The 55,084-nt window shown below is 47.4% G+C and carries 59 protein-coding genes and 5 tRNA genes (1 of these 64 cut by a window edge); 34 read left to right on the top strand and 30 right to left on the bottom strand.

The window, feature by feature from the left end; genetic code table 11:
• The 6 genes from recR to BLT32_RS01815 all read left to right on the top strand — a co-directional run.
• Positions 1-491, top strand: partial view of a recombination mediator RecR gene (gene recR, locus BLT32_RS01840; protein ID WP_053952592.1) — the 3' portion only. 115 nt of this gene lie to the left of the window's left edge; only the last 491 of its 606 coding nucleotides appear in the window; the start codon falls outside the window, past its left edge; its stop codon occupies positions 489-491.
• Between the two features lie 76 nt (positions 492-567).
• Entirely contained in the window at positions 568-2,481 is a 1,914-nt protein-coding gene (gene htpG / locus BLT32_RS01835; RefSeq protein WP_053952591.1) for a molecular chaperone HtpG, read from the top strand.
• Between the two features lie 112 nt (positions 2,482-2,593).
• Positions 2,594-3,241, top strand: coding sequence for an adenylate kinase (gene adk, locus BLT32_RS01830; RefSeq protein ID WP_053952590.1), 648 nt, complete (start codon positions 2,594-2,596; stop codon positions 3,239-3,241).
• A 48-nt stretch (positions 3,242-3,289) separates the two neighbouring features.
• Complete coding sequence (locus tag BLT32_RS01825; protein ID WP_053952589.1) at positions 3,290-3,691, top strand: MAPEG family protein; 402 nt, start codon at positions 3,290-3,292, stop codon at positions 3,689-3,691.
• A gap of 9 nt (positions 3,692-3,700) precedes the next feature.
• Positions 3,701-4,483, top strand: coding sequence for an alpha/beta fold hydrolase (locus tag BLT32_RS01820; RefSeq protein ID WP_053952588.1), 783 nt, complete (start codon positions 3,701-3,703; stop codon positions 4,481-4,483).
• Between the two features lie 42 nt (positions 4,484-4,525).
• Entirely contained in the window at positions 4,526-5,911 is a 1,386-nt protein-coding gene (locus BLT32_RS01815; RefSeq protein ID WP_053952587.1) for an MATE family efflux transporter, read from the top strand.
• A gap of 11 nt (positions 5,912-5,922) precedes the next feature.
• Here BLT32_RS01815 and hisIE read toward each other — a convergent pair whose 3' ends face one another.
• From hisIE to hisG, 8 genes are read right to left on the bottom strand one after another with little or no spacing between them, the layout of a single operon-like run.
• Positions 5,923-6,531 carry a bifunctional phosphoribosyl-AMP cyclohydrolase/phosphoribosyl-ATP diphosphatase HisIE gene (gene hisIE, locus BLT32_RS01810; protein ID WP_053952586.1) on the bottom strand — a complete coding sequence of 203 codons (609 nt, stop codon included), beginning with the start codon at positions 6,529-6,531 and terminating at the stop codon, positions 5,923-5,925.
• A gap of 9 nt (positions 6,532-6,540) precedes the next feature.
• A complete protein-coding gene (hisF, locus tag BLT32_RS01805) occupies positions 6,541-7,323 on the bottom strand; it encodes an imidazole glycerol phosphate synthase subunit HisF (RefSeq protein WP_053952585.1) in 783 nt (260 codons plus the stop codon).
• Entirely contained in the window at positions 7,305-8,042 is a 738-nt protein-coding gene (gene hisA / locus BLT32_RS01800) for a 1-(5-phosphoribosyl)-5-[(5-phosphoribosylamino)methylideneamino]imidazole-4-carboxamide isomerase (protein ID WP_053952584.1), read from the bottom strand. The genes hisF and hisA overlap by 19 nt, the downstream gene beginning before the upstream one ends.
• Positions 8,036-8,626 carry an imidazole glycerol phosphate synthase subunit HisH gene (hisH, locus tag BLT32_RS01795; RefSeq protein WP_053952583.1) on the bottom strand — a complete coding sequence of 197 codons (591 nt, stop codon included), beginning with the start codon at positions 8,624-8,626 and terminating at the stop codon, positions 8,036-8,038. The genes hisA and hisH overlap by 7 nt, the downstream gene beginning before the upstream one ends.
• Complete coding sequence (hisB, locus tag BLT32_RS01790) at positions 8,623-9,699, bottom strand: bifunctional histidinol-phosphatase/imidazoleglycerol-phosphate dehydratase HisB (RefSeq protein WP_053952582.1); 1,077 nt, start codon at positions 9,697-9,699, stop codon at positions 8,623-8,625. Before hisB ends, hisH begins: the two co-directional genes overlap by 4 nt.
• Complete coding sequence (gene hisC / locus BLT32_RS01785) at positions 9,696-10,778, bottom strand: histidinol-phosphate transaminase (protein WP_053952581.1); 1,083 nt, start codon at positions 10,776-10,778, stop codon at positions 9,696-9,698. Before hisC ends, hisB begins: the two co-directional genes overlap by 4 nt.
• The gene (hisD, locus tag BLT32_RS01780) at positions 10,778-12,088 is read right to left on the bottom strand and encodes a histidinol dehydrogenase (protein WP_053952580.1); all 1,311 of its coding nucleotides are present in this window, start codon (positions 12,086-12,088) and stop codon (positions 10,778-10,780) included. The genes hisC and hisD overlap by 1 nt, the downstream gene beginning before the upstream one ends.
• Before the next feature lie 2 nt (positions 12,089-12,090).
• Positions 12,091-12,984, bottom strand: coding sequence for an ATP phosphoribosyltransferase (gene hisG, locus BLT32_RS01775; protein WP_053952579.1), 894 nt, complete (start codon positions 12,982-12,984; stop codon positions 12,091-12,093).
• Between the two features lie 340 nt (positions 12,985-13,324).
• Between hisG and BLT32_RS01770 the strand changes: the two genes are divergently transcribed.
• From BLT32_RS01770 to BLT32_RS01720, 11 genes are all read left to right on the top strand, one after another.
• Positions 13,325-13,606: a hypothetical protein gene (locus BLT32_RS01770; protein WP_053952578.1), complete on the top strand. Its 282-nt coding sequence runs from the start codon at positions 13,325-13,327 to the stop codon at positions 13,604-13,606.
• A gap of 51 nt (positions 13,607-13,657) precedes the next feature.
• Complete coding sequence (gene yoaA / locus BLT32_RS01765) at positions 13,658-15,592, top strand: DNA repair helicase YoaA (protein WP_053952577.1); 1,935 nt, start codon at positions 13,658-13,660, stop codon at positions 15,590-15,592.
• Positions 15,589-16,272 carry a tRNA (adenosine(37)-N6)-threonylcarbamoyltransferase complex dimerization subunit type 1 TsaB gene (gene tsaB, locus BLT32_RS01760; RefSeq protein ID WP_053952576.1) on the top strand — a complete coding sequence of 228 codons (684 nt, stop codon included), beginning with the start codon at positions 15,589-15,591 and terminating at the stop codon, positions 16,270-16,272. The genes yoaA and tsaB overlap by 4 nt, the downstream gene beginning before the upstream one ends.
• 67 nt (positions 16,273-16,339) lie before the next feature.
• Complete coding sequence (locus BLT32_RS01755; RefSeq protein WP_053952575.1) at positions 16,340-16,642, top strand: hypothetical protein; 303 nt, start codon at positions 16,340-16,342, stop codon at positions 16,640-16,642.
• Positions 16,643-16,655: 13 nt separating this feature from the next.
• Positions 16,656-17,234 (top strand): Slp family lipoprotein, encoded by a 579-nt coding sequence (locus tag BLT32_RS01750; RefSeq protein ID WP_053952574.1) that lies wholly within the window; start codon positions 16,656-16,658, stop codon positions 17,232-17,234.
• Between the two features lie 5 nt (positions 17,235-17,239).
• Positions 17,240-18,109 (top strand): alpha/beta fold hydrolase, encoded by an 870-nt coding sequence (locus tag BLT32_RS01745; protein ID WP_053952573.1) that lies wholly within the window; start codon positions 17,240-17,242, stop codon positions 18,107-18,109.
• 89 nt (positions 18,110-18,198) lie between these two features.
• On the top strand, positions 18,199-19,866 hold the full coding sequence (gene fadD / locus BLT32_RS01740; RefSeq protein WP_053952572.1) for a long-chain-fatty-acid--CoA ligase FadD: 1,668 nt from the start codon (positions 18,199-18,201) through the stop codon (positions 19,864-19,866).
• The gene (rnd, locus tag BLT32_RS01735) at positions 19,863-21,032 is read left to right on the top strand and encodes a ribonuclease D (RefSeq protein WP_053952571.1); all 1,170 of its coding nucleotides are present in this window, start codon (positions 19,863-19,865) and stop codon (positions 21,030-21,032) included. The genes fadD and rnd overlap by 4 nt, the downstream gene beginning before the upstream one ends.
• 14 nt (positions 21,033-21,046) lie before the next feature.
• Positions 21,047-21,295: a YcgL domain-containing protein gene (locus BLT32_RS01730; protein ID WP_053952570.1), complete on the top strand. Its 249-nt coding sequence runs from the start codon at positions 21,047-21,049 to the stop codon at positions 21,293-21,295.
• Positions 21,289-22,281 carry a lytic murein transglycosylase gene (locus tag BLT32_RS01725; protein ID WP_082343077.1) on the top strand — a complete coding sequence of 331 codons (993 nt, stop codon included), beginning with the start codon at positions 21,289-21,291 and terminating at the stop codon, positions 22,279-22,281. The genes BLT32_RS01730 and BLT32_RS01725 overlap by 7 nt, the downstream gene beginning before the upstream one ends.
• A 27-nt stretch (positions 22,282-22,308) precedes the next feature.
• A complete protein-coding gene (locus BLT32_RS01720) occupies positions 22,309-22,740 on the top strand; it encodes a YcgN family cysteine cluster protein (RefSeq protein WP_053952647.1) in 432 nt (143 codons plus the stop codon).
• Positions 22,741-22,743: 3 nt separating this feature from the next.
• Here BLT32_RS01720 and dsbB read toward each other — a convergent pair whose 3' ends face one another.
• Positions 22,744-23,289: a disulfide bond formation protein DsbB gene (gene dsbB / locus BLT32_RS01715; RefSeq protein ID WP_053952569.1), complete on the bottom strand. Its 546-nt coding sequence runs from the start codon at positions 23,287-23,289 to the stop codon at positions 22,744-22,746.
• 143 nt (positions 23,290-23,432) lie between these two features.
• On the opposite strand from dsbB, the gene fadR reads away from it, so the two are divergent.
• A complete protein-coding gene (fadR, locus tag BLT32_RS01710) occupies positions 23,433-24,143 on the top strand; it encodes a fatty acid metabolism transcriptional regulator FadR (RefSeq protein WP_053952568.1) in 711 nt (236 codons plus the stop codon).
• Positions 24,144-24,254: 111 nt separating this feature from the next.
• Positions 24,255-24,704 carry a TM2 domain-containing protein gene (locus BLT32_RS01705; protein ID WP_053952567.1) on the top strand — a complete coding sequence of 150 codons (450 nt, stop codon included), beginning with the start codon at positions 24,255-24,257 and terminating at the stop codon, positions 24,702-24,704.
• Positions 24,705-24,763: 59 nt separating this feature from the next.
• Here BLT32_RS01705 and BLT32_RS01700 read toward each other — a convergent pair whose 3' ends face one another.
• Positions 24,764-25,345: a superoxide dismutase gene (locus tag BLT32_RS01700; RefSeq protein ID WP_053952566.1), complete on the bottom strand. Its 582-nt coding sequence runs from the start codon at positions 25,343-25,345 to the stop codon at positions 24,764-24,766.
• 210 nt (positions 25,346-25,555) lie between these two features.
• On the opposite strand from BLT32_RS01700, the gene BLT32_RS01695 reads away from it, so the two are divergent.
• A complete protein-coding gene (locus BLT32_RS01695; protein ID WP_053952565.1) occupies positions 25,556-25,894 on the top strand; it encodes a Grx4 family monothiol glutaredoxin in 339 nt (112 codons plus the stop codon).
• 124 nt (positions 25,895-26,018) lie between these two features.
• Positions 26,019-26,624 carry a peroxiredoxin gene (locus tag BLT32_RS01690; RefSeq protein WP_053952564.1) on the top strand — a complete coding sequence of 202 codons (606 nt, stop codon included), beginning with the start codon at positions 26,019-26,021 and terminating at the stop codon, positions 26,622-26,624.
• 67 nt (positions 26,625-26,691) lie between these two features.
• On the opposite strand, the gene rnt is transcribed toward BLT32_RS01690, so the two are convergent.
• Positions 26,692-27,330: a ribonuclease T gene (rnt, locus tag BLT32_RS01685; RefSeq protein ID WP_053952563.1), complete on the bottom strand. Its 639-nt coding sequence runs from the start codon at positions 27,328-27,330 to the stop codon at positions 26,692-26,694.
• 140 nt (positions 27,331-27,470) lie between these two features.
• Between rnt and BLT32_RS01680 the strand changes: the two genes are divergently transcribed.
• Positions 27,471-28,367, top strand: coding sequence for a flagellar protein MotY (locus BLT32_RS01680; protein WP_053952562.1), 897 nt, complete (start codon positions 27,471-27,473; stop codon positions 28,365-28,367).
• 4 nt (positions 28,368-28,371) lie between these two features.
• Here BLT32_RS01680 and nth read toward each other — a convergent pair whose 3' ends face one another.
• The 7 genes from nth to rsxA are packed head-to-tail and all read right to left on the bottom strand — an operon-like array spanning position 28,372 to position 34,193.
• Positions 28,372-29,007 carry an endonuclease III gene (gene nth / locus BLT32_RS01675; protein ID WP_053952561.1) on the bottom strand — a complete coding sequence of 212 codons (636 nt, stop codon included), beginning with the start codon at positions 29,005-29,007 and terminating at the stop codon, positions 28,372-28,374.
• Between the two features lie 9 nt (positions 29,008-29,016).
• Positions 29,017-29,703 carry an electron transport complex subunit E gene (locus BLT32_RS01670; RefSeq protein ID WP_053952560.1) on the bottom strand — a complete coding sequence of 229 codons (687 nt, stop codon included), beginning with the start codon at positions 29,701-29,703 and terminating at the stop codon, positions 29,017-29,019.
• Positions 29,700-30,341, bottom strand: a complete 642-nt coding sequence (rsxG, locus tag BLT32_RS01665; RefSeq protein WP_053952559.1) for an electron transport complex subunit RsxG — start codon at positions 30,339-30,341, stop codon at positions 29,700-29,702. Before rsxG ends, BLT32_RS01670 begins: the two co-directional genes overlap by 4 nt.
• Entirely contained in the window at positions 30,338-31,396 is a 1,059-nt protein-coding gene (gene rsxD / locus BLT32_RS01660) for an electron transport complex subunit RsxD (protein WP_053952558.1), read from the bottom strand. Before rsxD ends, rsxG begins: the two co-directional genes overlap by 4 nt.
• Positions 31,393-33,033 carry an electron transport complex subunit RsxC gene (gene rsxC / locus BLT32_RS01655; protein WP_053952557.1) on the bottom strand — a complete coding sequence of 547 codons (1,641 nt, stop codon included), beginning with the start codon at positions 33,031-33,033 and terminating at the stop codon, positions 31,393-31,395. Before rsxC ends, rsxD begins: the two co-directional genes overlap by 4 nt.
• Positions 33,030-33,611, bottom strand: a complete 582-nt coding sequence (gene rsxB, locus BLT32_RS01650; RefSeq protein ID WP_053952556.1) for an electron transport complex subunit RsxB — start codon at positions 33,609-33,611, stop codon at positions 33,030-33,032. The genes rsxC and rsxB overlap by 4 nt, the downstream gene beginning before the upstream one ends.
• Entirely contained in the window at positions 33,612-34,193 is a 582-nt protein-coding gene (rsxA, locus tag BLT32_RS01645) for an electron transport complex subunit RsxA (protein WP_053952646.1), read from the bottom strand. It lies immediately after the preceding gene.
• 192 nt (positions 34,194-34,385) lie between these two features.
• Between rsxA and BLT32_RS01640 the strand changes: the two genes are divergently transcribed.
• Positions 34,386-34,895 carry a phosphatase PAP2 family protein gene (locus tag BLT32_RS01640; RefSeq protein ID WP_053952555.1) on the top strand — a complete coding sequence of 170 codons (510 nt, stop codon included), beginning with the start codon at positions 34,386-34,388 and terminating at the stop codon, positions 34,893-34,895.
• Entirely contained in the window at positions 34,892-35,908 is a 1,017-nt protein-coding gene (locus tag BLT32_RS01635; protein ID WP_053952554.1) for a glycosyltransferase family protein, read from the top strand. The genes BLT32_RS01640 and BLT32_RS01635 overlap by 4 nt, the downstream gene beginning before the upstream one ends.
• A 15-nt stretch (positions 35,909-35,923) precedes the next feature.
• Here BLT32_RS01635 and BLT32_RS01630 read toward each other — a convergent pair.
• The 3 genes from BLT32_RS01630 to BLT32_RS01620 form a co-directional block, all read right to left on the bottom strand.
• Positions 35,924-36,000, bottom strand: a tRNA-Asn gene (locus BLT32_RS01630).
• A 26-nt stretch (positions 36,001-36,026) separates the two neighbouring features.
• Positions 36,027-36,103, bottom strand: a tRNA-Asn gene (locus BLT32_RS01625).
• 718 nt (positions 36,104-36,821) lie between these two features.
• Positions 36,822-38,009, bottom strand: coding sequence for a pyridoxal phosphate-dependent aminotransferase (locus tag BLT32_RS01620; RefSeq protein WP_053952553.1), 1,188 nt, complete (start codon positions 38,007-38,009; stop codon positions 36,822-36,824).
• Between the two features lie 134 nt (positions 38,010-38,143).
• On the opposite strand from BLT32_RS01620, the gene BLT32_RS01615 reads away from it, so the two are divergent.
• The 4 genes from BLT32_RS01615 (at position 38,144) to BLT32_RS01600 (ending at position 42,318) form a co-directional block, all read left to right on the top strand.
• Positions 38,144-39,502: an MATE family efflux transporter gene (locus BLT32_RS01615; protein ID WP_053952552.1), complete on the top strand. Its 1,359-nt coding sequence runs from the start codon at positions 38,144-38,146 to the stop codon at positions 39,500-39,502.
• Positions 39,495-41,528, top strand: coding sequence for an excinuclease ABC subunit UvrB (gene uvrB / locus BLT32_RS01610; RefSeq protein WP_053952551.1), 2,034 nt, complete (start codon positions 39,495-39,497; stop codon positions 41,526-41,528). Before BLT32_RS01615 ends, uvrB begins: the two co-directional genes overlap by 8 nt.
• Positions 41,529-41,636: 108 nt before the next feature.
• Positions 41,637-41,855 (top strand): DUF2061 domain-containing protein, encoded by a 219-nt coding sequence (locus BLT32_RS01605; RefSeq protein ID WP_053952550.1) that lies wholly within the window; start codon positions 41,637-41,639, stop codon positions 41,853-41,855.
• A complete protein-coding gene (locus tag BLT32_RS01600; RefSeq protein WP_074668856.1) occupies positions 41,785-42,318 on the top strand; it encodes a DUF2919 family protein in 534 nt (177 codons plus the stop codon). The genes BLT32_RS01605 and BLT32_RS01600 overlap by 71 nt, the downstream gene beginning before the upstream one ends.
• On the opposite strand, the gene BLT32_RS01595 is transcribed toward BLT32_RS01600, so the two are convergent.
• A complete protein-coding gene (locus tag BLT32_RS01595) occupies positions 42,315-43,178 on the bottom strand; it encodes a DMT family transporter (RefSeq protein ID WP_053952549.1) in 864 nt (287 codons plus the stop codon). The genes BLT32_RS01600 and BLT32_RS01595 overlap by 4 nt on opposite strands.
• A 102-nt stretch (positions 43,179-43,280) precedes the next feature.
• Between BLT32_RS01595 and BLT32_RS01590 the strand changes: the two genes are divergently transcribed.
• The gene (locus BLT32_RS01590; RefSeq protein WP_053952548.1) at positions 43,281-44,174 is read left to right on the top strand and encodes a LysR substrate-binding domain-containing protein; all 894 of its coding nucleotides are present in this window, start codon (positions 43,281-43,283) and stop codon (positions 44,172-44,174) included.
• 52 nt (positions 44,175-44,226) lie between these two features.
• Here BLT32_RS01590 and BLT32_RS01585 read toward each other — a convergent pair whose 3' ends face one another.
• The 4 genes from BLT32_RS01585 to BLT32_RS01570 form a co-directional block, all read right to left on the bottom strand.
• Positions 44,227-44,448: a TM2 domain-containing protein gene (locus BLT32_RS01585; protein ID WP_053952547.1), complete on the bottom strand. Its 222-nt coding sequence runs from the start codon at positions 44,446-44,448 to the stop codon at positions 44,227-44,229.
• A 97-nt stretch (positions 44,449-44,545) separates the two neighbouring features.
• On the bottom strand, positions 44,546-45,166 hold the full coding sequence (locus BLT32_RS01580) for an outer membrane protein (RefSeq protein WP_053952546.1): 621 nt from the start codon (positions 45,164-45,166) through the stop codon (positions 44,546-44,548).
• 77 nt (positions 45,167-45,243) lie between these two features.
• On the bottom strand, positions 45,244-45,936 hold the full coding sequence (locus BLT32_RS01575; RefSeq protein WP_053952545.1) for an aspartate/glutamate racemase family protein: 693 nt from the start codon (positions 45,934-45,936) through the stop codon (positions 45,244-45,246).
• Between the two features lie 81 nt (positions 45,937-46,017).
• Positions 46,018-47,298 carry an acetyl-CoA hydrolase/transferase family protein gene (locus tag BLT32_RS01570; protein ID WP_053952544.1) on the bottom strand — a complete coding sequence of 427 codons (1,281 nt, stop codon included), beginning with the start codon at positions 47,296-47,298 and terminating at the stop codon, positions 46,018-46,020.
• A 205-nt stretch (positions 47,299-47,503) separates the two neighbouring features.
• Between BLT32_RS01570 and BLT32_RS01565 the strand changes: the two genes are divergently transcribed.
• Complete coding sequence (locus BLT32_RS01565; RefSeq protein ID WP_053952543.1) at positions 47,504-49,342, top strand: methyl-accepting chemotaxis protein; 1,839 nt, start codon at positions 47,504-47,506, stop codon at positions 49,340-49,342.
• A 9-nt stretch (positions 49,343-49,351) separates the two neighbouring features.
• Here the strand turns inward: BLT32_RS01565 and fghA are convergent, their stop codons facing one another.
• Both fghA and BLT32_RS01555 read right to left on the bottom strand, forming a co-directional pair.
• Positions 49,352-50,188 (bottom strand): S-formylglutathione hydrolase, encoded by an 837-nt coding sequence (fghA, locus tag BLT32_RS01560; RefSeq protein ID WP_053952644.1) that lies wholly within the window; start codon positions 50,186-50,188, stop codon positions 49,352-49,354.
• 11 nt (positions 50,189-50,199) lie between these two features.
• Positions 50,200-51,318 (bottom strand): S-(hydroxymethyl)glutathione dehydrogenase/class III alcohol dehydrogenase, encoded by a 1,119-nt coding sequence (locus tag BLT32_RS01555; protein WP_053952542.1) that lies wholly within the window; start codon positions 51,316-51,318, stop codon positions 50,200-50,202.
• Between the two features lie 131 nt (positions 51,319-51,449).
• Here BLT32_RS01555 and BLT32_RS01550 point away from each other — a divergent pair, with 131 nt between their 5' ends.
• Positions 51,450-52,319, top strand: a complete 870-nt coding sequence (locus BLT32_RS01550) for a LysR family transcriptional regulator (protein ID WP_053952541.1) — start codon at positions 51,450-51,452, stop codon at positions 52,317-52,319.
• Positions 52,320-52,334: 15 nt separating this feature from the next.
• Here the strand turns inward: BLT32_RS01550 and BLT32_RS01545 are convergent.
• Positions 52,335-52,410: transfer RNA gene (locus BLT32_RS01545), tRNA-Val, on the bottom strand.
• A 37-nt stretch (positions 52,411-52,447) separates the two neighbouring features.
• Positions 52,448-52,523: transfer RNA gene (locus tag BLT32_RS01540), tRNA-Val, on the bottom strand.
• A gap of 193 nt (positions 52,524-52,716) precedes the next feature.
• Here BLT32_RS01540 and gltX point away from each other — a divergent pair.
• The 3 genes from gltX to BLT32_RS01525 all read left to right on the top strand — a co-directional run bounded on the left by gltX (position 52,717) and on the right by BLT32_RS01525 (position 55,021).
• Positions 52,717-54,123: a glutamate--tRNA ligase gene (gene gltX, locus BLT32_RS01535; RefSeq protein WP_053952540.1), complete on the top strand. Its 1,407-nt coding sequence runs from the start codon at positions 52,717-52,719 to the stop codon at positions 54,121-54,123.
• Positions 54,124-54,153: 30 nt separating this feature from the next.
• Positions 54,154-54,810 (top strand): carbonate dehydratase, encoded by a 657-nt coding sequence (gene can / locus BLT32_RS01530; protein ID WP_053952539.1) that lies wholly within the window; start codon positions 54,154-54,156, stop codon positions 54,808-54,810.
• 135 nt (positions 54,811-54,945) lie between these two features.
• Positions 54,946-55,021 (top strand) — tRNA-Ala (locus tag BLT32_RS01525).
• Positions 55,022-55,084: the final 63 nt, after the last annotated feature.

The raw sequence follows: 55,084 nt of genomic DNA, 5'->3' as shown, positions 1-55,084 counted from the left end.
GTGCTTCACGGTTATCTGACTCTTTAAAACATGCCGTTGAAACCGTAGGACACTGTAATAGTTGTCGAACATTAACGGAAAATGACCTTTGCTCAATATGCCTCGATGAAAGACGTCGCGACAGTGGCGTGCTTTGCGTTGTGGAAACGCCGGCCGATGTTTTAGCCATCGAGCAAACATCCCAGTTTAAAGGGCGCTACTTTGTTCTAATGGGCCATTTATCGCCGCTTGATGGTGTTGGGCCTTCCGATATTGGCTTAGATAAACTCGAGCAGCAGCTTCAATCGGACAATATCGAAGAAATCATACTTGCCACTAACCCCACCGTAGAAGGTGATGCGACAGCGCATTACATTGCGGACATGGCGGATCAGTACAACATTAACACGACTCGCATCGCTCACGGTGTTCCTGTAGGCGGTGAACTGGGTTACGTTGACCAAACAACTTTAGGTCACGCTTTTAGTGGCCGAAAACAATTCACTCGCTGACTTGAAAAGCCTGGTGTCATCCCCATTTTAAAACGATAGGTATCACTGTACGTTTTAAACAGTAGGAGAAAACACTATGGCGGAAGCCGGTCAAATGGAAAAACACGGGTTTCAGACAGAAGTAAAACAATTACTTCATTTGATGATCCATTCTTTGTATTCCAATAAAGAAATTTTCTTACGTGAATTGGTTTCCAACGCGTCTGACGCGGCGGATAAGCTGCGCTTTAAAGCGCTGAGTGACAACTCTTTATACGGCGACGACAGTGAGTTGTTCGTCCGTATTTCGGTCGATAAAGACGCTAAAACTATCACCATAAGCGATAACGGTATCGGCATGACCCGAGACGATGTCATGAACAATTTGGGCACTATCGCTAAGTCGGGCACAGCTGAGTTTTTTGGGCAGCTGTCAGGTGACCAGGCAAAAGACAGTCAGCTTATTGGTCAGTTTGGTGTTGGTTTCTATTCAGCATTTATTGTTGCCGAAGAGGTCACTGTACGCACTCGCTCTGCGCTCGATAATAACACTGCCGGTGTTGAGTGGCGTTCGCGTGGTGAAGGTGAGTTCGAAATTGCTGACATTGAAAAGGCGCGTCGTGGTACGGACATTGTTCTGCACTTAAAAGATGACGCTGAGGAGTTCTTAGACGAGTATCGTCTGCGGGGTATTATTAACAAATACTCAGAGCACCTGAGTATTCCTGTACAAATGTGGAAAGAGCCAGTACCTGAATCTGAAGACAGTGAAGGCAACAAGGTAGAAGCACAGCCAGGCGAGTGGGAAACAGTAAACTCAGGTAAAGCGCTGTGGACGCGTGACAAGTCAGAAATTACTGACGACGAATACAAAGAGTTCTATAAAACCGTTGCGCACGACTTTGATGAGCCACTGCTTTGGACGCACAATAAGGTGGAAGGCACTACAGAGTACACAAACTTGTTGTACATTCCGAAAAGAGCGCCCTGGGACTTATGGAACCGTGAACAGCAGCATGGCGTGAAGCTGTATGTTAAGCGTGTCTTCATTATGGATGACGCAGAGCAGTTAATGCCGACTTATCTGCGCTTTGTACGCGGTTTGGTGGACTCAAACGACTTGCCGTTGAATGTGTCTCGCGAAATTCTTCAGGACAATAAAATTACCCGTTCCATGCGCAACGGTAGCACTAAAAAAGTGCTACAAATTCTGAAGAAACTAGCGAAGGACAATAAAGAAGAGTACCAGCAGTTCTGGGATACCTTCGGTAATGTCTTGAAAGAAGGTCCGGCGGAAGATCACAGTAATCGTGAGCGCATCGCTGAGTTACTGCGCTTTGCATCGACTCATAACGACAGTGCTGTTCAGTCTGTTAGTCTTGACGACTACATTGAGCGCATGAAAGATGCTCAGGATAAGATCTTCTACATTGTGGCAGATAGCTACGAAGCTGCGAAGAATAACCCTGCATTGGAAATTTTCCGTAAGAAAGGCATTGAAGTTCTGTTGTTGTCTGATCGAATCGATGAATGGCTCATGAGCCATTTAACCGAGTTCAAAGAGAAACAGTTACAGTCGGTCACTCGTGGCGACCTGGATCTTGGTGAGCTCGACGACGAAGAAAATAAGGCTGAGCAAGAAAAAGCGGAAGAAGCCTTTAAAGAGAACCTTGAGCGTTTCGAAAAAGCTTTGGGTGACAAAGTGAAGAAAGTGCGCGTGACTCATCGTTTGACAGACTCACCGGCGTGTATCATTACCGACGAGCATGATATGAGTACGCAAATGGCTAAGTTAATGGAAGCTGCTGGTCAGGCTGTTCCTGAAACCAAGTATATCTTTGAGGTAAATCCAGAGCACGCCTTAGTTCAGCGTATGTTGGAAAAAGACGACGACACCTTCAAAGAATGGGCTGAAGTTTTGCTCGATCAAGCCACGCTCGCAGAGCGTGGAAACTTGAAAGATCCAGCGTCATTTGTCACTAAACTGAATAAGTTAATGCTTAACGCATAACCTTCCTGCTGCGGTCATACCATTGGCCGCAGCGCTTCTCTAAGCTTGTAATAGCTTGCCTGTCAGGGTAAAGTTCGTGGCAGACTTTTGAATCACGCAAAGAGGTTTTCTTATGCGCATTATTTTATTGGGCGCTCCGGGAGCAGGTAAGGGCACGCAAGCTCAGTTCCTGATGAACACATTTGGTATTCCTCAAATTTCAACAGGCGATATGTTGCGTTCAGCAATTAAGTCGGGTTCGGAATTAGGAAAAAAAGCCAAGCAGGTAATGGATGCCGGGCAACTCGTTTCGGACGACATCATTATTGAATTGGTTAAAGAGCGCATTGCTGAACCAGACTGCCAAAACGGCTTTTTGTTAGACGGCTTTCCTCGAACAATTCCGCAAGCCGATGCTATGCGTGAAAACGGTATAGAAATTGACTACGTACTGGAATTTGATGTTCCTGATGAAGTCATTGTTGAGCGTATGAGTGGTCGTCGCGTACACCCCGGTTCTGGCCGTGTTTATCACATTGAGCATAACCCGCCTAAAGAAGATGGTAAGGACGATGAAACCGGTGAAGAGCTGGTTATTCGCCCTGACGACCAAGAGCAAACGGTCCGTAAACGCCTGTCGGTATATCATGAACAAACTGAACCACTGGTTGAGTATTACCAGAAATTGTCGGAAGAGGGCAAAACTGAGTATTACAAAATCGATGGCACACAGCCGGTTGAAAAAGTTAGCGACCAGCTTGGTGAGCTACTGAAAAAATAAACACAAAGGCTCACTTGGTGGGCCTTTTTTGAATAAAGGGGCGGCACAATGGATATTCGCATCACCGGTTTTTACGCTGGCTTACTTGCAGTACTTTATTTAATTTTGGCTGTGCGAATTGTTCGCTTACGCTGGAAGTATCGTGTTGGTATTGGTACCGGTGGAGAAGACGAGCTGAAAGTGGCGGTACGGGTCCACGGTAACTTTATTGAGTATGTTCCGTTTATTCTTATTTTGCTTGGTATGGTTGAAGCTAATGGGACCTCAACTGAGCTTGTTCACGGCATTGGAATTGCTACATTAATTGCTCGTATAAGCCATGCTATTGGTTTAACCAAAACGATTGGGCCAAGTATTTTCCGCACCATAGGCGTGTTGGGCACCTTCGCTGTTCTACTATTCAGTGCCGGGATCTGCGTGGGTCAATTTATCGGCTTTAGTCTGCTGTAGAGAAGTGACATGTCAGAATTAGGTTCCGGAGTATACGTTTTCGGTGAGAAGCACAACCCTCCAGTGCTGTTGTTGCATAGCTCACAAAGTGCAAGTTCTCAGTGGCGAGATTTAATTCAACGCTTAAGCCATTCTCGCTTCGTCATTGCTGTCGACCTGCTTGGTTATGGCAAAGCGCCAGAGCCTGAAGCGGTGGCAAACTTTCGCTTAGCCGATGAAGTCCCGCGAGTGGTAGAGGCTATTTCAGCGTTAAAAATTGATACTGCTATTGATGTTGTTGGTCACTCTTATGGAGGGGCTTTGGCGCTTAAACTCGCCTTGGAGCAACCTTTCGCAATCTCAAAACTGGCGGTGTATGAACCTGTGGCTTTTCATGTGTTAGCTGACGACTCCCCCGGGATGATTGAAATACAAGAAATTAGCCAGGCGATGCATGGTAAAGACGCTGAAGAGTGCACCCGCACCTTTGTCGATTACTGGAACAGTCCGGGCTATTTCGACGCCTTGCCGTCCAAAATACAGGCGTTGATGGTAAAGCAGGCCGCTAAGGTCGCACTCGACTTTGATGCCTTGCTCAATGAGCCCAAGCGACTGAATGATTATGCGGCTGTTGAGCAACCGGTATTGCTTGTTCAGGGGGAGCATACGCGTCGTAGTGCTAAGGCTGTGGCAGATGCTTTATCGACGGTCATTAGTGACTTAAAACGAGAGTCGATAGCAGCGGGGCACATGGGACCGTTAACTCACCCGTCAGAAGTCAATGATAAACTGGTTCAGTTTATAAACGCATAAGCGACAATCCCTGAAAGGTCAAAACGAGCGAGACACTCCAACGTGAAATCCTGGCAAGACAATAAAAGCGAAGTGGTAAAACTTGCTCGACTGACGGGCCCTATACTTATCGCACAGCTGACACAAATGCTCATGAGTGTTGTCGATACGGTAATGGCGGGCCGAAAAAGTGCGATTGACCTAGCAGCAGTATCTGTTGGTGGCAGTATTTTTGTGCCGGCAACCTTGCTGGTATTTGGTTTGGCGTTAGCGCTTGCGCCTATTATTTCCCATTTCGACGGCTCTGGTGGTCATCGTAAAATGGCGAATATGCTGCAACAGGGCTTCTATGCCTGTGCCATTGTTGGCGCGATAACCTTAGTAGGCATGTCTTCCGCTCCGTGGTTACTGGACTTAATGGAAGTAGAAGACAAGTTCCGGCAGGTTACGCTCGACTATCTGTTTTACATTGCCTGGGGCATTCCCGGCTTTGTTATTTATGCCGTTCTGAGAAACTTTTGCGAAGGTATGTCGAACACAATGCCATCGCTGATTATTGGTTTTATCGGGCTTATCATCAATATTCCGGCGAACTATATTTTCGTATATGGCGAGTTTGGAATGCCGGCACTTGGCGGCGCTGGCTGTGGTGTAGCAACGGCTCTCGTGCTTTGGGGAATGGCGATTTCAATGGCTATTTATACCTTTGGCGCCAAGCGCTACAAGAGCCTCCGCTTACTGCGCAGTTGGTACAAACCTAACTGGGATGACGTGACTTATGTCATTCGTCTGGGGTTTCCTATTTCAATGTCGCTGTTTTTCGAGGTGAGCTTATTCGCAGCGGTTGCCCTGTTAATAGCGCCGTTAGGAGCGACAGTGGTTTCAGCTCACCAAATAGCCCTGAACATAAGCTCGTTGGTCTATATGGTCCCTCTCAGTATTTCTATGGCGGTGACGTTGCGAGTGGGGTTTGCGCTTGGTGCCGGAAACCCTGACAACGCAATGCGTAGCTTCAGAATTGCACTTTGGTTTGGTGGTGTGTTTGCGGCTGTAAACGGGCTTATTATGTACCTGGGTGGTAGTTTCCTGGCCAGTCTCTACACACCGAACACAGAAGTCATTAATTTAGCCGCAACATTAATGGGGCTGGCTGCTATTTTTACCTTGTCCGACACCTTCCAGGTCGTGGCAATGGGAACACTGAGAGGCTACAAAGATACGACTTACCCTATGGTACTGGCTTTTATATCCTATTGGCCTTTCGGCTTAACTGTGGGGTATGTGCTAGGACGAACCAACTTAGTGGTGCCAGCCATGGGCGCTGCTGGGTTCTGGATAGGCTTTATTAGTGGCCTGAGTGTGGCGGCCGTACTGCTGTCTGTCAGGCTGAAGAAAGTATCAAAAGCCTACAAACGCCGCCACTTTCAAGAGCAGCTGAATAGCGCTTAACAAGCATTACACTAATTATGGCGCTGTTTCAGTACCTTAAGGACATCACTCATCGATAAGTCACTGGCGCTCAGCACCACCAATAAGTGGTACAGCAGATCAGCACTTTCATTGAGCAGTTCGTCTTTGTCGTTGGTTGCCGCTGCAAGTGCCACTTCGACACCTTCTTCACCGACTTTCTGAGCGCATCGTTTAATGCCTTTCTGGAAGAGGCTGGCAGTGTAACTTTCACCGGCATCGGCGCCTTTTCTTGAATTAATAACCCCTTCTAAGTGGTGTAAAAAAGAGCCTGACGTGTCAGCAAAGCAGCTTTGGGTGCCTAAGTGGCAGGTTGGCCCATTCGGGGTCGCTTTAATTAACAGAGCGTCACTGTCGCAGTCGGTATGGACCTCTTCCAATTCAAGGACATGGCCAGAACTTTCACCCTTAGTCCATAAACGTTCTTTGCTGCGGCTGTAAAAAGTGACCTGACCTGACTCTAATGTCTTCTCAAGTGCCTTGTCGTTCATGTAGCCCAGCATTAGAACCTTGCCGGTTAGAACGTGCTGGACAACACAGGGAACCAGATTGTCCATTTTTGCCCAGTCAAGGCTGTTTAAATTTTGCTTGTCGACTCTCACTGTCACTCCTTAGGGTTCAATGGGACGCACGGCAATGCCATTGTTGTGCATCGCGCTTTTCACATCGGCAATTGAAAAAACGTTCTTATGAAAGACTGAAGCTGCCAGAGCTCCATCAACTTTGGCGTCATTAAAAACATCGACAAAATGCTGTATTTCACCAGCGCCACCAGAGGCGATTATGGGTATTGAACAGTAGTCGCGTAAAGCCGCCAGTTGCTCAATATCGTATCCTTTGCGTACGCCGTCCTGATTCATGCAGTTCAAGACAATTTCGCCGGCGCCTCGTTTAATCACTTCCTGCAACCAGTCTTTAGTTTGCCATGCCGATTTGCGTGACTTCTTTTCATCGCCGGTAAACTGGTGTACCTCATAGGTACCGGTCTCTTCATTGAAGAAACTGTCAATACCGATAACAATGCACTGTTGACCGAACTCTGCCACCAGCGTGTCGATAAGTGACGGGTCCAGTAATGCAGGTGAGTTAATAGACAGCTTATCTGCGCCTTTTGACAGTAACTCTTGAGCCTGAGCTACAGAGCGAATACCGCCGGCGACCGTAAACGGGATATTAATTTCTTTGGCAACCCGCTCTACCCACGATTTATCCACCGTACGGCCATCGGACGAAGCGGTAATGTCATAGAAAACCAGCTCGTCGGCACCGCTTTCGGCGTAATGGCGAGCCAACGGAATAATGTCACCAATGACTTCGTGGTTACGAAACTTAACGCCTTTAACGACCTGTCCGTCACGAACGTCCAGGCAGGGAATTACTCGCTTTGCCAACATGCCAGTGCATCCTCCAGAGTGAATTGGTTGGTTAGCAGCGATTTACCCAGAATCACAGAATCGCAGTTAATAGCTTTCAGCGCCTTTATATCGTCCAGGCTGCTCACGCCACCCGATGCTTGCCACTGTACGCTGGGGTATTTGCTTTTGTATTTTTGGTACAGCTCGACGTTGCTTCCGCTGAGTGTGCCGTCTTTGCTAATGTCGGTGCATAATACGTGCTGGCAGCCTACTTCAAGGTATTGGTCTAAAACATCTTCCAAAGCCTTGCCTGAAGACTCTTGCCAGCCGTGCGTTGCAACTAACGCCTGACCGTTGGGTTGAATGTTGACATCCAGCGCCAGTACGATTTTTTCAGGGCCGTAGGTTTTAAACCATTCGAGTACTTTTTCCGGTGAGCTGACAGCGGTTGAGCCTATCACTACTCGCTTAACACCAACAGCCAGAAGAGCGTCGATATCTTCAGTCGTGCGAATACCACCACCCACCTGACAACTCATACCTGACTCTTTAATCAGCTTTTCCAGCAGCTTTGTTTGACGCTGCTTAGGGTCCTTGGCGCCGTCTAAGTCGACTAAATGAAGCCATTTTGCGCCAGCTTTAGCGTAGCTTTGAGCTTGTTCAACCGGTGAAAACTGATATTCGGTTTTCTGAGCAAAGTCACCTTGGTACAGTCGTACAACGGCACCATTGATTAAGTCTAACGCAGGTATTAGCACAGCTTAGCCTCCAGAAACTCACGTAAAATTGACTCACCCACTTTGCCTGAGCGTTCTGGGTGAAATTGCGCGCCGAAATAATTGTTGTGGCGAATCATTGATGCAAAGCGTTGACCGTACTCCGCTTCGGCAATGGTATATTCATCAACGGCAACCGCATAGCTGTGAACAAAGTAACAGTATTGTTCGGCAGACTTCAGCAGCGGATTATTATTGGTTGGCACCGACGTATTCCAACCCATGTGCGGCAGCGGCAGTTCGCCAACCTCAAGCCGTTTAGTCAATGACGGAATTAATCCCAGGCACTCGACATCCCCTTCTTCCGAATGCGATGTCATGAGTTGCATTCCCAAACAAATGCCGAGCACTGGCTGTTCGAGCGACTTCAGCACGTCAACCAACTGTTTTCTCTGTAGGTTACGCATTGCTGCAGCAGCAGTGCCAACGCCGGGCAAAATGACACGATCAGTGGCGCGAATCGCGTCTGCATCGTCGGTTACAGTGCATGAGTAGCCCAGTCGTTCAATCGCAAAGCGAACCGATGTCAGGTTTGCGCACTCTGTATCAACAATCACCACCTTCATGCCAGCATTCCTTTACTCGATGGCAGTTGTTGGTCTCCGGTTTTAGCGACCGCCTGACGTAACGCGCGACCAAAGACTTTAAACAGGCTTTCTACCTGGTGATGACTGTTGCCCTCGGTTGTTGAGAGGTGCAGGCTAATGGCCATAGCATCGGTCAGCGAGCGGAAGAAATGTTCAACCATTTCTGTCGACAGTTCACCGACTTTGTCACGACTAAAGTCCGCTTGCCACTTCAAGTAAGGACGGCCGGATAAGTCAATCAGGCACTCTGCTTTACATTCGTCCATCGGCAGCGCGAAGCCAAAGCGACCAATACCGCGTTTGTCGCCAAGCGCCGAACGCAAGGCCTGACCCAGTGCTAAAGCTGTATCCTCAATGGTGTGGTGATCATCAATGTGCAAATCGCCCTCTACCACAACACTCATATAAATGCCCGCATGTGTGGCAATTTGCTCCAGCATGTGGTCAAAAAAGCCAATGCCGGTGCTGAATGTGCCGCGTGCAGAGCTGTCCAGATCAATGGCGATATTAATGTCAGTTTCATGAGTTTTTCGAGACACTTTGGCGGTACGGGGCCGGTCAACAATTTCGTGGACAATGTCATCCCAGCTGTATTCTTCCCGGTTGTAGCGAATGCCGCGAATGCCCATGCCTTGTGCCAGTTGTAAGTCAGTTTCTCTGTCGCCAATAACGAAAGAGTTAGCAAAGTCGACTTTGCCTTCCGTTAGATAGGGTTGCACAAGCCCCAGCTTAGGCTTACGACAGGCGCAGTTGTCCTCGTCAAAATGTGGGCAAATTAATACGTCATCAAAACGAACCCCTTGTGACTTAAATACCGACATCATTAAATTGTGCGGAGCCTCAAAGGTGTCTGTCGGGAAGCTCTCGGTACCCAGCCCGTCTTGGTTAGACACCATGACCAGTCGGTACCCGGCATTTTGAAGCTTTAACAGTGCCGGTATGACATTTGGCTCAAAAACGAGCTTGTCGACACTGTCGAGCTGCTTATCGACGGGCGGCTCTTCAACCAGCGTGCCGTCGCGGTCAATAAAAAGTATGGATTGCTGTGTCATGAAAAATACCCTTTTAATTGTTGTGCCAGCTCGTCATTTTCTTCGCGGCTACCTACCGTTATTCTAATACAACCGTCTAACCCGAGTTGTTTAGATTGGTCCCGAATCAACACACCTTGTTGTTGCAGTGCACTGACAATGTCGGCCGCATTGGCTCGGGTGGTATCACAACGATACAGTAAAAAATTTGTTACGCTGTCAAATTCCAGCGTTAGTGGTAAGTCACTGAGTAACTCCACAAGCCGTTCACGTTCGCCGATAAGTGTATCGACCTGCTGCTGCATACGCTCAATATTGTCCGGGCTCAGAGCCTGTGTTGCTATGTTAATGGTAGGCTCCGGCAGCGGGTAGGGCGCCAATATCTTTTTCATCAGCTCAATAATGTCATCATTGGCGAGCAAAAAGCCGCAGCGAATGCCGGCAAGCGCAAAGGCTTTTGATAATGTCCTCAATACCACCAGGTTAGGGTAGGTCTTCAGCCATGATGCTTTGCTGTTGTCATAACAGAATTCAATATAGGCTTCGTCAACCGCAATAACTGTGTTGGGGCAGGCGTCCAGTACTTGCTTAATGTCTGCTGCATTTAGCGTGTTACCCAGGGGGTTGGACGGTGAACACAGAAACGCGACCTTACAATTCCTGGCCTGCGAGATCACCTGCTCAACGTTCAGTTGGCCTTTTCGCTGCCCTGAGTCTATTAGCGGCACCTCAGTAGTATTGACGGCATAAGTTTTAGCCGATATCGCATACATACCATAAGTCGGCGGGCAAATGAGAATATTGTCCTGTCCCGGCTCGCAAAACGCCCGAATCAACAATTCGATACCCTCATCAGAGCCGCGAGTACTTAACACCTGGTTGGGTTGTACACCAGCATAGTCGGCATAAGTGGTATTCAGCGCCTCTGACTGAAACTGTGGATACCGGTTCAGAGCGCCATCGTCAAAGCGGTAACCGTTATCAAAAGGTGACTCATTGGCGTTCAGCCACACATTACCACCGCTCATACTGCGTCTGGCCGACGCATAGGGCGTCAGTGTTTTCAGATGCTGGCGCTGAGACTTTTCCACTAATGACATTATTGGTCCTCCATGCGAATGGTGACAGCTTTAGCGTGTGCATCGAGTCCCTCAACATTCGCCAGGGTTGTAATCGCCTCTGACAAAGTCGCTAAGCCTTCGTAGGACACTTCTTGTACGGTGTAACGGCGATAAAAGTCCAATAGTCCCAAACTACTGTAATTGCGCGCGTAGCCGTAGGTAGGCAGTACATGGTTAGTGCCTGTTGCGTAGTCACCACCAGACTCCGGTGTATAATGACCCACAAAAACAGAGCCCGCCCGGGTCAATTTCGGCAGTAATGAGCGCGCATTGTCTGTTTGTATGGATAAGTGCTCAGGCGCATATTGCTCGCTAATGGTTATTGCTTCATCAATAGTCTCGACAACCAGTAAACGGCTTTCGGCTAACGCCTGGGCTGCAATATCAGCCCGTTGTAACTGCTGACACTGCTCAATGAGTGCTTGTTTCACTCTGTCTGCCAGTGTGCTTGATGGCGTGACCAGAATAACTTGTGAGTCCGGGCCGTGCTCGGCTTGAGACAACAAGTCGGCTGCAATATACGCTGGGTTAGCAGTGTCATCACCAATAACCAGTAATTCAGAAGGACCCGCGGGCAAGTCGATAGCACAGCCACTGGCGTCATTGCTCACTTGTTGCTTAGCTTCAGTGACAAAACTGTTGCCCGGGCCAAATACTTTATCGACCGGGGCGATGGACTCTGTACCATAAGCTAGGGCGGCAACGGCTTGAGCGCCGCCGCAGGTGTATATTTCTGTAATGCCACAACGGTTTGCGGCGTACAACAGCGCATCCGGTAAGTCACCGCTTTTATCCGGCGGACTGACCAGCACAACGCGTTGACAGCCAGCCAGCTGGGCCGGTACACCAAGCATTAACGCGGTGGAAGGTAAGGTGGCACTGCCTCCGGGAATATAAAGCCCAACGGCATCTAATGGCGCATAGCGAAGTTCACACTGAACACCTTTTATGGTTTTAACAGCAAGGTTTTCAGGGACTTGTGCCTGGTGAAAACGACGAATAGTGCCGTAAGCTGTATCAATCGCCTCTGCCACTTTTTTGTCGAGGCGATTCACTGCTTGCTCTATACGCTGTTGCGATACGCGCAGCGAGGTCGCTTCAGGATAGTCAAACTGCCGAGTGTAATTCAGCAGTGCACTGTCACCGTTATCACGAATATCGGCAATAATCTTTTGAACTGTTTGTTGCGTGTTTGTCGCTGTTGCCTGACGGGGACGCGAAAGCCGCTGCTCCTTTTCGTCGGCAGACAAGTCTGCCCAGCGCTCAACCTTGATGTTTAAGCCTTGCATAGTTACCCCATCATTTTTTCAATTGGCAGAACAAGAATAGAGCTGCAACCTTTCGCCTTTAAATCTTCCATGGTTTCCCAGAACAGCTTTTCTGTACTGACCATGTGCACAGCCACTTGTTTGTCAGTGTGACTGAGCGGCAAAATGGTCGGGGTTTCTGCCCCCGGCAACAGTTCAACCACTTCTTCAAGCTTATCTTTGGGCACGTGGAGCATAATGTATTTGCTTTCCTTCGCCATTTGTACGCCATCGATACGCGGCAGTAATTGATCAATCATTGCTTGTTTTTCATCAGACAAAGTTTCGGAGTTTTGAATAAGCTGTGCCTGTGAACGGAATATCACTTCTTTCTCGACCAGGCCGTTAGCTTCAAGTGTTGCCCCTGTTGAGACCAGGTCACAAATCGCATCGGCTAAGCCTGCTCGCGGGGCTACTTCGACGGAGCCTGTCAGCATGACAACGCGGGCATTGATACCATTGTCCTTAAGGTAACGCTTTAAGAGTTGCGGATAGGTCGTGGCAATTCGCATTCCGTCTAAGTCAGCTTGTGACTGGTAAGAGAGCTCACGAGGTACTGCAATGGACAAACGGCACTGACCGAACTCCAGCGCTCTGAGTGGCTGAAATACGGCTGCTGTATCGCTGGCTATGCGCTCAAGTCGAGCTTCCTCCAGCACGTTTTCGCCGACCAGGCCTAAGTCGACAACACCGTCCATGACTAAGCCGGGAATGTCATCGTCACGCACCCGGAGTAAATCGATAGGATGACTGGTGCTGTGGGCAATGAGGCGGGCTTCATTAATGCTGAATTTTACCCCGCAGGCATTTAATAACGCCATTGACTCTTTACTCAGGCGGCCAGATTTTTGTATCGCTATCGTTAAACGGTTAGTCATAATTACTCCTAAAAATTAAAAAACCTCCGAAAGTTGCCTTTCGGAGGTTGTATAGTCAATCGAAAGGCTAGCGCTTATGCGGCTAGCCAGAAACTCGCTCTCAGCTAGCCCATAAAATCCAATGATGTGCATGATGGTGATGAACGAATTTCATTTTGTTGACTCCAATAATGTATGCTGTATTTCGCAAAGTTGTATAATACCTTAGCAGGTTAATTTTGTAATGCAAGCGTAAATTTATTCCTTTATGGGTCGATAGTAGGTTAATATTTAACCAGTGGTTGTATAATCAAGACGGTAACGTCGGTGACAAAAAGCAAGGATACAGCGGAGCAAACTCATGGCAAACTTCGATGCAATGGTGCCATTAATACCAAAGGATACCCGGGTACCGGTTGACCACTCTCAGGATCAAATGAGAGTCAATCAAATTGAGAAAACCAAAGAGCTTCAAGCAATTAGCGATGAGGAAAGCACCACTATTGATAATGATCCTAACCGCGAGAAACAACGGCAACAGCAGTCTTCTGAACAGCAACAGTCTGAACCTGAGGTGACTCAGGAAGAGTCAACAGAGGACAGTCTGGATAGCAATTCTGGTCATATAGACACCTACGCCTGACTCTTTTTCTATGTCATAATGCGCGCCAATTATCATTAACTAGCGCAAATTATGCCGACCGTTTCTTCCATTTTTCAGCCCGATGGTGAGCTGGCCTCAACAATAGACAACTTCCAGCCTCGTCCGTCGCAAACGACAATGGCACAAGCCATTGAAAAAACGCTGAAAAAGAAAAGCCAACTCGTGGTTGAAGCTGAGACCGGCACCGGCAAAACCTTTGCTTACCTTGCGCCCATTCTGCTTTCCAAAGGTAAGGCTATTGTCTCTACCGGCACGAAAAACCTGCAAGAGCAGCTGTTTCACCGGGACTTGCCCGTATTACGAAAAAAGCTGGCGCCGCAAAAAGTGGTCGCCTTGCTGAAAGGGCGCTCGAATTACCTCTGTCTGCATCGACTTGAACAAGCCAAGCAGCAAGCGGGGCAGCTCCCTAAAGAGATTCAGGATCAGCTTATTACCGTGACGCGTTGGTCAACGACAACCCGCAGCGGTGATATGGGTGAGCTGAATGTGCTTCCGGAAGGAGCGGCGGTTTTACCTCAGGTGACCAGCACTCAGGATAACTGCCTGGGGCGTGACTGCCCGGTTTATGATGACTGTCATTTAGTACAAGCGCGGAAGCAGGCTTTAGAAGCCGATGTTGTGGTGGTTAATCATCACTTGTTTTTTGCGGACATGGCATTAAAAGATACGGGGTTTGGCGAGCTTATTCCGGCTGTTGATACCGTGGTATTTGATGAGGCCCATCAAATCCCTGATATTGCCAGTCAGTACTTTGGTGAAACGGTGTCGACGCGTCAATTAAGCGAAATGTGTGAAGAAATTCAGCGCTTGTGCCTGACGGAGTTAAAAGACTTGTCACAGGCCAGTGCGATGGCGCGAACGTTATTACAATCGCTGCGCGATTTTCGGTTACTGTTTCCTCATGATCCTATGCGCGGCAATTGGCGCGAATGGCGCAATAAAGAAGACATTGTCGAAGTGACGGATCGTCTTGACGAGCGCTTAACCCTGCTTATTGATGTGCTAAAAACCGCGCAGGGTCGAAATAAAGATCTCGACAATTTATTAGAGAGAGCAGAGCAACATCGCATCATTTGGCGTCAGTTAATGGACGTTGAACGTACCGGTTACAGCTTTTGGTTTGAAACCACGCCAAGACAAATCAGCTTGCATCAAACGCCACTAAGTGTGGCGAAGACCTTTGGTGGCTATATTAAGCGCAATAACATGAGCTGGATATTCACTTCGGCGACATTAGCGGTTAACGGCAACTTTGAGTTTTTCACACGCCGACTGGGGATTGAGCAAGCGGACACCCTGGTTCTGGAAAGCCCGTTTGACTTTAAAAAGCAGGCTACCTTGTGCCTGCCTCGTTATTTACCGGACGCTAATGATCGTAACCGCCATGAAATGCTGACGGATATTGCCAAACAATGCATAACACATAACGACGGCGGAACGTTTTTATTGTTTACCAGCCATCGAATGCTGCAACAAATGGCAGGAATTTTGAGAGAACACGTCGACAATGAAATTTTGGTGCAGGGCGAGTCGAATAAAGGTGAGTTGTTAGAGCGCTTTACCAAAGCCGGTAATGCGGTATTGTTGGGCACCTCGTCGTTCTGGGAAGGTGTGGATGTCAGAGGTAATGCTCTGCGTTGTGTGATTATTGATAAACTACCGTTTGCATCGCCGGATGATCCTTTATTGAATGCCCGGGTGGAAGACGCACGCCTGCGAGGAGTAGATGCCTTTGGCACCATTCAGCTTCCGCAAGCCGTTATTGCGCTAAAGCAGGGCGCAGGGCGGCTTATCCGGGATAAGTACGACTCAGGTATTCTGGTGGTTTGCGATAACCGACTGGTAACACGTCAGTATGGTAAGCAGTTTTTGGCCAGCTTACCGGCTATGAGTCGCACCCGTAGCTTAGATACCGCGCTTGAATTTCTGGCGCATAAAAGTTCTACAGAAGAGCAAAATGTATGAAGTCGTTATTAGCTATAGATACATCAACTGAAAATTGTTCTGTCGCGCTTGTTCACGATGGCAAGCTGACAACCCGTGATATTGAAAGTCCCCGGGAGCACTCACAAAAGCTGCTGCCTTTTGTGGAGGAGGTTCTCGACAGTGCTGGCGTGTCTTTAGCCGAGTTGGACGGGCTTGTGGTTGGCGCTGGCCCAGGTAGCTTTACAGGCGTGCGTATCGGCGTGTCTATGGCTCAGGGACTTGCATTTAGCGCTGACTTACCCGTTTACCCCGTGTGCAGTTTACAGGCACTGGCACAGCAAGCCATCCGCAAAAACGATGTTGCTGGTGTGGTGGCTTGTATTGATGCACGCATGGGCGAGGTTTATTACTCTTTGTATGCGAATGAGAACGGAGTTGCTGTGGCTCAGTCAGAGCCGGCGGTAGCAAAACCAGACACGAACCTTATTGATACAGGGCGCTTGAAGGGCTGGGGTACTGCTGGTACAGGTTGGGACGTCTATGCAGATATTCTTGATGAAAATCATGAGCTAAAACACAGCGATAATAGCCGGCTACCGTTGGCGGAGGATATGCTGACAGTAGTGAATAGTGCTGGTGTTGAGCCGGTTCAGGCCGAACAGCTTGAGCCACTCTATGTGCGTAATGAAGTGACCTGGAAAAAGTTACCGGGGCGTTAACTTGCTGAACGCTCAGGAACTCGCCATAATAGATCCTGTCTTACATAACAGATGAGCCAATATTGACGTGCAGATAAATCCGCAAACGGTACAGCCGTTAAGTAACCAGCAGCAGGCATCGCAACAGACGGTGCAGCGAGACAACGAGCAGCAGAAAAGTGCTGCCGTGTCTAATGCTGTGGAGTTACCGCAGGTCGTTCCTGATGCGAAGCAAAGCCGCCGTCAGGCAGAGCGTTGGCAGTCATTAAACACCATGTATGACGAACCACCTCAACGCTCACAAAAGGCGTTAAGTGCTTATCAAACGGTAGCTTTGAATGAAAAACGTGAAGAAGTTGCGTCAATGTTTGGTGTCGACGTTTATGCCTAAAGAGAGATCTGTTATGAGATTACTGACATGTTTGTTATTCGCTATTGGCCTAGCTGGCTGTGCGTCTGTTCCGACAGAGTTGGAAACCGCCGATGAAGATGCGCTGGTCGCTTACAAGCAAGCAAAAGCTCAGCAGGACAAAGTGGTTGGTCAACCGGCCCGCTGGGGTGGTGTTATCGCTGACGTTCGCAATACAGAAGATAACACGGTATTTGAAGTAGTGAGCTTCCCGCTGCAACGTTGGGGACGCCCCGAAGTGAGTGACGACAGTGATGGCCGTTTCTTAGCGGTTATTGATGGTTTTATTGACCCTGAAGTCTATAAAAAAGGTCGTGCGATAAGCTTCGTTGGTACGATTGGTGAAACTCAGCAGGGCAAAATTGATGAGTACACATACATTTATCCGGTTCTCGAAGCGGATAACCACTATTTGTGGAAGCCTAAAGCACAAAAGAACCACGTAGAAGTTGACTACTCACCGCTGTGGTTCCGTCATAACTTCTATTCACCGTACTATCCCTACCGCTATCCGGTACCCGTGCGTGTGCGAGTAGAGGACAATTCAGGTACACCGGCAAAAGAACGTAACTGATTTTAATGAGTTTCCGGGCAACGGCTGCGCAAGCGACACCAGTCAGCTATGAATTAGAGTGGGGCGTTGTTCGGGGACTGTGTTGGGGCGATCCCAACAACGTCACGGTTATTGCAACCCATGGCTGGTTAGACAATTGCCATAGCTTCCTTCCGTTAGCAGAGCACTGGAACTCTGACCATGGTGGTTTAATCGCTCTCGATTGGGCAGGGCACGGACACAGTGACCACCGCCCGCGAGGAACTCACTACCACTTTATTGATTACGCCTACGACCTCTGGCAAATCCTCACGCATCATATTAATTCGCCTGTGACCTTACTGGGTCACTCTATGGGTGGTTTTGTCAGTAACGTGGTTGCCTCCATTTGCCCTGAAAAAGTCGACAAACTTATTTTGGTCGAAGCCTTCGGGTTACTGGTTTCTGATGAAATGAATGCCAGAGAGCAGTTAGCAAAGGGCTTTTCGAGTCGTTATAAAAAACGAAGCGGTCGCTGGCGCGGCTATTCAACGCTTGACACAGCGATTGATGCGCGCGCTGCTCAGGCTGACTTTTCCAGAGACTTAGTCGCGCTGCTGGTTGATCGAGGCTTGCATAAAGCGTCCGACCATTCATTTTCCTGGCGCGCCGACCCAAGAGTTAAGTCGGTATCGCCTTATCGTTTGCATTCCACCGCTGTCGATGAACTGCTCCAGGGACTGACTATGCCTGTGAAAGTCGTCAGGGGAGACAAAGGCCATGAAAATCTATCACGCGCCATCGAAAAATGGCAGCATCAGGTCACTGATCTAAACTTAATAACACTGAACGGTGGACATCATGTTCATATGGAGCAACCAGAAAAAATAGCTGAGTTGTTAAAATCGAGCGGTTAGCAGCGCTGTATGACTAGGATTAACTGGTCGGATATGCGAAGATAAAGTGTTAACAAAACAAAATTTAAGAGTGAGAGGCAGAGCCTTTTATGGAAAAGATTTGGCTAAAAAACTACCCGGCTGGTGTTCCTGAAACTATCGATCCGGATCATTTCTCGTCGCTGGTAGATATTCTCGAGCAGTCCATTGAGAAATACGGAGAGAAGACCGCATTCGTGAATATGGACTCAGAGATGAGTTTTAAAGAGTTGGGGCTAAAATCTCGCGAATTCGCCGCTTACCTGCAAAGTCAGGGATTGAAAAAAGGCGATGCGGTTGCGGTGATGATGCCAAACTTGTTGCAGTACCCGATTGCTTTATTTGGTATTTTGCGAGCGGGAATGTCGGTGGTGAACGTAAACCCGCTATACACGCCCCGCGAATTAAAGCATCAGCTGACGGACTCTCAGGCAAAAGCGTTGGTTATCTTAGAAAACTTTGCGCATACCTACGACAAAATTAAAGATGAGGCACCGCTCGACTTGGTGGTTACCACACAAATAGGTGACCAGTTGCCAGTACCTAAACGCTTTATTGTCAACTTTGTTGTTAAATACATTAAGCGCATGGTGCCATCTCACGGTGTTAAAAATACCATAAGCCTGAACCAGGCAATGGCGAAGGGGGCTCAGGCAGAGTACCAGCGTCCTGAAGTCACCGGTGACGATATTGCATTTCTACAATACACCGGCGGAACCACTGGCGTCGCAAAAGGGGCAATGCTGTCTCATCGCAATATGGTCGCCAATTTAGAACAAGTGTCGGCCTGTATTACGCCTATTATGAATGATGGCGAAGAAGTCATTATTACGGCATTGCCGCTTTATCATATCTTTGCGTTAACGGCGAACTGCCTGACGTTCATTAAGCATGGTGGTAAGAATATCCTCATTACAAACCCGCGCGACATGCCGAATTTTGTGAAAGAGTTGAATAAATACCCATTCTCAATAATTTCAGGGGTTAACACGTTATTTAACGGCCTGCTCAACACCAAAGGGTTTAAGGACGTTAACTTCTCTAACCTGAAAGTCGCTATTGGCGGCGGTATGGCTGTTCAAAAAGCGGTCGCAGAAGAATGGGAACGAGTCACGAAATCCAGACTTCTGGAAGGTTATGGCCTGACCGAGTGCGCGCCGATTGTTACGGTGAACCCTTATGATATCGAACACTATACGGGCAGCATCGGCTTACCTGTGCCTAGTACCGACGTTCGTATTGTTGACCCGGAAACGCGTGAAGAAGTGCCGATGGGCGAGCCAGGTGAGCTGCAAGTAAAAGGTCCTCAGGTTATGGTCGGGTATTTGAACCGCCCTGAAGATACGGCCGAGTCCATTAAAGACGGTTGGTTTGCAACTGGCGATATGGCGATGGTTGACGACCGCGGTTACTTTAAAATTGTAGACCGCAAGAAAGACATGATTCTGGTGTCCGGCTTTAATGTGTACCCTAATGAAGTCGAAGACGTGTTGGCTGATCATCCGAAGGTGCTTGAGTCAGCGGCTATTGGTGTGCCGCATGAGTCCTCAGGAGAGGTTGTTAAAGTCTTTATTGTGGCTAAAGATAAGTCTCTGTCGGAGCGTGAAGTTATCGACTTTTCACGGGAGAACATGACTGGCTATAAGGTACCTAAGTTAGTTGAGTTTCGTGATGAGTTGCCTAAGTCAAACGTTGGTAAAATTTTACGTAAAGAGCTGCGTGACGAGGAAAACTCTTGACGCAGCTTGAACTTCCGGAGTCGGTGCGTCAGTACCGACTCATCTCTTCTACCGATGAATTAGCCGATTTTTGCTCTAAAGCTCGTCAGACCGGTTGGTTTGCAATTGACTCTGAGTTCGTGCGAGAGCGGACTTTTTACGCGAATCTTGGACTGTTACAGATGCATGCGGGCGGCGACACGGTTATTGTGGATCCGCTGGCTGATATTAATTTGGATCCAGTATGGTCGCTCATTTCTTCGGATAGCATTGAAACCGTTCTGCACGCCGGGGGGGAAGACATTGAGCTGTTTTTCTATGAAAGTGGCGGTGCTCAACCAAGCCGTGTGTTTGATAGCCAAATAGCAGCCGGGTTCTGTGGTATAGGTGAGTCTATGGGCTACGCACGCTTAGTCAGTGAGCTCTTTGATAATGTGGAGCTCGACAAAAGCTTGTCCCGGACCAACTGGTTAAAACGGCCTTTAAGTCCTGAGCAAATGGATTACGCTGCCGCTGATGCTAGCTATCTGGCTGTTATGTATCCTTATTTGAAAGCACTTTGTGAAGAGAAAGGTTGTCTGGATATCGTCTATGAAGAATCTGTACTTCAGGTTCGTAAGCGAACAACTCGTATTCCTGACGACCTCTTATACTTGCAAGTCGGTAATGCCTGGCAACTCAATAATGAACAGTTAGCGATTTTACAAGAGCTGGCGAGTTGGCGATTCAACAAGGCTAGAAAGAAAAACATTCCGTTAGGGTTTATAGCTAAAGACGGCGCATTGTTAGAGCTGGCCAGACGCAAACCCAAATCACAAAGCGATTTAAATCATATTCGTGACTTACCGCCGTTATCAAAAAAGTATTCCGGCAATGAAATGATTACTGTCATTAAAAAAGCCGAAGAGCAGGCGACTTCTAAATCGCTGAAGCCCTTGAGCCGCTTGGATGATATGCCTGGCTATAAGGAGACGTTTAAAGCAATAAAGCAAAAAGTCACCGAGCTAGCTGAGTCACTTGATGTGCCTGTCTCATTAGTGGCATCACGCAAACAAATAAACGAACTGATTAATTTCTTCTGGCAGTACTCGCCGCAGCAACAGGAACGTCTGCCGCAACCAGACTTACTGACGGGTTGGCGAAATGCAGCAATTGGGGCAGAATTAAGAGCTATTGTAACGTCATAGCGTCGGAGACACTTATGTTGTGCGATGTGTATCGCAGTTCCCGCAAAGCGGATACCTATGTTTACCTTCCTCATGGTGAAGACTTCAGTGAATTACCGGATGCCCTTGTGCAAAGTTTCGGTAAAGCAGAGAAAATACTGACCATAAACTTAACGACGCGTGAACAACTGGCTCGTTTGAGCGTCAAAGAATTAACTGAGCACTTGGCCAGTGACGGTTTTTATTTACAGCTTCCACCTAAGCAAGAGGACATTTCATGTTAATCAAATTCGTGAGTAGTGCGTTAATTGGGGCGTTGGCACTTGTCAGTGTGAGTGCCTCTGCACAAGAGAAGAGTGTTGAAGAAAAGTTTTCTGACTATGTGGAAGCGTTAAAAGACGAAGCCAGAGGCAATGATTACAGCGAGGAAACACTGGAAAAGGCCTTTGCGAAAGTAAAGTATTACGAGCGAGCCGTTGAACTTGATAAGAACCAGCCGGAATTTAAATTGACGCTGGACACTTATCTGCCTCGCGCAGTACCTGAATGGAAAGCAGAAAAGGCATTAGAGAAATACGAAGAGCATAAAGAGTTGCTGGAAAAAGTAGGTAAAGAGTTTGGTGTTCAGCCACGCTTTATCGTCGCTTTGTGGGGAATTGAAACAAACTTTGGCTCTTATACGGGCGGCTTTGACGTGATTTCCGCATTGACCACACTGGCATTTGACGGTCGTCGTGAAGCTTTCTTTAAGAAGCAGCTTTGGCACGCATTAACCATCATTCAGGACGGGCATATTGCGCCAGAAAAAATGCAAGGTTCCTGGGCAGGCGCTATGGGGCAAACTCAGTTTATGCCCAGCTCCTTTATGAATTACGCGGTGGATTATGACGGCGATGGACGTAAAGATATTTGGGGCAGCTACCCGGACGTGTTTGCTTCTGCCGCTAACTATTTGAGCTCGGTCGGCTGGCGTGACGACGTCACCTGGGGACGTCAGGTGCAGCTACCAGAAGGGTTTGATACCTCTTTGTCTGGGCTTGACACGAAGAAAAAGCTTAGTGAGTGGGGCGACTTAGGTGTTACTCGATATGATGGCTCGGAACTGCCTCAACGAGACGACATTGAAGCGTCAGTTGTTATTCCTGATGATAAAGAAGGTCGTGTTTATCTGGCTTACGCGAACTACGACGCACTGATGCACTGGAATCGCTCACATTACTTTGTGGCAGCTGTTGGTTATTTGTCTGACCGTATTCGCTTCCCCCGGTAATTGCCGGAGTCGGGTATGGGGAGTTTGATGTCCTGGTATGAAAAGCCTTTGCAAGAGCTGACCACTGCCGAGTGGGAGGCTCTCTGTGACGGCTGCGGGCAGTGCTGCGTCAACCAGCTGCTCGACGAAGAAGATAACCTCTACTCTACGGATGTCGCTTGTCAGTTGCTCGATACCGAGACAGCACGCTGTACCGATTATGCAAACCGAAGTCAGCGTGTGCCTGCCTGTGTGACGTTAACGCCGAAAAACATTGAAGATGTTTACTTCATGCCGGCGACTTGCGCGTATCGCTTGAGGGCGCAAGGACAACCTTTGCCCAAATGGCATCCGTTAAAGCATAACGGTAGCAAAGAGCCCATGAAAAAAGCCGGCTATTGTGTTGCCGGCCAATGCATCAGTGAACGGAAATACAGTGGCGATCTGGAGGACAGAATCGTTACCTGGCCGCTCAACTAAGATCTATTTATGGTAAAGCACTAAGCCTTTACGCTTTTTAAATAAGCCAATGAAGTGGGCTAGCGTGACAATAACACCTAAGAGCAGTAACCCACCAAATATCCATGTCATCCAGCCGGGCATTCCCATTCCAAGCCACTGCCAGTCAATATCACCGCATAAGCCTGGTGCAGCAAACAACCCAGGAAACCACTCATGTAGCGGCGCCCAGCTTGGAAAATTTGGCGCGCTTTCGCATACGGCGAAAAAGGCGTTCTTAGAAGTTTGTAAGTCCCAGTGGTCGTAAGCAATACGCAGCCCTTCAAAGCTGCTGTATAACCAACCAAATAGCCCTATCCAGCGTAGTAACGCGTAACTTGACCCGATGAGTCCGATAATGGCGGATAGCGCAATACCAACAACGGCCATGCGTTGGTAGACACATTTAACACAAGGTTCAAGACCTAATACAGCCTGAAAGTACAAGGCAGCCCCTAACAGTACAGCGCACCCCAGAAAAAGAAGCAGCCAGGCAAACGGTTTGGTCGGCCATTGACCTATAGACAGCATCACTCTATTCCTTAAGAAAGTGTAAAAACGATGAAACCATACCCAAATGCTTTGGGAATGTCGATATAAAGGCTGAAGTTATCTTGTCCGACCTCGTATAAGGCTGCTAGAATCACTCTATCATTCAGCATTTGGGCGGGAAAATGATTATAAAAGCCAAAAGTCCGGCGGGATTTGCCGAAGAGTATATCGTTAAGTCTATTTGGAACGGGCATTTTGCGCCAGGAACCATTTTACCCGCAGAACGTGAATTATCGGAGCTAATTGGCGTTACTAGAACGACGTTACGCGAAGTTCTGCAACGCTTAGCTCGTGATGGTTGGTTGACCATTCAACATGGCAAACCGACTAAGGTGAATAACTTCTGGGAAACCTCCGGGTTAAATATACTGGAAACCTTAGCTCGTCTTGACGAAGATGGCATGCCTGAGCTAGTGGATCAGCTGTTGTCTGCGCGTACAAACATTAGCGCAATTTATATTCGAGCTGCGATCCGCCATAACCCAGCCCGTGTTATTGAGCTGATAGAAGCGGCCAAAGAGCTTGAGGATGACGAAAAGAGCTTTGCTGAATTTGATTACCAGTTAAACCATGATTTAGCGATGGCGTCTGGAAATCCTATTTATGTACTCGTCTTAAACGGATTCAAAGGTCTGTATTCTCGTATTGGGCAGTACTACTTCTCCTCACCCGAGGCTCGTCAGCTGGCTCGAGACTATTATGAAAACTTAGTGAACTGCGCCGAAGAAGGCGACTATAACGAGTCGGTAAACCTTGTACGCCGCTATGGTTATGAGTCTGCGGAAATATGGCACAGTCTGCGCGGCGACATGCCCAATAACCTAGTCGAATAAAGCGCCTGAAAGGCGCTTTATTTATGGCTAAAAATTTTGCGTTGCTTAGCTATTTACAATTCTATAACCTAGTAGTTGATACCTACCTAATAGCGAAAAGGAAAATAAAAAATGAAGGGATCAGTACTAGATTTTGACGAAGGCAACCGTAGCGGCATTATCTCTGGTGAAGACGGTAATCGTTATACTCTCGATATTTCAGAATGGAAAGGAAACCAGCTGCCGAAAGCGGGTGCAAAAGTTGATTTTGCAGTCACTGGTGATAAAGCAGAAGGGGTTTACCCTGACTCTGCGGCTTCAAATACCAGCACATCGTCGAAGAAAATTGCCGCCGCTGTCTTGGCCTTTTTCTTAGGCGCTTTTGGTGCCCATAAATTCTATCTGGGATACACCAAAGAAGGCGTTATTATGCTGTTGGTGTTCTTGTTTGGTTTTATCCTACTGGGAATCCCATCATTCATCATTGGTATTATCGCGTTTATTGAATTCATTATTTATATCGTTAAGCCCGACGATGAATTCGAGGAAACCTATGTTCAGGGGCATCGTCCTTGGTTTTAAGAGCTAGGCAATAAAAAAGGCGCCATTGGCGCCTTTTTTATGATTAAAACTCAGTACTATTAGCCTAAGTTTTTGTTCACAAAGTCCCAGTTCACTAACTTCCAGAACGCTTCTAAGTAGTTAGGACGAGAATTGCGATAGTCGATGTAGTAGGCGTGTTCCCATACGTCGACAGTTAACAGTGCTTCAACACCGTCGTGTGCAACTGGAGTATCTGCGTCATCCGTATTCAGGATATCAACAGAGCCGTCAGATTTTTTCACCAACCAAGTCCAGCCTGAGCCGAAGTTGCCTGCAGCGCTTGCGTTGAACTCTTCCTGGAACTTCTCGAAAGAGCCCCATTTGTCGTTGATAGCATCAGCAACTGCACCTGTTGGAGCGCCGCCACCGTTAGGGCTTAAGCAATTCCAGTAAAACGTATGGTTCCAGACTTGAGCTGCGTTGTTAAACAAACCACCTTTCTCAGACTTAATGATGTCTTCTAACGATTTGTTTTCAAGGTCAGTACCTTTTACCGCGTCGTTCAGTTTGTTGACGTAAGTCGCGTGGTGTTTGCCGTAGTGATACTCTAAAGTCTCTTCTGAGATATGAGGCGCTAAAGCGTTTTTCTCATAAGGAAGAGCGGGTAGTTCAAATGCCATAGTCTCTCTCCGTAGTTTTTCTTTTAGGGCAAATTAGTATCCGGTGGCCATTTACTGAGCCACCAGAAGACGAATTGTGTTCTTTGTATCTACGTTATATAGGGTTGGTTAGATTGCTTTTCAAGGAAATCTTTCAATTTAGGCAAATCTTTTCTGCTGTGCTAGAATACTTGAGTGTTTTAATCAACCATTATTTAGAGCAGAGGTGTTATGGAAACGGTTGACAGAATTAAGCAGCAAATCGAAGAAAATCCCATCTTGTTATACATGAAAGGCTCGCCGAAACTGCCAAGCTGTGGCTTTTCGTCACAGGCATCACAAGCATTAATGGGCTGTGGTCAGCCATTTGCTTATGTTGATATTCTACAGAACCCAGACATTCGTGCGGAACTTCCAAAGTACGCAAATTGGCCAACCTTCCCACAGCTTTGGGTTGAAGGTGAATTAGTCGGTGGTTGTGATATTATCATTGAGATGTTCCAAAACGGTGAGTTGCAGCAATTGATCACAGAAGTTGCAGAGCGCCATCCGGAACCTTCAGCAGAGTAAAACAGCTGAACGAATATTAAGCAATCGGTCAAAAGTTTTGACGGAGCCCCTTGTTTTTGACGTGGGGTATCCCCATTACCGATTGTGAAGGTTTCATTTACTTTAACTGAAATGGAGAGAATCAATGTCTGTATTAGTAGGTCGTAAAGCACCTGATTTTACTGCAGCAGCGGTACTTGGCTCAGGTGAAATTGTTGAAGATTTCAAATTGTCTGACCATATCAAAGGCAAAAAAGCAGTTATTTTCTTCTACCCACTGGACTTCACTTTCGTATGTCCTTCTGAGCTAATCGCTTTTGACAAGCGTTTAGAAGAATTCAACAAGCGTGGCGTAGAAGTTATCGGTGTTTCTATCGATTCTCAATTTACGCACAACGCATGGCGTAACACGTCAACTGACGACGGTGGTATCGGTCAGGTGAAATACCCATTGGTTGCTGACGTACGTCACAGCATCTGTAAAGCGTATGACGTTGAACACCCAGAAGCAGGCGTTGCGTTCCGTGGCTCATTCCTGATCGATGAAGACGGTATGGTTCGTCACCAGGTTGTTAACGACTTACCATTAGGTCGTAACATCGACGAAATGCTGCGTATGGTTGACGCATTGAACTTCCACCAGAAGCACGGTGAAGTTTGCCCAGCAGGTTGGGAAGAAGGTAAAGAAGGCATGAAAGAAAACGCAGAAGGCGTTGCTTCTTACCTGTCTAAAAACGCTGACAAACTATAAGCGTTTAATGATATTAAAAAAGTCGCTCTTCGGAGCGACTTTTTTGTTTTCCCTTTGTGTTTTTAAGCTAGTCATTAGAGTCCAGTGGCCAGCCACCTAAATCTTTCCAGCGGTTGACCATCCAACAGAATAATTCAGCTGTGCGCTCAGTGTCATAAAGAGCGGAATGCGCCTGTTTCCCATCAAACTCAATTCCGGCAGCCTGACAAGCTTTTATAAGCACTGTTTGACCTAATGTCAAAGCTGCCAAAGACGTGGTGTCAAAGCTTACAAAGGGGTGAAACGGGTTACGTTTTAAATTGGCCCGTTCAGCCGCAGCCATGACAAAGCTATGGTCAAAGTTCGAGTTATGACCGACCAGAACTGAGCGCTGACAACCCGCTGCCTTTTGCGCTTTTCTAATGGGCTTAAACATTTCTCGTAGTGCTTCTGACTCCGTGACTGCGCCGCGCAGGGGGCTGTCTGGGTCAATACCGTTAAAGTCGATAGCTGCTTGCTCTATATTAGCGCCTTCAAAAGGTTCAACGTTATAATGCACTGAATCAACCGGCTTTAAAGTGCCGTCGCTATCGAAGTCCAGCAGTACCGCCGCTATTTCTAAAAGGGCATCTGTTTTTGCGTTAAAACCCGCGGTTTCAACGTCCACAACGACAGGCATATAGCCACGAAACCGTTTCTTCATTAGCGACTCAGAAGTGTCAGACATAAAGACCCTTTAGTTATTTAGGTGGTTATTTCAATTTGCACCTATTATGCCAAAGATATATCGATAATGCTGAGAGAAACTCTAAAGCACAGCGAATAAATGCCGATAAAAGCGTATTAGAATTTTAAACCGGAGTGCCTATGAAAAACTGGCCGATGTTAACTGCAGCTGCAGCGTCTGTATTGCTGGCAACGAGCCAGGCAAACGCCAATGCAGTTAGGCATTACAGTGCTGACCTTGATAGCTCGTCGTGGCAACTTAGCGAGGCTAGTCGGTTGGAGTGTGCGTTAGAGCACGAAATTCCGCGCTACGGTAAAGTTCGTTTTCAAAGCGAAGCCAGTAAAGAGCTGAACTTACGCATGAAAATGGACATGAAAAAGCTGCCTGACAGCTATGATGTCTCTGCGATTGAATCTGTGCCGCCTCGCTGGCGACCAGGGGAAGCAAGTTACGAGATTGGCTCTATGCAACTCTATAAGCAGTTTAATGGCGAGTTACAAAAGCAACTGGCCTGGACACTGTTGAGTGAATTGGAAAAAGGGCGCTATCCAACGTTTTTCTACGACGACTGGTACAACAATCGTGATCAGGTGGCGGTGTCATTGTCGTCAGTGAATTTTCGAAATAAATACGATGACTTTTTAAGTTGTGTCAATGCGCTGTTGCCGTTTAGCTTTGAAGACATTGCTTACACGGTATTGAATCATGAAGATGGCAGTGAAAAGCTGACCATATCGTCACAGCGTAAGCTCAAGCAAATTAGCGACTACCTGAAAGTCGACAATGATCTTGAGTTGGTGCTTGTCGATGCTTACACCGACTCACTCGGAGCCCGGGGGCCGAACCAAGAGCTAACCGAAGAACGAGCCAAAGAAATACAGGCGTTTTTTGTTGAACGTGGCATAGCGGCTGATCGCATAAAAACCGTTGGGCACGGTGAGGACAGACCGATTAAGTCGAATGACAACGAAATTAATCGTCAGTTAAACCGCCGGGTCATTGTACAGTTGGCAAAACCGTCAGGGATTGAGCTTTAATCGCTCAATCGCTGGTTTTGTCTTTAAATTCGCACAAGTCTTCAATAATGCACGAGCCACAGCGAGGTTTTCGGGCAATACAGGTGTAGCGACCGTGCAGAATAAGCCAATGGTGTACGTCGACTTTAAATTCCTTTGGCACCACTTTTATCAGTTTTTCTTCCACTTCTTTAACGTTTTTTCCCGGTGCCAGTTTGGTGCGGTTAGACACGCGGAAAATATGGGTATCCACAGCAATGGTCGGCCAGCCGAACGCGGTATTTAAAACGACATTAGCCGTTTTACGTCCGACCCCTGGCAGAGCTTCCAAGGCGGCTCTGTCTTCCGGGACTTCACCACCGTATTGCTCAACCAGAATTTTACAGGTCTTGTAGGCGTTTTCGGCTTTGGAATTAAACAGGCCGATGGTTTTTATATATTCTTTTATGCCATCCACACCCAGAGCCAGCATTTTTTCTGCGGTAGGCGCTGCGGGAAAGAGTTTACGAGTGGCTTTATTAACCCCAACGTCGGTAGCCTGTGCGGATAACAAAACCGCAATCAATAACTGAAAAGGGGAGTCGTATTCCAGCTCCGTGGTTGGGTTTGGGTTATTGTCGCGAAGACGGCTTAAAATTTCGTAGCGCTTAGTTTTATTCATAATTAATTATTACTGTTGTGCGGTTACACGGGCGCGGGTGACGGTTTTCTTCTCTGCGCGCTCGGCTTTTATGGCATCAATTCGGTTTTTCAGGGCAATGATAAAGCCCATACCAATAAAGGCACCTGGCGGCAATATGGCGAGCAGAAGCGGGTAGTCAACGGTGAATAACTCAATTCTTAATTGAGCGGCCCAGTCGCCAAGTAAGAGCTCTGCTCCATCGAACAAAGTACCATTACCAATAATTTCACGTATGGCGCCCAGCAGCATAAGTACCAGGGCAAAGCCAACACCCATCATCAAGCCGTCAAATGCTGCTTTCTGCCACGGGTTTTTAGACGCATAAGCTTCGGCACGGCCGATAATGGCGCAGTTTGTGACTATTAATGGAATGAAAATACCGAGCGATTGGTACAGCTCGAACACATAAGCATTCATGAGCAATTGAATAACAGTAACAAAAGTGGCAATGACCATTACAAAGACCGGAATGCGTATTTCCTGAGGCACAAAACTGCGCACTAGTGACACGGTTACATTAGAGCCAATAAGCACAAACAGTGTCGCCAGGCCGAGTCCTAAAGCGTTAGTGACAGACGCCGTGACAGCCAAGAGAGGGCATAAGCCAAGTAGTTGCACTAAAGCTGGGTTGTTATCCCAGAGTCCTTGCCAGGTTAGTTCTTTGTACTCGTTCATTGTGCGGCCTCCTCACAGCGCTGAAGCTCAGCATTGAATAATGTGTCCGCGTTTTCTTCTAGGTACAGTGTCGCTCGTTTGACTGCGCCAACCACCGCTCGCGGTGTAATGGTTGCGCCTGTGAATTGATCAAACATGCCACCGTCGCGCTTTACTGCCCAACGGTCATCGTCTTCGGATTTAACTCGCTTGCCTGAAAACGACGTGATCCAGTCGTTTTTCTCTATTTCTATTTTATCACCCAGGCCTGGTGTTTCCTGGTGGCGCAACGTCCTGACACCCAGTAGCTCTCCTGAAGGCTTCACTGCCAGTAATAAGCGAATGGCACCTGAGTAGCCATCGGGAGCGACAATTTCGGCAGCCAACGCGGTGGGTTCATCGTTAACCCAGGCTCGATACATTGGGTGCGGTTCGTTGCTACCCAGTGCGTTATGAGTCACCAAACGACAAGACTGGTAAAGGTCATTGTCGTGCATTGCCGGAGGAATGAGTTGGTTCAGCGTGCGCAGTACCTGAGCTTGCTGTTGTTGTGCAATTTTATCTTTGGTTAGCACTTGTACACCCACCACTAAAGCCGTAGCAATAACCGCAAAGGCGGCTAGTATAAGGCCGTTTTTCTGCATACTATTAATGGTCATTTGCGTTCTCCGTGACCATAAACGGTTGGTCTTGTATAACGATCAATAATAGGAACACACATATTGGCTAGCAGCACAGCGAACGCAACCCCGTCGGGATACCCACCCCAACTGCGGATAATAAACACCAATAAACCGATTAACACGCCGAAAATAACCCGCCCCCGGTTCGAGGTCGCCGCAGAGACCGGGTCGGTCGCAATGAAAAATGCGCCAAGCATTGTTGCGCCGCTCAGTGCGTGAACCACAGGTCCTGCCATAAGGTCGGGGGCGAAAAGATAAGCAAAGAAGGCCGGAACACACAATCCCGCGATGAGTCCGACAGGAATGTGCCAGCTGATAATACGTTGCTGTATGAGTAACAAACCACCAATGAGAAAGCCGAGGTTAACCCATTGCCAGCCAGCGCCCGCTAAAAAGCTAAACTGAGGTTTGGCATATACTTCGGTCAGTGTGAAGCCCTGTGTTAAACCTGTTTTTATGGCATCTAATGGGGTTGCCATAGTGACACCGTCAATACCGGCACGTAGCTGTTCGACGCTGTAACCTGCCGGTGTATATTCAAACAGTATGGTGTGTAACGTCTGCCAAAGCGTGAGTGAATGCTCACCTATTGTCGATGGTGGTAGCCAGTTGGTCATTTGTACCGGAAAAGATACCAGCAATAAAACGTAACCCGCCATCGCCGGATTAAACAGGTTTTGTCCCATGCCACCGTAAACATGCTTAACGACAACAATGGCAAACAACGTACCAATAACAATGATCCACCAGGGGGCTAAAGGCGGAATACTAATGGCCAACAAAATGGCAGTGACCAAGGCTGTATTGTCTCGCAGTGCGGACATAGCGGGGCGATCACGAGCAATAATACAGGCTGACTCCGCAATTAAAGCGGTAGTTACCGCCAGAATTATTTGAAACCAAACACCGAAACCGAAGAAATAGCTTTGTATCAACACACCGGGCACCAGCGCGTAGCAAACCCAGCGCATCATGCTGCTGGTACTGTGTTGGCTGTGCCCATGAGGTGACGACGCTATTTTAAAACTCATGACTCATTTCCTTTCGCTGAGTTATTTTCTTCATCGGCTTTTTGCGCCTGGGCGGCTTTTTTGGCTTTTGCACGCGCAATTGCAGCAGCAACGGCAGCAGACTTGCCGCCTGACTCGGTTTTTTCTTTGTTGTCTGTCGTTGCGGTTTCCGCTTTTTCAGCCTGGGCTTTCTTGCGGGCTTCGGCTGCTTTTCTATGGCGCTCTAAGCGCTCCTGCTTCTCACGCTCTAAACGCTCTTGTCGAGCTTCAAAGCGCTGGCGCGCATGTTCCGCTTTAGCTTTTTCACGAGCAATGTTGCGAATCTCTGCTTTCGCTTTCCGATAATAGTGCACTAAGGGAATTTCGCTGGGGCAGACATAGGCGCACGCGCCGCACTCTATGCAGTCAAACAGGTTTTGCTCGTCCAGCGCGTCATAGTCTTTGGCTTTAGCCAGTAATTGCAGTTGCTGTGGCTGCAAGCTGGCCGGACAGGCGTCGGCGCAGGCACCGCAACGTATGCAGGCTAATTCAGACCCTGGCGCAGGCAGCTCTGCTTCTGTTGGTGCTAAAACACAGTTGGTGGTTTTAATGACCGGAACATCAATGCTAGGTAGGGTAAAGCCCATCATAGGGCCACCCATAATGACGCGTTGTTTATTTTCGGGAGTAAACCCAGATTCCTTTAGCAAATGTTCAATAGGTGTTCCCAACAGCGCCCAAAGGTTACGCTTTTCCTTTAAGGCATCACCGGTGACCGTCACAACACGTTCAAGTAATGGTTCACCATGAATAATAGCGCGCTTAATGGCGTATGCGGTTCCGACATTTTGCATCAAGAAACCAATATCCATTGGCAGTTTGCCGCTGGGGACCTGCTCACCGGTCAGTAGCTCAATGAGTTGCTTCTCGCCGCCGGAAGGGTATTTTGTTGGTACGACCTTTAGTGCTATTTGCGAGTCGTCCCCAATGGCGGTGCGAATAGCTTCAATAGCCTTAGGCTTATTGTTTTCTATGGCGAACAGCACGGAGTCACAATGAGTAATGTACTGAAGAATTTTCACACCCGCGATTATGTCTTCAGCGTACTCCTGCATTAACCCATCGTCTGCGGCAATATAAGGTTCGCACTCAACGCCATTAATAATGAGATGACGCAAAGGCTTTTGCTGTGCCAGTTTTTGCGCGGTTGGGAAACCCGCTCCACCTAAACCGGCAATACCGGCTTGTTGTATCAACTCAAGCAAGCGAGAGACTTCAACTTCCCGATAATCCGGAATGGCGTGCTTATTGCCCCAGCGGTCTTTACCATCGGGTCTTATTACAATGGCTAGTTCGGGCAAACCTGAAGCATGTGCCGTTGGGCGTTCTTCAATAGCGTGAATAACACCGGACGTTGGGGCGTGTAGTGGTAGCCCCAGACTCAAACCGGCCTCAGTGAGTTGCTGACCTTTATCAACCGTCTGACCCGGCTCAACTAACATATTGCCCGATGGGCCAATATGCTGACGTACCGGCAAAATTAACTCGTTAGGTAAAGGCAGCGAGCGTATTGGTTTGTTACACGCAGGTGCTTTTCTCTCTGGCGGATGTATACCACCAGGGAAATGCCCAGATACATTGCTTGACACATAAATGGTGTTGTTATCTGGACGACTCATTCAACCACCTTCACCGGAATACTGTTCTTTTTGATGTTTTCTTTAACCGTATCGAGATCCCATTGCCAGGTTTCAGGGCTTGCTTTGACAGAGACCATATCGATGCAGTCGACCGGGCAAGGCTCAACACATAAGTCGCAACCGGTACATTCGTGTTCAATAACGATGTGCATTTGCTTGGCCGCGCCTAAAATAGCGTCGACAGGGCAGGCCTGAATACATTTAGTACAGCCTATGCATTCGTCTTCCCGAATAACGGCGACTTTTTTGACGTCTTCTTCACCGTGCGCGGAGTCTAAAGGTTTTGCCTCAACACCCATTAAGTCGGCCAATTGCTTGATAGTTGCTTCGCCGCCTGGAGGACACTTATTGATATCGTCACCGTTTGCGATGGCTTCGGCATAAGGACGACAGCCTGGATAGCCGCATTGCCCACACTGGGTTTGTGGCAGAATTTCATCGATTTGGTCAACAATAGGGTCGCTTTCAACTTTAAACTTAACCGCAGCAAAGCCTAGAATAACGCCGAATATCAGCGCTAAAATGCCAAGTGTAATAACTGCTCCTAATACACTCATTTAACTGCTCACTAATCCGCTGAAGCCCATAAAGGCAAGAGACATAAGACCGGCTGTTATCATTGCTACCGCTGAACCTTTAAAGGTTACTGGCACATCGGCGGCAGCCAGACGTTCGCGTAACGCTGAGAAAAGAATAAGAACCAGCGAGAAACCAATGGCAGCGCCAAGTCCATAAACAATAGACTGAACGAAGTTGTGCTGCTCATTAATGTTCAATAAAGCCACACCCAGTACCGCACAATTGGTTGTAATTAGCGGTAAAAATATGCCCAGTAAGCGATATAAGGTAGGGCTGGTTTTATGCACGACCATTTCGGTGAACTGAACAACCACCGCAATAACCAGAATAAAGCTCAGTGTTTGCAGCGACATAAGTCCTAACGGCTCGAGTAAGTATTCATTCACTAAATAGCTGCAAACAGACGCTAATGTCAGTACGAAGGTCGTAGCTGCGGACATACCAATAGCTGTGTCGAGTTTATTGGATACCCCCATAAATGGGCACAAGCCAAGAAACTTAACGAGCACAAAGTTATTTACCAATACTGTGCCAATTAATAGCAGCAAATAGTCGGTCATTGAGCATTCCGCAACAGTGAAAAATAAAGAGCGCATATTATCGGTGTTTTGAGGCTTATAAACAACCGCCTTTGGGTAGGGTTTCTCGGCGAAATCCGGCAAATTGTCACTTTATTGTCATGCTAGCGCATTAAAACTGTCATAAGTGGTAGGCAAAGTGGCTGCAACTGGCGCTAAAACGGTATAAAAGCCATGGTACTGCTCAGTTATTTACAGCGTTTTGATACCTACTGTTACTGCCTGTGCTCAGGGATACGAGCGCGTCCCGTTGCCGGGCGGTTAGCGGTTTGGATTTCCCGTTCCGGAGACGGCTACGCCTACTTTGCAATTGCACTAGCGAGTGTGCTGTTGAACGACTCTGGTACCGCCTACTTTAAGCATTTATTACTTGCTTTCCTAATTGAACTGCCCATTTACTGGCTTTTAAAAAGTAGCTTCAAACGCCGACGCCCCAGTGACTTAGGGTTGTCGCTGGCAGCGCTGATTGTCGCGTCTGACAAGTTCAGTTTTCCCTCCGGACACACTGCAGCCGCTTTTATCTTTGCAGGAATAACCCACGTCCACTTTCCCGAATTCGGCGTCATTTGCTACCTGTGGGCGTCTGCCATTGGTGCTTCACGAATTATTGTTGGCGTGCACTTCCCGTCAGACATATTAGCCGGCGTATTGTTAGCAGTACTTATTTGGGAGCTTATGCTATGAGAGTTCTATATGGTATTCAGGGCACCGGAAATGGTCACCTTTCCAGAAGCCACACTTTGGCTACTTACTTAAGTCAGCAGCCGATTCACGTTGACTATCTGATTTCCGGACGCAGGAACTATGGCTTGTTTGATATGGACGTTTTTGGTGCCTATCAAAGCCGCGAGGGACTGTCTTTTGTCACTGAAAATGGCGCCTTGAAACGCCGAAAAACGCTCACCTCAAATAACTGGAGACAGTTTTACAACGACGTAAAAGCGTTAGATGTAACGCAATATGATCTGGTCATTACGGACTACGAGCCAGTGAGTGCCTGGGCAGCTAAACGAGCTGGAGTGCGTTCTATTGGTTTGGGGCGGCAATACGCATTCTGGGAGCCCGAGCTTTATAAAACGCTGAGCCTCTGGCAGCGTCAAATGATTAAGCAATTTGCTCCCTGTTCAACGCCTGTAGGCATGCACTGGTTAGAGTGTGGTAATGCCATACCTCCGGTTGTTAGAGAGCCTGATAATGGCTGTAAGGGCGGCTTAGCCCAACGAGTGATCGTTTACCTGCCGTTTGAGGATCCTAAAGTTATTATTAACGCGCTTTACCCTATTGATGATTATGAATTCTCGGTCTTTCATCCCAAATTAACGCGGTGCAGCTATGGGCACATTGAATGCTTCGCACCGTCAAGAAAACAGTTTTCAGAGCAGTTTAGTCGAGCGTCAGCGGTAATTTCTAATGCGGGCTTTGAAACCAGTTGTGAGGCATTGAGAGAAGGGAAGTCACTGATCATAAAGCCTTTGACAGGCCAGTTCGAACAACAGAAAAATGCGGAAATACTAGAGCGTAAGGGGCTTGCAACAGTAATGAAAAATGTGAGTTGTGCCTCTATTGAACGGGCTCTGCAGGAACGACAAAGCGCTTATATGCAATGGCCTAACGTTGCAAAACACTTAGCGAATTGGATTGCTGATGGCGCAAAAGAGTCAGTCCGGGATTTGAGTAAAAGGCTTTGGGGGCTTTAAGGGGTCTGGAAAACTTGGCTCCCCAGGTTGGATTCGAACCAACGACACATGGATTAACAGTCCACCGCTCTAACCAACTGAGCTACTGGGGAATAGATAAGTTTCGTTAACGTTGTATTGGCTCCCCAGGTTGGATTCGAACCAACGACACATGGATTAACAGTCCACCGCTCTAACCAACTGAGCTACTGGGGAACAACGTTCAACGGCTGCGAATATTAAAGCTACTGCCTGAGACTGTCAACTGTTCCATTAAGGTTTTTTAGGGAAACATGACTGTCTGCTGAAAAACTCAACAATTTAGGAAAACACGATACTTTTTGTGAAAATATCGTCTATACCTCACGGAAAACAATGTCAAGCTTTGGTCATAATCTCTGCTATAACATAAGTCATAAGTTGATCGCTGAAGTGATTATCCACAGATCACTGAGTTGCCCAGTAGATAACGGCTACAGGATCTTATCCACGGAATCTGTGGATAACCCTGTGCTTAACTCTGTTAAATAATACGGTTTATGCGGTGTCGAGCGCAATTTAAGCGATGGTTAAAAATTACCTAGATAAATATATATCCTTTAAAATTAATGGCTTATATAAATTCGGTGAACAACTGTTCAGTTTGGTGGTTTGTTCATCAGGCAATGCTTGCAGAATCAGCAACTTGTGTATTTCTTGGTTAAATTGATTGAAATTTGGTCCCGTTTAACATCAAATTTCTGCGTTTTTTCTCTTGACTTCTTGTAAGTCATTTAACTAAAAGGCACGCAAAGGATCGCAGTAAATTTTGTTAATTTGTAATAAAAGCGTCAAACGAAAAGAAGTAGGAAATTGAGGAGATACGTATTACTGGGCGGAAAAAGCAAAAGGGTTTTGGCGCTTACATTGCTGTTTAGCACCAAAACCCTATTTTTTATAAGTTTTCTGCAAAAGATTTAATGCGTTTGACCGCTTCTTTTAGCGTGTTGAGGTCAGTTGCAAAAGACAGACGGCAATAGCCTTCAGCGCCAAAGGCCGAGCCTGGCACTAACGCGACATTAGCATCAGAGAGTAATTTCTCACAAAACGAGACGTCGTCCTTCGTTCCTGCTTTTTCCATCAGTTTTTCAATGTGTGCAAACGCATAGAAAGTACCATCTCCGGGCACACAGTTTATGCCATCAATTGCATTTAAGGCGTCGACTAAATAATCGTGACGTTCTTTGAATGCCGTTACCATTGTCTTTATACAGCTTTGATCGCCATCGAGAGCCGCAGCGGCAGCATATTGGCTGATACTGGCCGGGTTAGATGTGCTTTGCGACTGCATTTTTTTCATGGCGGCAATAATAGGTGCAGGACCAGCAGCATATCCAATTCGCCAGCCTGTCATCGCATAGGCTTTGGAAACGCCGGTAAGAATAACCGTGCGATCTTTTAGATCGGGAGCAACCATAGGCAGGTTAGCAAATGGCGAATCGGACCATAAAATGTGCTCGTACATATCGTCTGTGGCAATTAGCACATTCGGATAGTCTCTTAACACGTCCGCTAACGCTTTCAATTCTTCCGCAGTGTAGGCAGTACCAGCCGGGTTTGACGGGCTATTAATGAACATTAAGCGAGTTTTATCGGTTAATGCACCACGCAGCTGCTCTGCGGTAATTTTAAAACGCTGATCAATACCGGCTTGTACGATAACCGGGGTGGCACCTACCAGTTTTGTCATATCCGGATACGATACCCAGTAAGGCGCAGGAATAACGACTTCGTCGCCGGGGTTTAGCCACGCACTGAGTAGGTTATAGATGCTGTGCTTACCACCCGATGAAACAATAATTTCGTTACGCTGGTAGCTTAACTGGTTGTCTCGCTCTAACTTTCTAATAACGGCATCTTTTAGCTCAACAATACCATCGACCGCGGTATATTTTGTCTTACCATCTTTAATGGCTTGAATGGCGGCGTCTTTAACAAATTCTGGCGTATCAAAATCAGGTTCTCCCACACCCAAACCAATAACGTCTTTGCCCTGTTGACGAAGCTCATTGGCTTTCTGAGTCACCGCTAATGTGGGTGATGGTTGAATCGAATTAATACGGTCGGAGAGTTGATAATCCACGTTCAGATCCTGTTTTTTAGATAGAGGAGAATTGCCCAATACTATACGGATTAGGGCGGTTAAAGTCTATTCTCCGTAGCCACAAACAGCGGTCTGAGTTACACTACTGGGCTACTTAACTGAGGAGGAATAGAATGGCAGCTGCCGACGCATCACGAAGTCTTATCAGCGCGCCGGTAGGACAGAAGCTTTGGGAAATGACCTGGCCTGTTATTTTCGGTGTGGCCACCCTTATCAGCTTCAATGTTGTCGACACCTTCTTTATCAGTTTATTGGGCACAGATCCTTTAGCTGCCGTTAGTTTTACCTTTCCCGTTACCTTTACAGTTGTCAGCCTGGCCATTGGCCTGGGAATAGGCACCTCCGCTGTTATTGCCAGAAAGTATGGCTCGGATAAACCTGAAGAAGCCCACTTTGATGGTTTCTCGGCACTCTCTGTATCGGCCTTATTAGTTGCTGCACTGGCGGTTATTGGTTATTTACTCATGGAGCCTATCTTTAGCTTGCTTCAGGCTCAAACCAGATTAATGCCGTTAATTCGTGAATATATGAGCCTGTGGTTCTTTGGCTGTGTCATGTTGGTGACACCCATGGTGGGAAATGCGGTTTTACGAGCGGCAGGAGATACCCGGACACCGTCATTAATAATGGCTTCCGGGGGCCTTGCGAATGCTATTTTTGATCCGATTTTAATCTTCGGCTGGGGACCTATACCCGCTATGGGGATTGAAGGTGCAGCTTTAGCTAGCGTTATATCATGGTTTAGCGGTGTGTTACTGGTGTTTTGGTTACTCAGTCGAAATAAGCTGGTGTCTTTTACGCCAGCCAACGGTCTGAACTTCTTGGCGGCTTGGGTGAAATCCGCAAGAGAGGTTTTAAAAATTGGTATGCCCGCAGCCGGTGCGAATATGCTAACGCCCTTGGCAATGTCAGTAATGACCGCCATAGTTGCGGCTTATGGCGCCCCTGCCGTTGCTGCGTTTGGAGTTGGGTCGCGTTTAGAGTCATTGGCAAGCGTTATTATATTGGCTTTATCGATGTCACTGCCGCCGTTAATCAGCCAAAACTATGGTGCCGACAGAATTGATCGTGTGCAGCAGGCGTATCGTACTGCATTAAAATCAGTGCTGATTATTCAGGCTGTTATTTACTTGCTGATGTTGGTTACAGCGCATTGGATAGCGATGGCTTTTGCCGAAGAAAAGGCGGTGGCCGACATTGTTAAACTCTTTATTTATATTATGCCGTTGGGTTATGGACTACAGGGCGTAATTATTCTGACAAACTCTAGTTTTAATGCGGTGCATAAACCGATGAACGCATTATGGCTTAGCATTGTCCGTTTATTTATCTTGTTTGTGCCCTTGTCGTACTTAGGCAGCTTACTGGCGGATTTAACCGGTCTCTTTATTGGCGGTGTTGTGGCAAACCTGCTAACGGCGACCATTGCCTATGTGTGGTTTTCAAAAGAACTCAGGAGGGAGCATGGCTAAGTCATTTCAGTTGGTTTCAAAATACAAGCCAGCCGGCGACCAGCCGAAAGCCATTGAAAGTTTGCTCGACAATCTGGATGCAGGCTTAGCTCATCAAGTCTTACTGGGGGTTACTGGCTCAGGTAAAACGTTCACTATGGCGAATGTCATTGAACGTTCTCAACGCCCAACATTAATATTGGCGCACAACAAAACGCTCGCCGCACAGCTTTATGGTGAAATGAAAGAATACTTCCCTAACAACGCGGTGGAGTATTTTGTTTCTTACTATGACTATTATCAGCCAGAAGCTTATGTGCCAACGACCGATACCTTTATTGAGAAAGATGCTTCCATTAATGACCATATAGAACAAATGCGTTTGTCCGCGACAAAAGCGCTGATGGAACGTCGGGATGTTGTCCTGGTGGCGTCAGTGTCGGCGATTTATGGTTTGGGTGACCCTGAGTCGTACATGAAAATGATGCTGCATTTACGTCGCGGCGACATTATTGACCAACGTGATATTTTGCGTCGTTTAGCCCAGCTGCAATACAAACGTAACGACGCTGCTTTTGAGCGTGGTACGTATCGCGTTCGTGGTGAGGTCATTGATATTTTTCCGGCAGAGTCGGAGGAAATGGCGGTACGCGTTGAGTTGTTTGACAACGAAGTTGATAGAATCAGTTTCTTCGAGCCACTGACAGGCCAGGTCACAGAAAAAGACGTCGCCCGCGCAACGATTTACCCGAAAACGCACTATGTGACGCCTAGGGAAGTATTGGTCAAAGCCATTGATAAAATTAAAGACGAGCTGAAAGACCGTCGCGATATATTGCTGAAGCAAAATAAGCTGATAGAAGAGCAGCGCATCAACCAGCGGACTCAGTTCGATATTGAAATGATGTTAGAACTTGGCTACTGCTCGGGCATTGAAAACTATTCCCGTTACTTGTCCGGACGCGCACCGGGCGAGCCGCCCCCGACATTGATGGATTATCTACCGGACGATGCCTTGCTTATTATTGACGAGTCTCACGTAACAGTCTCGCAAGTTGGTGCTATGTACAAAGGCGATCGTTCACGTAAAGAAAATCTGGTGGAATACGGGTTCCGGTTACCGTCTGCGTTGGATAACCGCCCATTAAAATTTGACGAATTTGAGGCTATAGCACCTCAGACCATCTACGTATCCGCAACGCCCGGTAAATATGAGCTCGAGCGAAGCAGTAACGAGGTGGTTGAACAGGTTGTCAGGCCGACAGGGTTGGTCGACCCAACCATTGAAGTGCGCCCGGTCGCAACTCAGGTTGACGACTTGATGTCGGAAATTCGTTTGCGCACAGAACAGGGCGAGCGGGTATTAGCAACCACGCTCACCAAAAAAATGGCGGAAGATTTATCCGATTATTTGGATGAGCATGGAATCAAGGTTCGTTACTTACACTCGGATATTGATACTGTCGAGCGCATGGAAATTATTCGTGACTTACGATTAGGCGAGTTTGATGTTCTGGTCGGCATTAACTTGTTGCGTGAAGGTTTGGATATGCCGGAAGTGTCGTTGGTGGCTATTTTAGACGCAGACAAAGAAGGTTTCTTGCGTTCAGATCGCTCCCTTATCCAGACGATAGGTCGGGCAGCGCGTAATGTGAATGGTAAGGCCATTTTATATGGCGATCGCATTACCGGATCTATGCAACGCGCGATTGAAGAGACCGAGCGCCGCCGTGAAAAGCAGATTGCGTTTAACAAAGAGCATGGCATAACGCCGAAAGGCTTGAATAAGAAAATTACCGATGTCATGGATTTGGGGCAGGGCAGTGCGCCTGCTCGTAAGAGTAAAGCGGACAAAGCTCTGGCGGAAGTCGCGTCAGGCTATGATGCCCGCACGGTGGTGATTAAAGACACCAAGTCGTTATTGAAAGAAATTGAGAACAAAGAAAAGCAAATGTACCAAGCAGCGCAGGATCTCGAGTTTGAGAAAGCCGGGCAGTTGCGAGATGACATTGCACAGTTGCGAGAGCAGCTAAAACGCGCTGTATAATTTGCCAGTAAGCACATTGATGGTAGCGAACAGCTTTATCGGTTTTATCTGTTAGATATAAACCTCCCAATCGACCAGAATAGAATAAAGGTCATGCGGGAGGAATTTATGAAAGACGCAGCGAAAACAGTTTCATTTGGTATTATGCACTTTGCTATCGCATTTAGTGTGGTGTGGTTGATGACAGGCGACGTGGTTCTTGGAGGCGCAGTTGCGCTTATAGAGCCGCTAGTAAATACAGTAGGTTATTATTTTCATGAGAAAATCTGGCAGCGCACAGACAAGCGCCGGACAACAACTGTACGAGAAAGCACGTTACTTGGATAAAGAGGGCAGAGCGAGCTTCCCGCTCTCGCTCCTGCTTGTCATTCTGTTTCAAATGCGAGGCTATGTCGCCGGCATAATTTCTATCACCTTCGCGGAAGACCGCACTCGACTTCTTAAACTCTTCTATACCAACACCGAGCAGTTCGGTGTCATGTTATTGGTGGGCTTACCTGCTTTAGTTGTGCTCTTAGCAACGGCTTTTGCGGCTGAGGACGACCGTAACTGGGCAAATGCTGTTATGCGATTCGCCCAGCCTTTACTGATGCTTTCTTTGCTGGTTGATGCGGTACTTATCGGTTGGCTTTTTGTCGAAAGCTATGGCGCGTTCTCGTTTGGACGTGCCGCCATTGTCTTTGGTTGGTTTATTTGTTTTTGGTATTTATTAAACTCTCGCCGCTGGCGCTTTTACCGAACACATTTGGCCAGCAGAGAGCCTGCTGACCCAACAGCAGAAAAGAGTTAGGCTTCATTACTCGGTGTTTTCGAGCGAGAGTTCATTGTGGTTAGCACCGTTAATGGCACCACAATCAACATAGAGCCGATGTAAAAGCGCATATCGGGTTGCTCCGCAAAGAAAACAACGCCGAAGAATACCGCTCCGAGTAGCCCTGTATACTCCGCGCTGGTTACCTGGTTACTGTCCGCTGCACGGTAGGCATAAACGCAGGTTGCCGCATAAATCATTGAGAATAAACTCGAGCCCACCGCAATGAGCAGAACATTCCAGTCGAACGGGGCAAACTCAATCAGCGCCAGTATGAGGGCGGTTGGAATACCCAGCAAGTTTGTCAGATATAAGGTGTCAATAATGCCGTGTTGCGTCGGTAGTTTCTTAATAAGTAGGTTGTTAAGAGCCAGCGTCGTCGCTACCACCAGCGCCGCTAACGCAAAGATATTGGCACCGGTCGGGTTCAAGATAACCATGACACCCACCATTCCTAACGCAGCTGTGACTAATGAGATAATGGTTACTCTTTCTTTAAATAACAGGCGTGCAAAAACGACCGTGATTAATGGCGCTGCGTAAAAAATAGCGTTAGCGGTTGCCAGCGGTAGCGTCGTTAAAGACACCACCATAAAGACTGTACCAATTAAAAATATGTGCGCTCGAGTTGCGTGCCAGCGCAGGTTTTTAGGCAATAGGGGTCTGCGAAAGTAAAGAATGACCGGCAACAAAATAAGCGTTGCGCTGAGCTGACGGAACAGCACAAATTGAAATGGCGCTTCAAAACCGTCAAGCAGCTTAATCAGAGAGTCAGACAGAATGACCACATTATTGCCAAGAACCAAAAGCAATACCGCTAATATCAGGGAACGATCCATACCAACACCTCCGTTAAACTGCTTGAAAGTGTGAGCATTGTACGAAAAGCCTTTTATAAAATATAATGATATTAAATAATCAATTCATGAGAAATATAGATAATGAGTGTTCCGTTCCGAGCGATACATTACTTTGTGGAAGTGGCCCGCTTGCAGAGCTTCTCTCGTGCGGCCGAGCAGTTACATGTCTCTCAAAGTGCGGTCAGTCATCAGGTTAAATTATTAGAGTCTTATCTGGATAAACCACTATTTGTCCGCAAAGGGCGCACAGTCATGCTTACCGCGGTTGGGCAGAGCTATTTTCAGGAAGTGGTTGGAGCGTTAGAACTGGTTGAAAGCGCAACACGCAATGTGAAAGAAAATGACACGCGTCAGGTACGTTTGGCCATTCACGGCTCATTGGCCGTTAAGTGGTTAATCCCTGCACTTGATGACTTCAGAGAGCGGTATCCAAATATTGATTTAACCTTGCAAATGCTGACTCAGGACGGTCAGTTTGACAGTCAGTGGGCGGACTGTTTCATTACGACACAACCGCCGGGTACTGGGTATCAGCGCTATCATTTGTATGATGAAACATTGAAGCCTTATTGTTCAAAAGCGGTTTGGGCGGAAGCGCATCGCATTACTGACCCTGCTGAGTTGGCTCGTTTTCCTTTGCTTTCAGCAATTTCTGCTTTCGCAAACGGAAAGCCGGGTACCGACTGGCAACGTTGGTTCGAAAAGGTGTCATTACGACTCCCTAAAACCGCAAAAGTGCATCACTTCAGTCATTTATTGTTAGCGGCAGAGGCGGCCAAATACGGTCAGGGCATTGCGCTTTTAAATGAATTTATGACCACCGAAGAAGAACGGAAGAATAGTCTCTTTGAATTGCCTTTTCACAGTATCCGTACAGACGACAGCTTCTATTTTGTCTATCCGTCATCAACCGCAAAAAGCCCGGGTTTAGAAGCATTGGGCGACTGGTTAGTGACGCTGTGCAGAAATCGGTAAGAAGAGAAGCGTGCGCGGGGCACGCTTTATGTCGGCTTTATTGCTTAGCTGCTTATTGCTTAACTAGGCGACCTTGCTTATCGCGGAAGCCACCAACCAAAATAACGATAAAGTCGATAAGCGTCCAAAGACCAAGGAAACCCAGGGTTACCAGCATTAAAATGCCTGTACCTACCTTGCCAACGACAAAGCGGTGAATACCTAAACTACCCAGGAAAAAGCAAACAATCGCTAAAACAACGCGACTATGCGGACTGACTTCTGCAGGATCCATAAAAAGCTCCAATTGTTGTTGTTATATCCTAAGGTGTTAATTAACGAAGAATTAACACCTTAATAATATGCAGATAAAGTTCGCTGATGCAAGCTACTTAGAAAGAATAGCGAACCGAAGCTCTGATACTGTCGATATCAGCGTAATCAAGTTCTTTATAAGTCTCGTACGCGAGTCCAAAAGATAAGCTATTGGTTAGGTGGTAAAAGGCGGAAATATCTAGACGAACAGTTGCTTCATCAAAAGCGATGTAATCGATTTTAGCGTTTGTTTCAATATTAGGCGTGACCATCGATCTAAGACCAATTCCGACACCTACGGCTTTTTCGGAGTCTGATGTAGGCTCAGTGAGTATGCTCGATGTTGCGACTTCTATACGTTCAAACGATGCAGTCGCATACAAGTCAGTGCTGTCAGATAAAGATTTAAATGAACCAATACCCGCTGATAAGTAGTCCAAGTCAATGCTGGCGCTATTGTCTTCTTCTGAGACCGAGCTGAAATCAGCAAATGCGAAGATATTTTTTAAGACTACAAAATCTTGATCAATTGCGACAGAGCCGCCCGCACGAAAACCGTCTAGAGATAGTTCGCCAACATTATCAACACCAAGATCAGTGTCCAGGTAGGACGCTTCAACTTTATTCCAGTTTGGGGAATCGGCTAATGCTGCTGATGGCAGGGTAAGTATGGCTAAGGCTATAGCTGCTTTTCTCATGAGTCTCTCCTTGGTTGAGAAAAGAGTTTACTATACCCTTTAACATATTAAATTTTAAGAATTTTATTATTTTATATTCAAGACTTTAGCATCCAATCAGCTATGGCTTGGCAGTGAACTTCAGTGGTGTCAAACAGTGGCAGTTCAGAGTGTTCCTGCTGAACGAGCAAGCCGATTTCGGTGCAGCCTAAAATAACGCCTTGTGCGCCTTTAGCTGACAGGTCATCAATAACTTTTAGATATTGTTTTCGTGCATCATCAGTAAATTGACCGTGGCAGAGCTCTTTAAAAATGATGCTGTCTATTGCTTTGCTGTCACTTTCATTGGGTGTCAGAACTTTAATACCTTGCTGCTCAAGGCGCTCTTTATAAAAAGGTTGTTGCATGGTGAAACGAGTGCCTAAAAGCCCCGCACGTTCAACCTTGTTTTTTTTAAGGTGGTTTGCCAGAGCATCAACAATATGGATAAGCGGAATGGAAACGGCTGCCTCAATTTCAGGGGCGACTTTATGCATTGTATTGGTTGCGATAACAATACATTCGGCCCCGACCTTTTCCAGTTGTCTGGCTTTAGTCACAAGCGCACTTGCGGCGGCATTCCAGTCGCCCTTACTCTGCATATTTTCAATAGGCGCAAAGTCGACACTGGCAAGTATGAGCTCAGCGCTGTGTAGACCGCCTAACCGCTCATTAATCAATTGATTTAAACGGCGATAATAAGTACTGGTGGACTCCCAGCTCATACCGCCAATAATGCCGACTGTTTTCATCACCGCCTCCGCTAATGTGTATTAAAAGTAGCTTACAGTAGCTAAGGTGTGAAGTTAATTCGCGATTTAGACAGAATTTATCTAGGTTATGTTCAAGCCCCAGTCGTCATAAGCCGCTTTTGCCAGTTCTTCACGGAATTTCGGGTCGGCAATATGAATCAGCTCGCGCGCTCGTTCGCTCATACTTTTAGCGCGTAAGTTAGCGACTCCGTGTTCGGTGACAATGTAATGCACATGGGCGCGTGTGGTGACTACGCCAGCGCCAGGAGCAAGCAGAGAGCTAATGCGCGACACTGTTCCGCCACAGGCCGTTGAAGGCAAAGCAATAACCGAACGACCGCCTTCCGACAAGCTGGCACCGCGCACAAAGTCCATTTGACCGCCAACGCCCGAGTATATTTTAGTGCCAATAGAGTCTGCGCAAACCTGACCGCTCAGGTCGACCTGAAGGGCGCTGTTTATGGACATAACCTGCTTATTCTGGCGAATAACCGAGGTGTCATTGGTGTACTCAACGTCGAGGAAAAACACTTCCTGGTTGTCATCAACAAAGTCATAAAGTGCCTGAGAACCCATCGCAAAAGTGGTGACAATGCGGCCACGGTGCTTACGTTTGCGGCTGTTATTTATGACGCCACGCTCAACCAGCGGTAATACGCCGTCAGAGAACATTTCGGTGTGAATGCCTAAGTCTTTGTGGTGATGCAGGCAAGCCAATGTTGCATCTGGTATTGCGCCAATACCCATTTGCAAACAGTCCCCGTCATTAATAAGGCTGGCAACGCGCTCGCCAATTTTTTGTGTCACAGGGTTTTGCGGTGGCTGGTTGTGAATTGGAATAGGAGCCGATTCTTCAAAGTAGCGATCAAATCGTTTTAAGGAAACTAGCGCGTCGCCATGTGTGCGCGGCATGTTAGGGTTTATCCAGGCAACCACTTTTTTTGCCACTTGCAGCGCGGCCCGGGTTGCTTCAACCGAAATACCTAAACTGCAATTACCGTGTTTATCCGGTGGTGATACTTGAACTATAGCCGCATCCAGAGGTTGCTCGCCCGAGCGAAACAGCTTGGGAATTTCAGACAGGAAAATAGGGACATAGTCGGCTAGTCCTTGATTAACGGCCTGCCGAGTGGAAGCACCAACAAAGAAAGCACGTTGGCGAAGATGTCCTTTAAGCTCAGGGTCACAGAGTATTTCGCTGTACTCCGTATGCAACTGTAACAACGTCAGGTCTTTACGTTGTGTTGCGATCTCTTTCAGACCTTCAAGAAGTTTATAAGGGGTGGCAGCCATCGACTGGCACCAGATGACATCGCCATCATCGAGAATTGACAGGGCTTCTACCGCTGAGTTTACCTTCATTACTGCTTCCTTTTTAAGCGAGAAGTATTGAGCGAGATCAGAAGTATAACCGTTTAACGAATAGGGGTATTTACCCAGTAAGTGATACTTATTTTGCCTGTCATGCAGCTGTCATAAAAAGTTCATATCATTAACAAAATTGATCATTGCGGAATTGTTGACCACTGTCTATTATTCCGCCACTTTTCATTGCCGAGTGTTTGCTATGTCAATTCGTAATAAGCTCCTTTCTGTCGGCTTGGTCGCTACTGGCGCTTTTATTTTACTGCTGGTTCTGATGATGGTATTTCAGTCACAAGTGAGTGACTTACATCGTGCGAGTGAGCTTCGAGAGTCCGTACACAATAGCTTGCTGCAATTGCGCCGTGCGGAAAAAGACTTTCTGTTACGAATGGATAAAAGCTACGCGGAGAAGTTAGATCAGCAGGCAGATGTAACCAAAAAACGGCTTGAACAGCTGAACGCACTGGTTAACGATAAAACTTCCTCTCAATTGATTACACAGTTAGAAAACCAGGTAGAAGGTTATAGCAAAAACTTTGAGCGCTTAGTCAACGCATTTGAGCAGCGTGGGTTAAATGAAAATAGTGGTGCTTATGGCGCGCTGCGCTCAGCAACTCATGAGTTAGAAGAAGCGATTGATACTGCCGGACGTACTGAGCTTTTGGTTACTTTGCTGCAGGTTCGTCGCAGTGAAAAGGACTTTATGTTGCGCTTTGACGATAAGTATCTCGGCAGGGTAGAGGGATTGCTGGATGAACTGAAAAAAGAGTTGTCTGCAACACCTGAGCTCGCGTCAAAGGTTGATGCGTATCGCCGTGATTTTGATCGTTATGCAACGCGCTCAAAAGAGATAGGACTTGATGAAGAGTCAGGAATTAAAGGCGAAGTGAGAGATGTTGCGAGCAATATGGAAGCCTCGCTTGATCAGTTAGATAAACAGCTAAGTGACTTGCTGCAGTCACGTCAGGCAACCATGAAGTGGGTACCTGTCGTTGTATTTGCTGTTATCGCACTCATTGTTATTGCTATGTTGGTCTGGGTGATACGTTCTATTAATAAGCCGCTGAATCAATTACGTAAAGATATGCACAAAGTTCAGCGAAGCAATGACTTAACGCTGTCCTCGGAGAAGTTCCGTGATGACGAACTCGGTGATTTAGTTGATAGCTTTAATGAGTTGCTCACGTACTTCCGTGGTGTTATCCAACAAATAAATCAGTCTGTCGAAACGGTAAATAGTCTCACACAGCAAGTATCTAATACAGTGACTCATACCTCACAAAACCTGGATATGCAGTCGCATGAGGTTGATCAGGTTGCTGCTGCTATTAATGAGATGGGTAGCACGGCACACACTATTGCCAATGACGCGGAAGATACTGCTGAGCAAGTGAACAGTCTGTCTGAACAGGCGACACATGGTAGTACCTCGGTACAGGCTGGTGTTGAGAAAGTGCGTTACCTAGCAGAACGATTGAACAGTAGCGTAACTGAAGCGAATACCTTGGCAGAGCGCAGTGCCTCTATTACACAAATCGTGACGGTGATTAACGGCATTGCTGAACAGACGAATTTGTTGGCGCTGAATGCGGCAATTGAAGCGGCAAGGGCTGGAGAGCAGGGGCGTGGCTTTGCCGTAGTGGCAGATGAAGTTCGTACACTGGCCTCCCGCACGCAGCAGTCTATTGGTGAGATAGAGTCAATTACTAGTCAACTGAACCAGCAAACGCAGGTTATTGTGAAGACCCTGCAAGAGTGTAATGAGCTGGGTGAAGAAAGCGCGCAACACTCGACTGAATCCGATGAACTATTTAATCGCATTCATACTGAGCTGGTTAAAATTAACGACCGCTCGGCCTCTATTGCTACCGCGGTTGAGGAGCAGTCTGCGGTTGTGGATGAAACTGCAAGAAATATTACCCGAGTACGCGACGCTGGCGTGGAAGCGGCAAATGATGCACAGTCAAATGCTGACGCAGTCACTCAGGTTCGTCAACAAACTGAGCAGCTGCGCCAGGCGGTCATCAAATTCACCGTATGACCTGATTTATCATGCCGTTAAGTACTTCGCATGGAAGCGAAGCTGAGCTTCGATAAATGACGAGATGAAGTAATAGCTGTGGTCATAGCCGTCGTGTAAATGAACAGTACCGCCGCCGTTAGCTTCGTTAATGGCGTCTTTTAAGTTCTCCGGTTTTAACTGCTCTTCTAAAAATCCGTCAGCTAAGCCCTGATCAACTCGAATTGGAAGTGTCTGACCTTTAGATTTGATGATCTCAACCGCGTCGTATTGCTTCCATTGCTCGCGATCATCGCCCAAATACGCGCTAAAGGCTTTTTCACCCCAGGGGCATTGTGTTGGGTTGGTAATCGGCGAGAATGCAGAAATGCTGGTGTAGCGGTCGCTGTTACGTAAGCCAATAACTAAAGCTCCGTGTCCGCCCATGGAATGACCTGCAATAGCGCGCTTGTCGTTAACCGGCAACTCCGCTTCGACCAATTCTGGCAGCTCTTTCACAATGTAGTCGTACATTTGATAATTCGACTTCCACGGCTCTTCAGTCGCGTTGACGTAAAAGCCTGCACCTAAACCTAAGTCGTAAGCGCCGTCTGCATCGTCGGCTACATCGTCTCCACGCGGGCTGGTATCAGGAATAATTAAGGCAATACCCAGCTCTGTGGCCACTCGCTGCGCACCGGCTTTGGTGGAAAAGTTTTCGTCAGTGCAGGTTAAGCCCGATAAAAAGTAGACCGCCGGAACCTCTGTTTTCTCTGCGCGTAATGGCAAAAAGACACTGAACTGCATAGTGCAGTTCAGTACTTCAGAGTCATGTTCAAAGCGCAGCTGACGACCGCCAAAACAGCGGGTTTCGCTAACTTGTTTCATCACTGGCTCCATTAATAATGAATGACTGAGCGAATCGACTTACCTTCGTGCATTAGGTCGAACGCTTTATTAATGTCTTCTAACGGCATGGTATGGGTAATAAAGGTATCCAAATCAAACTTACCGTCCATGTATTGTTTAACATAGTCAGGTAGTTCGGTACGGCCTTTAACGCCGCCAAAGGCGCTGCCACGCCATACGCGACCAGTAACCAGCTGGAACGGACGGGTAGAAATTTCTTCACCGGCTCCGGCAACACCAATAATGACGGATTCGCCCCAGCCTTTGTGGCAGCACTCTAACGCGGCGCGCATAACGTCAACGTTACCAATGCACTCGAACGAAAAGTCTACGCCGCCGTCAGTCATGTCGACAATGACTTCCTGAATAGGCTTGTCGTGCTTGGTTGGGTTGACGAAGTCGGTTGCGCCTAGCTCTTTGGCGATTGTTTGTTTTTCGTCGTTTACATCAATGGCAATAATGCGGGAAGCTTTAGCTTGTACGGCACCAATGATAACCGCCAGACCAATACCACCAAGGCCAAATACCGCAACCGTGTCGCCTTCCTGCACTTTGGCGGTGTTTTTAACCGCGCCCATGCCAGTGGTGACACCACAGCCAAGCAGGCACACTTTTTCAAGCGGTGCTTCTTTTGGAATTTTCGCCAGTGAAATTTCTGGTAGAACGGTGTATTCAGAGAAGGTCGAGGTTCCCATGTAGTGATAAATGGTCTCGCCGTCTTTTGAAAAGCGGCTGGTACCGTCCGGCATTAAACCTTTACCCTGAGTGGCGCGAACCGCCTGACACAGGTTAGTTTTACCAGAGGTACAGAACTTACATTCACCACATTCTGCGGTGTATAAAGGAATAACATGGTCACCGACTTCAACTGAGGTAACGCCTTCGCCGACAGATTCAACAATACCGCCGCCTTCGTGGCCTAATACGGAAGGAAAAATGCCTTCAGGGTCTTTACCTGACAAAGTGTAAGCGTCGGTGTGGCAGACACCAGTGGCAATAATACGAACGCGAACTTCGCCTTTTTTCGGTGGTGCAACGTCAATTGTTTCTTCTTTCAGCGGTTCGCCCGGACCCCAGGCAACCATAGCGCGTGACTTAATTGTTTCCATGATGCTTCCTTTTCCTCTTAGACAGTTAATTTAATTACGTAAAAGCATAGCTTAAGTTTAACTTTTTCTCATAAGCAGGTAATCTTATGTTTATACAAATTACTTTTTCATAAATGCAATAATAGGTTGATATGAAAGCTTGGCAGGGAATTAGTGAGTTTGCCGCTGTCGCTGAACGGCAGAGCTTTACCGCTGCAGCGCAAGAGTTAGGGCTGTCTGTCGCACAGGTCAGTCGGAATATAGCTGCGCTGGAGAGTCGACTGCATATGCAACTGCTTTACCGGTCGACCCGCAGTGTCAGCTTAACAGAAGAAGGGAAGCTATACTTGCCGCATTGCCAGCATTTAGTCGCCAGCCTGAGAGATGCCGATCAGGCCATTCAGCAGCGCACACAGCAACCTCAGGGGCTTATTAGAATTACTGCGCCTGTCTATTATGGTGAACGTTTTATAGCCCCGATTTTAAATGACTTTCTGCAAGTTTATGAAGACTGTCGCCTCGATTTGCAACTCACGAATGATCAGGTTGACCTGATTGAAGGCAGTTATGACGTGGCTATTCGACTTGGACAGTTAGGAAACCCAAGGCTAAGAGCGCGCAAGCTTGGTAGCCGACGTCATTATGTCGTAGGCTCTCCGAGCTACTTTGAGCGTGTTGGTGAGCCTAGCAGCATTAATGATCTTGATGCGCATAAGTGCTTTACCGGTACCGTCAAACAATGGCGGTTTGAGGTGGACGGGCGCTCAGAAACTTACCGGCCAGAGCTTTATTTGCATTGTAACAACGGCTTGGCGCTTAGAGATGCCGCGATAAAAGGCTTAGGCCTGGCGATGTTACCGGATTATTACGTCACAGATGCCTTGGCAAGTGGTCAGCTTAAAGAAGTATTAGCCGATTATAGGCAAGCGGATGACGGTATTTGGGCATTGTACCCGGAAAACAGACAGGTTATTCCCAAAGTTAGGGTGCTTTTAGATTATTTACTGGAAAATTTGAAGTAACTGGGAGTAAAAAAATGGTGGTTGCTACTGGGCTCGAACCAGTGACCCTCGCCTTGTAAGGGCGATGCTCTCCCAACTGAGCTAAGCAACCATCCTGAAGGTCTGCAACTAAGGGGAAGAAGGAGAGGTGGTGGTTGCTACTGGGCTTGAACCAGTGACCCTCGCCTTGTAAGGGCGATGCTCTCCCAACTGAGCTAAGCAACCATTCTCACTGTGACACTTCTGCGTCGTTGCGAGGAGGCATTATAGGGATCAGATGAAAACTGTCAAATAAAAATTGCGAACTTTGTATCGTTTGCTGACATTTTAATCATTTCGATTAGCAGATGCGCTGAGCGCTCAGTCTTGATAAACTTGCCGCCATTATTTTTGACCGGTTTAACAGAAAGGAAGAAACATGAGTGTGGTAACGCGTTTTGCCCCCAGCCCGACTGGGTATTTGCATGTTGGTGGTGCCCGTACGGCATTGTATTCATGGTTAGTCGCAAAAGCGCAGGGCGGCGAGTTCGTACTGCGTATAGAAGACACCGACCGTGAACGTTCAACTCAGCCTGCTATTGATGCCATTTTAGAGGGCATGGAATGGCTGGGCTTAAGCTGGGATCGCGGACCATACTACCAGACTCAGCGTTTTGACCGCTATAAAGAACTTATTGATAAGCTTCTGGAAGAAGACAAAGCCTATAAATGCTATTGCTCGGCTGAGCGTTTAGAGAAAATGCGTGAAGAGCAAATGGCAGCGGGAGAAAAGCCTCGTTACGACGGACATTGCCGTGACAACCCGAATGTTGGCGGTGATAAATACGTTATTCGCTTTCGTAACCCGCAAGAGGGCAGTGTGGTTTTCGATGATCACATTCGTGGCCGTATTGAATTCGCTAATACCGAGCTGGATGATTTGATCATTGCCCGTACTGACGGTACACCGACCTATAACTTCTGTGTGGTGGTTGATGACTGGGACATGGACATTACGCACGTTGTTCGCGGTGAAGACCACATTAACAACACACCGCGCCAGATTAATATCTTAAAAGCCTTGGGCGCGCCCGTACCTCAGTACGCTCATGTGTCGATGATTCTTGGTGACGACGGTAAGAAGTTATCGAAACGTCATGGTGCAGTCAGCGTTATGCAGTATCGCGATGACGGTTATGTGCCGGAAGCGGTTGTTAACTATTTGGCGCGTTTAGGTTGGTCTCATGGTGACCAGGAAATATTCAGCCGCGAAGAGCTGGTTGAGTACTTTAAGCTGGATGACGTTAACAAAGCAGCGTCAGCGTTTAATACCGAAAAGCTTAATTGGTTAAATCAGCACTACATGAAAACGTTACCGGCGGAAAAAGTTGCTCCGCAGTTGCAATGGCAGTTTGACCAAATAAGTGTGGACACAAGCAATGGTCCAGCGCTAGAGAAAGTTGTGTCGTTGCAGGCTGATAGGGTAAAAACCTTAAAAGAAATGGCTGCCATTAGCCGTTACTTCTTTGAGTCGGTTGAAGAGTTTGATGAGAAAGCAGCGAAAAAGCATTTACGTCCGGTAGCGAAAGAGCCTTTATTAAAGGCAAAAGAACTGCTTGGAGCAGTGAACGACTGGAATGCTGATAATATCCAAGCCGCTATTAATCAAACCGCTGCTGACTTGGATGTGGGTATGGGCAAAGTAGGTATGCCTTTAAGGGTAGCTGCTACCGGTGGAGGTAACTCTCCTTCGTTAGGTGAAACCCTTGAATTAATACCCCAAAAAACCGTTTTGGCGCGAATTGACCTTGCTTTAGAATTTATAGCTAAGCGTGAGAGCGCTTAATAGAGCGTTAAAACGACCTTAGGATACATCATGCCAGACATTAAGCACTTGATTGAGAACAACAAAGCGTGGGCGGAAGAGCAGGTTCAGAAAGATCCTGACTTTTTTAAGCGCTTGGTAGGGCAGCAGGCGCCGGAGTATTTGTGGATAGGCTGCTCCGATAGTCGAGTGCCTGCCAACCAGATTGTTGGTATGGACCCTGGTGAGTTATTCGTACACAGAAATGTGGCAAACCAAGTCATTCAGACAGATTTTAACTGTTTGTCTGTGATTCAGTTTGCGATAGAAACTCTCAAAGTACGTCATGTATTGGTAGTGGGTCATTATGGCTGTGGTGGCGTCAAAGCCGCCATGGAGTCAAAACCTCATGGTTTGGTTGACCACTGGTTGTATCCTATCCGCGACGTTTATCGTGAGCATGTCGATGAAATTGCGGCTCTGGAAGAGTCGCAAAAAGTTGATCGTCTGTGTGAACTCAACGTTATTGAACAAGTGAAAAACCTCGCCAAGACAAACGTGGTTCAGGAAGCGTGGGACCGCGGTCAACCGCTGACTTTACACGGTTGGGTGTATCGTTTGGATAATGGTTTAGTGAATGACATGAATGTTTCTGTTTCCAGTCGGGAAGGGTTGGAGCAGGTGTATCATGTTTATCACCAAAAACTGCCGGACGGCCTGAAAAAATAGTTTTTGATGAATAACTGAGCGAATTGCCATAAAAATCGTCAAACGGTCGCATTTTTTCAAAAAATAGTTGACACATTAGCTCAGGTCGAAATAGAATGCGCCCCGCTGTCAAGGCAGTCTGTGATTGCCAGGTGCGGGGCTATAGCTCAGCTGGGAGAGCGCCTGCCTTGCACGCAGGAGGTCAGCGGTTCGATCCCGCTTAGCTCCACCAAGTTGTTTTCGGTAGAGCGCCGACAGTAGTTAAAAGTATTTGGTTGCGTCCCCTTCGTCTAGA

It is taken from the genome of Idiomarina zobellii, assembly GCF_900100855.1.
In the GTDB taxonomy this organism is placed as follows: domain Bacteria; phylum Pseudomonadota; class Gammaproteobacteria; order Enterobacterales; family Alteromonadaceae; genus Idiomarina; species Idiomarina zobellii.
Note: the sequence above shows the minus strand (reverse complement) of the source record. Positions and strands in the feature narration are given on the sequence as shown.

What these genes read in the sequence shown, in the direction of transcription:
- htpG (WP_053952591.1), top strand. Translation starts at nt 568, where the DNA reads ATGGCGGAAGCCGGTCAAATGGAAAAACACGGGTTTCAGACAGAAGTA.
- adk (WP_053952590.1), top strand. Translation starts at nt 2,594, where the DNA reads ATGCGCATTATTTTATTGGGCGCTCCGGGAGCAGGTAAGGGCACGCAA.
- BLT32_RS01825 (WP_053952589.1), top strand. Translation starts at nt 3,290, where the DNA reads ATGGATATTCGCATCACCGGTTTTTACGCTGGCTTACTTGCAGTACTT.
- BLT32_RS01820 (WP_053952588.1), top strand. Translation starts at nt 3,701, where the DNA reads ATGTCAGAATTAGGTTCCGGAGTATACGTTTTCGGTGAGAAGCACAAC.
- hisF (WP_053952585.1), bottom strand. Translation starts at nt 7,323, where the DNA reads ATGTTGGCAAAGCGAGTAATTCCCTGCCTGGACGTTCGTGACGGACAG.
- hisH (WP_053952583.1), bottom strand. Translation starts at nt 8,626, where the DNA reads ATGAAGGTGGTGATTGTTGATACAGAGTGCGCAAACCTGACATCGGTT.
- hisB (WP_053952582.1), bottom strand. Translation starts at nt 9,699, where the DNA reads ATGACACAGCAATCCATACTTTTTATTGACCGCGACGGCACGCTGGTT.
- hisC (WP_053952581.1), bottom strand. Translation starts at nt 10,778, where the DNA reads ATGTCATTAGTGGAAAAGTCTCAGCGCCAGCATCTGAAAACACTGACG.
- hisD (WP_053952580.1), bottom strand. Translation starts at nt 12,088, where the DNA reads ATGCAAGGCTTAAACATCAAGGTTGAGCGCTGGGCAGACTTGTCTGCC.
- hisG (WP_053952579.1), bottom strand. Translation starts at nt 12,984, where the DNA reads ATGACTAACCGTTTAACGATAGCGATACAAAAATCTGGCCGCCTGAGT.
- BLT32_RS01770 (WP_053952578.1), top strand. Translation starts at nt 13,325, where the DNA reads ATGGCAAACTTCGATGCAATGGTGCCATTAATACCAAAGGATACCCGG.
- yoaA (WP_053952577.1), top strand. Translation starts at nt 13,658, where the DNA reads ATGCCGACCGTTTCTTCCATTTTTCAGCCCGATGGTGAGCTGGCCTCA.
- tsaB (WP_053952576.1), top strand. Translation starts at nt 15,589, where the DNA reads ATGAAGTCGTTATTAGCTATAGATACATCAACTGAAAATTGTTCTGTC.
- BLT32_RS01750 (WP_053952574.1), top strand. Translation starts at nt 16,656, where the DNA reads ATGAGATTACTGACATGTTTGTTATTCGCTATTGGCCTAGCTGGCTGT.
- BLT32_RS01745 (WP_053952573.1), top strand. Translation starts at nt 17,240, where the DNA reads ATGAGTTTCCGGGCAACGGCTGCGCAAGCGACACCAGTCAGCTATGAA.
- fadD (WP_053952572.1), top strand. Translation starts at nt 18,199, where the DNA reads ATGGAAAAGATTTGGCTAAAAAACTACCCGGCTGGTGTTCCTGAAACT.
- BLT32_RS01730 (WP_053952570.1), top strand. Translation starts at nt 21,047, where the DNA reads ATGTTGTGCGATGTGTATCGCAGTTCCCGCAAAGCGGATACCTATGTT.
- BLT32_RS01725 (WP_082343077.1), top strand. Translation starts at nt 21,289, where the DNA reads ATGTTAATCAAATTCGTGAGTAGTGCGTTAATTGGGGCGTTGGCACTT.
- BLT32_RS01720 (WP_053952647.1), top strand. Translation starts at nt 22,309, where the DNA reads ATGTCCTGGTATGAAAAGCCTTTGCAAGAGCTGACCACTGCCGAGTGG.
- dsbB (WP_053952569.1), bottom strand. Translation starts at nt 23,289, where the DNA reads ATGCTGTCTATAGGTCAATGGCCGACCAAACCGTTTGCCTGGCTGCTT.
- fadR (WP_053952568.1), top strand. Translation starts at nt 23,433, where the DNA reads ATGATTATAAAAGCCAAAAGTCCGGCGGGATTTGCCGAAGAGTATATC.
- BLT32_RS01705 (WP_053952567.1), top strand. Translation starts at nt 24,255, where the DNA reads ATGAAGGGATCAGTACTAGATTTTGACGAAGGCAACCGTAGCGGCATT.
- BLT32_RS01700 (WP_053952566.1), bottom strand. Translation starts at nt 25,345, where the DNA reads ATGGCATTTGAACTACCCGCTCTTCCTTATGAGAAAAACGCTTTAGCG.
- BLT32_RS01695 (WP_053952565.1), top strand. Translation starts at nt 25,556, where the DNA reads ATGGAAACGGTTGACAGAATTAAGCAGCAAATCGAAGAAAATCCCATC.
- BLT32_RS01690 (WP_053952564.1), top strand. Translation starts at nt 26,019, where the DNA reads ATGTCTGTATTAGTAGGTCGTAAAGCACCTGATTTTACTGCAGCAGCG.
- rnt (WP_053952563.1), bottom strand. Translation starts at nt 27,330, where the DNA reads ATGTCTGACACTTCTGAGTCGCTAATGAAGAAACGGTTTCGTGGCTAT.
- BLT32_RS01680 (WP_053952562.1), top strand. Translation starts at nt 27,471, where the DNA reads ATGAAAAACTGGCCGATGTTAACTGCAGCTGCAGCGTCTGTATTGCTG.
- nth (WP_053952561.1), bottom strand. Translation starts at nt 29,007, where the DNA reads ATGAATAAAACTAAGCGCTACGAAATTTTAAGCCGTCTTCGCGACAAT.
- BLT32_RS01670 (WP_053952560.1), bottom strand. Translation starts at nt 29,703, where the DNA reads ATGAACGAGTACAAAGAACTAACCTGGCAAGGACTCTGGGATAACAAC.
- rsxG (WP_053952559.1), bottom strand. Translation starts at nt 30,341, where the DNA reads ATGACCATTAATAGTATGCAGAAAAACGGCCTTATACTAGCCGCCTTT.
- rsxD (WP_053952558.1), bottom strand. Translation starts at nt 31,396, where the DNA reads ATGAGTTTTAAAATAGCGTCGTCACCTCATGGGCACAGCCAACACAGT.
- rsxC (WP_053952557.1), bottom strand. Translation starts at nt 33,033, where the DNA reads ATGAGTCGTCCAGATAACAACACCATTTATGTGTCAAGCAATGTATCT.
- rsxB (WP_053952556.1), bottom strand. Translation starts at nt 33,611, where the DNA reads ATGAGTGTATTAGGAGCAGTTATTACACTTGGCATTTTAGCGCTGATA.
- rsxA (WP_053952646.1), bottom strand. Translation starts at nt 34,193, where the DNA reads ATGACCGACTATTTGCTGCTATTAATTGGCACAGTATTGGTAAATAAC.
- BLT32_RS01640 (WP_053952555.1), top strand. Translation starts at nt 34,386, where the DNA reads ATGGTACTGCTCAGTTATTTACAGCGTTTTGATACCTACTGTTACTGC.
- BLT32_RS01635 (WP_053952554.1), top strand. Translation starts at nt 34,892, where the DNA reads ATGAGAGTTCTATATGGTATTCAGGGCACCGGAAATGGTCACCTTTCC.
- BLT32_RS01615 (WP_053952552.1), top strand. Translation starts at nt 38,144, where the DNA reads ATGGCAGCTGCCGACGCATCACGAAGTCTTATCAGCGCGCCGGTAGGA.
- uvrB (WP_053952551.1), top strand. Translation starts at nt 39,495, where the DNA reads ATGGCTAAGTCATTTCAGTTGGTTTCAAAATACAAGCCAGCCGGCGAC.
- BLT32_RS01605 (WP_053952550.1), top strand. Translation starts at nt 41,637, where the DNA reads ATGAAAGACGCAGCGAAAACAGTTTCATTTGGTATTATGCACTTTGCT.
- BLT32_RS01600 (WP_074668856.1), top strand. Translation starts at nt 41,785, where the DNA reads ATGAGAAAATCTGGCAGCGCACAGACAAGCGCCGGACAACAACTGTAC.
- BLT32_RS01595 (WP_053952549.1), bottom strand. Translation starts at nt 43,178, where the DNA reads ATGGATCGTTCCCTGATATTAGCGGTATTGCTTTTGGTTCTTGGCAAT.
- BLT32_RS01590 (WP_053952548.1), top strand. Translation starts at nt 43,281, where the DNA reads ATGAGTGTTCCGTTCCGAGCGATACATTACTTTGTGGAAGTGGCCCGC.
- BLT32_RS01585 (WP_053952547.1), bottom strand. Translation starts at nt 44,448, where the DNA reads ATGGATCCTGCAGAAGTCAGTCCGCATAGTCGCGTTGTTTTAGCGATT.
- BLT32_RS01580 (WP_053952546.1), bottom strand. Translation starts at nt 45,166, where the DNA reads ATGAGAAAAGCAGCTATAGCCTTAGCCATACTTACCCTGCCATCAGCA.
- BLT32_RS01575 (WP_053952545.1), bottom strand. Translation starts at nt 45,936, where the DNA reads ATGAAAACAGTCGGCATTATTGGCGGTATGAGCTGGGAGTCCACCAGT.
- BLT32_RS01570 (WP_053952544.1), bottom strand. Translation starts at nt 47,298, where the DNA reads ATGAAGGTAAACTCAGCGGTAGAAGCCCTGTCAATTCTCGATGATGGC.
- BLT32_RS01565 (WP_053952543.1), top strand. Translation starts at nt 47,504, where the DNA reads ATGTCAATTCGTAATAAGCTCCTTTCTGTCGGCTTGGTCGCTACTGGC.
- fghA (WP_053952644.1), bottom strand. Translation starts at nt 50,188, where the DNA reads ATGAAACAAGTTAGCGAAACCCGCTGTTTTGGCGGTCGTCAGCTGCGC.
- BLT32_RS01555 (WP_053952542.1), bottom strand. Translation starts at nt 51,318, where the DNA reads ATGGAAACAATTAAGTCACGCGCTATGGTTGCCTGGGGTCCGGGCGAA.
- BLT32_RS01550 (WP_053952541.1), top strand. Translation starts at nt 51,450, where the DNA reads ATGAAAGCTTGGCAGGGAATTAGTGAGTTTGCCGCTGTCGCTGAACGG.
- gltX (WP_053952540.1), top strand. Translation starts at nt 52,717, where the DNA reads ATGAGTGTGGTAACGCGTTTTGCCCCCAGCCCGACTGGGTATTTGCAT.
- can (WP_053952539.1), top strand. Translation starts at nt 54,154, where the DNA reads ATGCCAGACATTAAGCACTTGATTGAGAACAACAAAGCGTGGGCGGAA.